General features: G+C 71.9%; 51 protein-coding genes, 1 tRNA gene and 1 riboswitch (2 of these 53 only partly in view). Of the genes, 26 read left to right on the top strand and 26 right to left on the bottom strand.

The window, feature by feature from the left end:
- Positions 1-144, top strand: the end of a protein-coding gene (locus ACTRO_RS31630; RefSeq protein WP_034269025.1) for a histidine phosphatase family protein. It extends 450 nt beyond the left edge of the window; the window shows 144 of its 594 coding nt (coding positions 451-594); the start codon falls outside the window, past its left edge; the stop codon is at positions 142-144.
- Here the strand turns inward: ACTRO_RS31630 and ACTRO_RS31625 are convergent.
- Positions 141-809 (bottom strand): NAD(P)-dependent oxidoreductase, encoded by a 669-nt coding sequence (locus ACTRO_RS31625; protein WP_034269023.1) that lies wholly within the window; start codon positions 807-809, stop codon positions 141-143. The two genes, ACTRO_RS31630 and ACTRO_RS31625, sit on opposite strands and share 4 nt — an antisense overlap.
- 91 nt (positions 810-900) lie before the next feature.
- On the opposite strand from ACTRO_RS31625, the gene ACTRO_RS31620 reads away from it, so the two are divergent.
- Positions 901-1263 carry a winged helix-turn-helix transcriptional regulator gene (locus ACTRO_RS31620; RefSeq protein ID WP_051451685.1) on the top strand — a complete coding sequence of 121 codons (363 nt, stop codon included), beginning with the start codon at positions 901-903 and terminating at the stop codon, positions 1261-1263.
- Here the strand turns inward: ACTRO_RS31620 and ACTRO_RS31615 are convergent.
- The 8 genes from ACTRO_RS31615 to ACTRO_RS31580 all read right to left on the bottom strand — a co-directional run bounded on the left by ACTRO_RS31615 (position 1260) and on the right by ACTRO_RS31580 (position 10789).
- Positions 1260-2159, bottom strand: coding sequence for an SAM-dependent methyltransferase (locus tag ACTRO_RS31615; RefSeq protein WP_034269020.1), 900 nt, complete (start codon positions 2157-2159; stop codon positions 1260-1262). The two genes, ACTRO_RS31620 and ACTRO_RS31615, sit on opposite strands and share 4 nt — an antisense overlap.
- Before the next feature lie 76 nt (positions 2160-2235).
- On the bottom strand, positions 2236-3720 hold the full coding sequence (locus ACTRO_RS31610) for a hypothetical protein (protein WP_034269017.1): 1485 nt from the start codon (positions 3718-3720) through the stop codon (positions 2236-2238).
- A 283-nt stretch (positions 3721-4003) separates the two neighbouring features.
- Positions 4004-5422: a carboxyl transferase domain-containing protein gene (locus tag ACTRO_RS31605; RefSeq protein ID WP_034269014.1), complete on the bottom strand. Its 1419-nt coding sequence runs from the start codon at positions 5420-5422 to the stop codon at positions 4004-4006.
- A 30-nt stretch (positions 5423-5452) separates the two neighbouring features.
- On the bottom strand, positions 5453-6715 hold the full coding sequence (gene fabF, locus ACTRO_RS31600) for a beta-ketoacyl-ACP synthase II (RefSeq protein WP_034269012.1): 1263 nt from the start codon (positions 6713-6715) through the stop codon (positions 5453-5455).
- Positions 6716-6824: 109 nt separating this feature from the next.
- Positions 6825-7070 carry an acyl carrier protein gene (locus ACTRO_RS31595; protein WP_034269010.1) on the bottom strand — a complete coding sequence of 82 codons (246 nt, stop codon included), beginning with the start codon at positions 7068-7070 and terminating at the stop codon, positions 6825-6827.
- 108 nt (positions 7071-7178) lie between these two features.
- Complete coding sequence (locus ACTRO_RS31590; protein WP_034269007.1) at positions 7179-8183, bottom strand: beta-ketoacyl-ACP synthase III; 1005 nt, start codon at positions 8181-8183, stop codon at positions 7179-7181.
- A 58-nt stretch (positions 8184-8241) separates the two neighbouring features.
- On the bottom strand, positions 8242-9435 hold the full coding sequence (locus tag ACTRO_RS31585; protein ID WP_034269004.1) for an acyltransferase domain-containing protein: 1194 nt from the start codon (positions 9433-9435) through the stop codon (positions 8242-8244).
- A 181-nt stretch (positions 9436-9616) separates the two neighbouring features.
- Positions 9617-10789, bottom strand: coding sequence for a helix-turn-helix domain-containing protein (locus ACTRO_RS31580; protein ID WP_034277592.1), 1173 nt, complete (start codon positions 10787-10789; stop codon positions 9617-9619).
- A gap of 271 nt (positions 10790-11060) precedes the next feature.
- Here ACTRO_RS31580 and ACTRO_RS31575 point away from each other — a divergent pair, with 271 nt between their 5' ends.
- Positions 11061-11543, top strand: a complete 483-nt coding sequence (locus ACTRO_RS31575; RefSeq protein WP_034269002.1) for a GNAT family N-acetyltransferase — start codon at positions 11061-11063, stop codon at positions 11541-11543.
- Positions 11544-11565: 22 nt separating this feature from the next.
- On the opposite strand, the gene ACTRO_RS31570 is transcribed toward ACTRO_RS31575, so the two are convergent.
- The 3 genes from ACTRO_RS31570 to aceE all read right to left on the bottom strand — a co-directional run bounded on the left by ACTRO_RS31570 (position 11566) and on the right by aceE (position 15826).
- Entirely contained in the window at positions 11566-11886 is a 321-nt protein-coding gene (locus tag ACTRO_RS31570) for a hypothetical protein (RefSeq protein WP_051451683.1), read from the bottom strand.
- A 127-nt stretch (positions 11887-12013) separates the two neighbouring features.
- The gene (locus ACTRO_RS44225) at positions 12014-12772 is read right to left on the bottom strand and encodes a hypothetical protein (RefSeq protein WP_051451682.1); all 759 of its coding nucleotides are present in this window, start codon (positions 12770-12772) and stop codon (positions 12014-12016) included.
- Between the two features lie 300 nt (positions 12773-13072).
- A complete protein-coding gene (gene aceE, locus ACTRO_RS31560) occupies positions 13073-15826 on the bottom strand; it encodes a pyruvate dehydrogenase (acetyl-transferring), homodimeric type (RefSeq protein WP_034268996.1) in 2754 nt (917 codons plus the stop codon).
- Between the two features lie 460 nt (positions 15827-16286).
- Between aceE and ACTRO_RS44985 the strand changes: the two genes are divergently transcribed.
- The 5 genes from ACTRO_RS44985 to ACTRO_RS31535 all read left to right on the top strand — a co-directional run bounded on the left by ACTRO_RS44985 (position 16287) and on the right by ACTRO_RS31535 (position 18684).
- Positions 16287-16583, top strand: coding sequence for a DUF1918 domain-containing protein (locus ACTRO_RS44985; RefSeq protein ID WP_063628108.1), 297 nt, complete (start codon positions 16287-16289; stop codon positions 16581-16583).
- A gap of 136 nt (positions 16584-16719) precedes the next feature.
- Entirely contained in the window at positions 16720-17163 is a 444-nt protein-coding gene (locus ACTRO_RS31550) for a DUF3052 family protein (RefSeq protein ID WP_034277587.1), read from the top strand.
- The gene (locus ACTRO_RS31545) at positions 17160-17627 is read left to right on the top strand and encodes a redoxin domain-containing protein (RefSeq protein ID WP_034268994.1); all 468 of its coding nucleotides are present in this window, start codon (positions 17160-17162) and stop codon (positions 17625-17627) included. Before ACTRO_RS31550 ends, ACTRO_RS31545 begins: the two co-directional genes overlap by 4 nt.
- Positions 17628-17815: 188 nt before the next feature.
- Entirely contained in the window at positions 17816-18508 is a 693-nt protein-coding gene (locus tag ACTRO_RS31540) for a hypothetical protein (RefSeq protein WP_034268992.1), read from the top strand.
- Positions 18509-18612: 104 nt separating this feature from the next.
- Positions 18613-18684, top strand: a tRNA-Val gene (locus tag ACTRO_RS31535).
- Positions 18685-18772: 88 nt separating this feature from the next.
- Here ACTRO_RS31535 and ACTRO_RS31530 read toward each other — a convergent pair.
- Positions 18773-19771: an EamA family transporter gene (locus ACTRO_RS31530; RefSeq protein ID WP_063628107.1), complete on the bottom strand. Its 999-nt coding sequence runs from the start codon at positions 19769-19771 to the stop codon at positions 18773-18775.
- A gap of 30 nt (positions 19772-19801) precedes the next feature.
- Entirely contained in the window at positions 19802-20479 is a 678-nt protein-coding gene (locus ACTRO_RS31525; RefSeq protein WP_051451681.1) for a rhomboid-like protein, read from the bottom strand.
- A 70-nt stretch (positions 20480-20549) separates the two neighbouring features.
- On the opposite strand from ACTRO_RS31525, the gene ACTRO_RS31520 reads away from it, so the two are divergent.
- From ACTRO_RS31520 to ACTRO_RS31510, 3 genes are all read left to right on the top strand, one after another.
- Positions 20550-21803, top strand: coding sequence for a geranylgeranyl reductase family protein (locus ACTRO_RS31520; RefSeq protein ID WP_034268989.1), 1254 nt, complete (start codon positions 20550-20552; stop codon positions 21801-21803).
- A 115-nt stretch (positions 21804-21918) separates the two neighbouring features.
- Positions 21919-22701 carry a trehalose-phosphatase gene (gene otsB, locus ACTRO_RS31515; RefSeq protein WP_051451680.1) on the top strand — a complete coding sequence of 261 codons (783 nt, stop codon included), beginning with the start codon at positions 21919-21921 and terminating at the stop codon, positions 22699-22701.
- Between the two features lie 273 nt (positions 22702-22974).
- The gene (locus ACTRO_RS31510; RefSeq protein ID WP_034268986.1) at positions 22975-23298 is read left to right on the top strand and encodes a hypothetical protein; all 324 of its coding nucleotides are present in this window, start codon (positions 22975-22977) and stop codon (positions 23296-23298) included.
- A 48-nt stretch (positions 23299-23346) separates the two neighbouring features.
- On the opposite strand, the gene ACTRO_RS31505 is transcribed toward ACTRO_RS31510, so the two are convergent.
- The 3 genes from ACTRO_RS31505 to ACTRO_RS31495 form a co-directional block, all read right to left on the bottom strand.
- Positions 23347-23847 carry a DUF3145 domain-containing protein gene (locus ACTRO_RS31505; RefSeq protein WP_211244476.1) on the bottom strand — a complete coding sequence of 167 codons (501 nt, stop codon included), beginning with the start codon at positions 23845-23847 and terminating at the stop codon, positions 23347-23349.
- Positions 23848-24322: 475 nt separating this feature from the next.
- The gene (locus ACTRO_RS31500) at positions 24323-24709 is read right to left on the bottom strand and encodes a hypothetical protein (protein ID WP_034268983.1); all 387 of its coding nucleotides are present in this window, start codon (positions 24707-24709) and stop codon (positions 24323-24325) included.
- Positions 24710-24975: 266 nt separating this feature from the next.
- Positions 24976-26010 carry a cation diffusion facilitator family transporter gene (locus ACTRO_RS31495; protein WP_034277575.1) on the bottom strand — a complete coding sequence of 345 codons (1035 nt, stop codon included), beginning with the start codon at positions 26008-26010 and terminating at the stop codon, positions 24976-24978.
- A gap of 172 nt (positions 26011-26182) precedes the next feature.
- Between ACTRO_RS31495 and ACTRO_RS31490 the strand changes: the two genes are divergently transcribed.
- From ACTRO_RS31490 to ACTRO_RS31480, 3 genes are all read left to right on the top strand, one after another.
- Positions 26183-27970 (top strand): phosphatidylglycerol lysyltransferase domain-containing protein, encoded by a 1788-nt coding sequence (locus ACTRO_RS31490; RefSeq protein WP_157436564.1) that lies wholly within the window; start codon positions 26183-26185, stop codon positions 27968-27970.
- Between the two features lie 145 nt (positions 27971-28115).
- Positions 28116-29438 carry a sensor histidine kinase gene (locus ACTRO_RS31485; protein WP_051451679.1) on the top strand — a complete coding sequence of 441 codons (1323 nt, stop codon included), beginning with the start codon at positions 28116-28118 and terminating at the stop codon, positions 29436-29438.
- A gap of 34 nt (positions 29439-29472) precedes the next feature.
- The gene (locus tag ACTRO_RS31480; protein ID WP_034268980.1) at positions 29473-30180 is read left to right on the top strand and encodes a response regulator; all 708 of its coding nucleotides are present in this window, start codon (positions 29473-29475) and stop codon (positions 30178-30180) included.
- A 16-nt stretch (positions 30181-30196) separates the two neighbouring features.
- On the opposite strand, the gene ACTRO_RS44220 is transcribed toward ACTRO_RS31480, so the two are convergent.
- Positions 30197-31462 (bottom strand): DUF4190 domain-containing protein, encoded by a 1266-nt coding sequence (locus ACTRO_RS44220; protein WP_051451678.1) that lies wholly within the window; start codon positions 31460-31462, stop codon positions 30197-30199.
- 378 nt (positions 31463-31840) lie between these two features.
- Between ACTRO_RS44220 and ACTRO_RS31465 the strand changes: the two genes are divergently transcribed.
- Together ACTRO_RS31465 and ACTRO_RS31460 are read left to right on the top strand one after the other, a co-directional pair.
- A complete protein-coding gene (locus ACTRO_RS31465; RefSeq protein WP_034268971.1) occupies positions 31841-32257 on the top strand; it encodes a hypothetical protein in 417 nt (138 codons plus the stop codon).
- Positions 32258-32270: 13 nt separating this feature from the next.
- Entirely contained in the window at positions 32271-33680 is a 1410-nt protein-coding gene (locus tag ACTRO_RS31460) for a WXG100 family type VII secretion target (RefSeq protein WP_034268968.1), read from the top strand.
- A gap of 299 nt (positions 33681-33979) precedes the next feature.
- Here ACTRO_RS31460 and ACTRO_RS31455 read toward each other — a convergent pair whose 3' ends face one another.
- The gene (locus ACTRO_RS31455; protein ID WP_034268965.1) at positions 33980-34558 is read right to left on the bottom strand and encodes a hypothetical protein; all 579 of its coding nucleotides are present in this window, start codon (positions 34556-34558) and stop codon (positions 33980-33982) included.
- A 188-nt stretch (positions 34559-34746) separates the two neighbouring features.
- On the bottom strand, positions 34747-36183 hold the full coding sequence (locus ACTRO_RS31450) for an aminotransferase class I/II-fold pyridoxal phosphate-dependent enzyme (RefSeq protein ID WP_034277569.1): 1437 nt from the start codon (positions 36181-36183) through the stop codon (positions 34747-34749).
- A gap of 25 nt (positions 36184-36208) precedes the next feature.
- On the opposite strand from ACTRO_RS31450, the gene ACTRO_RS31445 reads away from it, so the two are divergent.
- Entirely contained in the window at positions 36209-36859 is a 651-nt protein-coding gene (locus ACTRO_RS31445) for a pyridoxamine 5'-phosphate oxidase family protein (protein WP_425394893.1), read from the top strand.
- Positions 36860-36962: 103 nt separating this feature from the next.
- On the opposite strand, the gene ACTRO_RS31440 is transcribed toward ACTRO_RS31445, so the two are convergent.
- Complete coding sequence (locus ACTRO_RS31440; RefSeq protein ID WP_034268961.1) at positions 36963-37328, bottom strand: cell division protein SepF; 366 nt, start codon at positions 37326-37328, stop codon at positions 36963-36965.
- Positions 37329-37811: 483 nt separating this feature from the next.
- On the opposite strand from ACTRO_RS31440, the gene ACTRO_RS31435 reads away from it, so the two are divergent.
- The 3 genes from ACTRO_RS31435 (at position 37812) to ACTRO_RS31425 (ending at position 44419) form a co-directional block, all read left to right on the top strand.
- Entirely contained in the window at positions 37812-38045 is a 234-nt protein-coding gene (locus tag ACTRO_RS31435) for a chaplin (RefSeq protein WP_034268958.1), read from the top strand.
- Between the two features lie 256 nt (positions 38046-38301).
- A complete protein-coding gene (locus tag ACTRO_RS31430; protein WP_034268955.1) occupies positions 38302-39255 on the top strand; it encodes a chaplin in 954 nt (317 codons plus the stop codon).
- A 214-nt stretch (positions 39256-39469) separates the two neighbouring features.
- Complete coding sequence (locus tag ACTRO_RS31425; RefSeq protein ID WP_034268953.1) at positions 39470-44419, top strand: DEAD/DEAH box helicase; 4950 nt, start codon at positions 39470-39472, stop codon at positions 44417-44419.
- 34 nt (positions 44420-44453) lie between these two features.
- On the opposite strand, the gene ACTRO_RS31420 is transcribed toward ACTRO_RS31425, so the two are convergent.
- Both ACTRO_RS31420 and ACTRO_RS31415 read right to left on the bottom strand, forming a co-directional pair.
- Positions 44454-45242, bottom strand: a complete 789-nt coding sequence (locus ACTRO_RS31420) for a sulfite exporter TauE/SafE family protein (RefSeq protein ID WP_245594548.1) — start codon at positions 45240-45242, stop codon at positions 44454-44456.
- A gap of 347 nt (positions 45243-45589) precedes the next feature.
- Positions 45590-46012: a hypothetical protein gene (locus tag ACTRO_RS31415; protein ID WP_157436562.1), complete on the bottom strand. Its 423-nt coding sequence runs from the start codon at positions 46010-46012 to the stop codon at positions 45590-45592.
- Between the two features lie 971 nt (positions 46013-46983).
- On the opposite strand from ACTRO_RS31415, the gene ACTRO_RS48350 reads away from it, so the two are divergent.
- On the top strand, positions 46984-47874 hold the full coding sequence (locus tag ACTRO_RS48350) for a hypothetical protein (RefSeq protein WP_169739975.1): 891 nt from the start codon (positions 46984-46986) through the stop codon (positions 47872-47874).
- Positions 47875-47941: 67 nt separating this feature from the next.
- Positions 47942-49405 (top strand): phytoene desaturase family protein, encoded by a 1464-nt coding sequence (locus tag ACTRO_RS31405; protein ID WP_169739974.1) that lies wholly within the window; start codon positions 47942-47944, stop codon positions 49403-49405.
- A 160-nt stretch (positions 49406-49565) separates the two neighbouring features.
- On the opposite strand, the gene metF is transcribed toward ACTRO_RS31405, so the two are convergent.
- Positions 49566-50483, bottom strand: coding sequence for a methylenetetrahydrofolate reductase [NAD(P)H] (gene metF / locus ACTRO_RS31400; RefSeq protein WP_034268945.1), 918 nt, complete (start codon positions 50481-50483; stop codon positions 49566-49568).
- Positions 50484-50682: 199 nt separating this feature from the next.
- On the opposite strand from metF, the gene ACTRO_RS31395 reads away from it, so the two are divergent.
- From ACTRO_RS31395 to ACTRO_RS31380, 4 genes are all read left to right on the top strand, one after another.
- Entirely contained in the window at positions 50683-51864 is a 1182-nt protein-coding gene (locus ACTRO_RS31395) for a polyprenyl synthetase family protein (RefSeq protein ID WP_245594547.1), read from the top strand.
- 143 nt (positions 51865-52007) lie between these two features.
- Positions 52008-52096: riboswitch (cobalamin riboswitch) on the top strand.
- A 98-nt stretch (positions 52097-52194) separates the two neighbouring features.
- On the top strand, positions 52195-53166 hold the full coding sequence (locus tag ACTRO_RS31390; protein WP_034268942.1) for an ABC transporter substrate-binding protein: 972 nt from the start codon (positions 52195-52197) through the stop codon (positions 53164-53166).
- An 11-nt stretch (positions 53167-53177) separates the two neighbouring features.
- On the top strand, positions 53178-54230 hold the full coding sequence (locus ACTRO_RS31385; protein WP_034268939.1) for a FecCD family ABC transporter permease: 1053 nt from the start codon (positions 53178-53180) through the stop codon (positions 54228-54230).
- A 304-nt stretch (positions 54231-54534) separates the two neighbouring features.
- A complete protein-coding gene (locus tag ACTRO_RS31380; protein WP_051451674.1) occupies positions 54535-55374 on the top strand; it encodes an ABC transporter ATP-binding protein in 840 nt (279 codons plus the stop codon).
- 389 nt (positions 55375-55763) lie between these two features.
- Here ACTRO_RS31380 and ACTRO_RS31375 read toward each other — a convergent pair whose 3' ends face one another.
- Both ACTRO_RS31375 and ACTRO_RS31370 read right to left on the bottom strand, forming a co-directional pair.
- Entirely contained in the window at positions 55764-56393 is a 630-nt protein-coding gene (locus tag ACTRO_RS31375; RefSeq protein WP_051451673.1) for a TetR/AcrR family transcriptional regulator, read from the bottom strand.
- Positions 56390-57062 carry the 3' portion of an MFS transporter gene (locus ACTRO_RS31370; protein ID WP_034268936.1) on the bottom strand. It continues 938 nt past the right edge of the window, so only the last 673 of its 1611 coding nucleotides appear in the window; its start codon lies off the right edge, out of view; its stop codon occupies positions 56390-56392. The genes ACTRO_RS31375 and ACTRO_RS31370 overlap by 4 nt, the downstream gene beginning before the upstream one ends.

Raw genomic sequence — 57062 nt, 5'->3', positions numbered from 1 at the left:
CACCTGCTGCGCATCCTGTCCGCGCGCTGGATCGAGCAGCCGCCGGTCCACGGCAGCCGGCTCAAGCTGGACACCGCCTCGGTCTCCCGGCTCGGCTTCGAACACGAGATCCGGGTCATCACGGGCTGGAACCAGGTCGGCTAGTCGCGGCTGACGGCCACGAGGCTCCGATTCCCGGCGGCCGCGTCGATCTGGTCGAGCAGCGCTATGGCGAAGTCCGGGTAGGAGATCCGGGCCGCCGGATCGCCGTGCGCGCGGATGACGTACCGGCCGGAGCGCCCTGCGTCATGGTCGAAGTCGCCGGCCGGGGCGAGGCAGACCCAGTCCAGGGCCCGCCCGTCCGCATGTTCCCGCAGGACCTCCAAACCCGCGGCGTGCGCCAGGCTGAAGGGCCGGTACTCCGCCGGGAACGAGGCGGCGTCCACCGGCCGCACCCCGTCGCCGCCCGGCACGAGCGTGGACAGCCCGATCGCGACGAGCCTGGGCACCTCGGCCGAGCTCAGCCCCTCGACCAGGGCGTGCGCGGCCGAGGTGAAGAACGCGTCCGGATCGGTGCCCTCGCCGTAGACGGCCGCCGCATGGATCGCCGCGTCGTGCCCGGCGGCGAGGGCGGCGACGCGGGCTGGATCCGTGACGTCGCCCGCGACCACCCGCGCCCCGGAGTCGCCGAGCCCCGGGTGCCTGCCCGGATCGCGGACCACCGCCGTGACCTGATACCCCCGCCGCCGTCCCTCCCCCACCGCCGCCCGCCCGGCCCGGCCGCCCGCGCCGAAGACCACGATCGCCTTGCCGCTCTGCCCGCTGCTCATTCGGAATACCTTTCGTCGAGTACTGCTTGGCACAGTAGTCAGACGCCTGGTTTCCTCCGGGATACCGCCCAGGTCACCCAGCAGGAGCGCCATGATCCAGAAGCCCGCCGCCCTCCCGCCCGATCTGTTCGACGAGCTGTGCCCTTCGTCCCTGGTGCCGTTCCGCTTCGGCGACAAGTGGTCGGCCCTGATCATCCGCTGCCTTCAGGACGGGCCGCGCCGCTACTGCGAACTGCGGGTGCCACTCGCCCGCGTGACCCCGAAGGTGCTCACCCGGTCGCTGCGCAAACTCGAGCAGGACGGCTTCATCACCCGCAGCGTCCAGACGGAGCCCGCCCGCGCCGTCGAGTACGCGCTCACCCCGCTCGGCCGCAGCATGCTCGAACCCTTAGCCGCCGCCTGTGCCTGGACCGTCGAGCACTGGGACGAACTCCTCGACGCGCAGGAGCGTTAGGGCCGCCGCCCGACCCAGCAGGCGATGCCCGTGTCGGCGGCCGTGGGCCGGGGCTGCGGCTCGTCTTCGGCGCGCCAGATGGAGATGGGCACGACACCGGGGTCGAGGATGTCGAGGCCGGCGGCGAAGCGCGCGATCTCGAAGCTGTAGCGGAACGCGAAGGGTGAGTTGTGGTCGCGGTTCGCCGCGTCGACTCGGCCCTTGGTGCGCGGGTCCAGGTAGTCCGTGGAGGCGTGGCTGAACGCGACTAGGCTGCCCTGCGGGAGCACGTCGATGAGCCGGCTCACCGCCTCGTAGACCCTCTCGTCCTCGATGCAGAAGTGCGCGACGGCCACCAGCAGCAGGCCCACCGGCTGGTCGAAGTCGATGACGGCGCGCAGTTCGGCGTTGCCGAGTATCCGCTCTGGGTCGCAGAGATCTGATAAGACGTGGCCGATCAGGCCGCGGCCGTCCTGAGCCACCTGCTCCAGATCCGCCTCGGCGACGGAGCCGTCGACGGGTTCGCCGGTCTCCTCGTCGAGCTCCGGCAGCGCGGCGCTGCGCAGCAGGGCGCGGGAGTAGGCGATCACGATGGGGTCGTTGTCGACGTAGAGCACCCTGGTCTCCGGGGCGAGGGCCTGGGCCACCTCGTGCGAGCAGTCCGGCGCCGGGATGCCGGGGCCGATGTCGATCAGCTGCCTTATCCCCTCGCCGATCATGAAGCGCACGGCCCGGCGCAGGAACGCCCGGTTCTCCTGGATGCCGACGCGCACCGAGGGCATGGCCGCCGCGACCGCGTCGCCGGACGCGCGATCCACCCGGTAGTTCTCCCGGCCGCCGAGCCAGTAGTTGTACCGGCGGGCCGGGTGCGGCACCGTGGGATCGTCGAACGCGTCCGCGCGCGGAGGCGCCGCCATGCCGTCCACCTCGCCTAGGTCGGGCCGACGGCGTACACCGGCCGTTACTTTGGGTCGAGGGTCACAGTACCCGACGTCAGCTTGATCGGGTATTGCGAAGATGCGGGCCGATATAGCCGACGACGACAGCCCCGGTGGGCCCGGAGGTGTCGTCGTAGTAGTGCAGCCGCGGAGCCGTCTGCCCGGAGTTGCCGATCTTCACATGTGCCCAGAACTCGGCGTAGCCGGTGGGGTCGATCTGCCGGGGCACCCGGAATCTGCGCTGCTCGGCCAGCCGCGGGTCCTGCCGGACCGTGTCCGACTCCAGCGAGGCGACCTGGGTGGCCGGGTAGATCCGGCCGCCGTGGCGGGAATCCTCGCAGTAGCGCCGGAATCCGCCGCCCTCCCAGTTGCCGGAGCGGCGCTGCGCGGCGTACGAGTCGAGCGCGGCCAGCGCCTCGCGGGCCTTGCCGGCGAAGGTGGTGGCGTCCTTGTGCCGGTCGAGCACGCCCATCGGGCCGGCCTCGGCGGTGATCAGCAGGTTGGGGTAGTCGCCGAAGGAGTCGGCCAGCAGGTCGAACGGGCTCGGCTCGGCCTCCAGGTGCGCGTCGCGCTCGTCGGAGGCCGGGCGCACCGGCTCCACGCCCATCTCCATGAAGGTGCGGCGCAGCCGGGCCGCGTCCGCGCGCTGGGCCTCGCCGGCCTCGTAGAGCACGTCGGCGACGTCGTCGAGCGGGCGCGGCAGGGGCGCGGCGGCGGCCTCGGCTCTGATCCGGTGGGTCAGGATCGCCTGCACCGCGTCCATCTCGTGCTCGAGCCGCTCGCCCTTGAGCACCCGGTGCCGCTCGGCGTCCTCGCGGCTGGCCGGGTCCACGCCCGGTTTGAAGGTGCGCAGCGCGGCCATGGTCCAGTGGTATTCGAAGTCCCCGTTGAGTTTTCGCCCGGCTTCCTCCTCCAGCAGGTAGAGCGAGGCGATTCCAGGTAAGTAGCGGGTGGCCTCGGTGAATCTCAATCGCCAAGGCTCCAGGTCCTCGCCCTCCCCCGGCACCGCGACGATGGCCGGCAGCCGCCGGCCCGGGTCGCACAGCACCGTGATCAGCTCGTCGATGTCGCGCACGGCGAGCACCTGGGGCGAGGTGGTCAGCCGGGCCGGGCCGTCGAAGGCGGTGACCGCGTCGAGGACCAGGCCGGTCAGGTCGGGGGTGCGCACGCGCTCGTCGATCGCGCCGACGCCGTCCTCGGCCCGGGCGCTGACCTCGATCAGGAAGTAACCGCTCTCCTTGAGTTCCTTGTCGGGCCTTCGGGAGAGCGACACGGAGGTCAGCGAGGTATACCAGTGCACACCGGCCCGGGGGGCCTCTTTAAGCCGATACCGCACGGCTTTGAAGCGCCCTGGCGCCATTCCCTCGGTCACCGTCAGTACGGCACCGCCGCCGACCTTGTAGCGGCCCGGCACGGAGTCGAAGGGTTCTTCGAAACCCTCCGCCCGCAGCCAGGCGGCCATGCGGTCAGCGCCGATCTGCGCGCCGTGCCCTGCCTCCTTCCAGTCGACGCCGAACACCGACCGGTACCCGACCCACATGACGTATCCCTCCCTCGCGGCGGACGGCGGGGGTGCGGCAGCCGCACCCGGAGCCGAAAAGCCTCCCGGCTTGATCCTTCCTCCTAGAGTCTTTACCCGATTGTGACCCCTAGACGCTACCCCCCGTCCACTGTTTCGCGGATTTACGTGGTGGTGGGACGGTAAACGCGAAACGGCCACGACCGCGCGCCCGCCCGCGGCGGAAGCGAAATCGTGACCACTGCCCGCGTCTGACGTGCAGTCAGCCCTCTTCCAGGCCGAAGTGCGGGTCGGATCGCCCGTGCTACAGCGGGATGTTGCCGTGCAGGCCGCGCCGCTGCGGTGCCGCGGCGAGGGCGGCGGCCAGCGCCCGGCGGGTGGCGGCCGGATCGACCACCTCGTCCACCACGCCGATCTCGCGCGCCTTCTCCAGGCCGCCGGCGATGATCTCGTGCTCGGCCGCGAGCTCCAGCTCGACCTGCGGACGCAGGTCCTCGGGCACCTCGGAGAGCTTGCGCCGGTGCAGCACCCGCACCGCGGCGACCGCACCCATGACCGCGACCTGCGCGCCCGGCCACGCGAACACGCGGGTGGCGCCGAGGGCGCGGGAGTTCATGGCGATGTAGGCGCCCCCGTAGGCCTTGCGCGTGACCAGGGTCACCCTCGGGACCACGGCCTCGGCGAAGGCGTGCAGCAGCTTCGCTCCGCGGCGCACCACGCCGTCCCACTCCTGGCCGACGCCCGGCAGGTAGCCGGGCACGTCCACCAGCACCACCAGCGGCACTCCGAACGCGTCGCACATGCGCACGAACCTCGCCGCCTTCTCGGCCGAGGCCGAGTCCAGGCAGCCGCCGAGGCGCAGCGGGTTGTTCGCGATCACCCCGACGGTGCGGCCGCCGAAACGGCCGAGCTTGGTGACGATGTTGGGCGCCCAGCGCGGATGCAGCTCGACGCCCGGGCCGTCCAGAATCCCGTCGACCAGCGGATGCACGTCGTAGGCGCGCTTGGGCGACTCGGGCAGCAGTCCGGCCAGATCGCGGTTCTCCACCGCGACCAAGTCCAGCTCGCCCTGGGCGCCGAGCAACGAGGCAAGCCGGCGGGCCTCGGCGAACGCGGCGTCGTCGGTCGGGGCGATCACGTGCACGACGCCGGAGCGGCGTCCGTGCGGCTCGGGGCCGCCGAGCCGGTCCATGTCCACGGCCTCGCCGGTGACCGAGCGGACCACGTCCGGGCCGGTGACGAACACCCGGCCGGCCGGTCCCATCACGACCAGGTCGGTCAGCGCCGGGCCGTAGGCCGCGCCGCCCGCCGCCGGGCCGAGCACCACCGAGATCTGCGGCACCTTGCCCGAGGCCCGGGTCATGGCGGCGAACACCTCGCCGACCGCGTGCAGCGAGAGCACGCCCTCGGCCAGCCGTGCGCCGCCGGAGTGCAGCAGACCGATCACCGGCACCTGCTCGTCCAGCGCGCGCTCGTAGGCCGCCAGGATGGCCTTGCAGCCCGCCGAGCCCATCGCCCCGCCCTGGACGGTCGGGTCGGACGCGTAGGCGACCGCCCGCGCGCCCTCGACCCGGCCGGCCGCGGCGGCGAAGCCGGCGTCGTCGAGCGGGGTGAGCAGCTCGAAGGCGCCGCCGTCGAAGAGCCGGGCCAGCCGCGCGCGCGGCCCGCGCGGATCGTCCTCGCGGGCCGGGGCGGCGGATGGAGCGGTCTCGGTGGCGGTCATCCGGCGATCCTCCCAGACCGGGCCGGACTCTTACGCGCGGCGCACCGCGAGCACGACGTTGTGGCCGCCGAAGCCGAAGGAGTTGTTCAGCGCCACGATCGGCCCGGCGGAGGTCTCGGCCGGCAGCTTGCGCGGCTCGTCCCGGACGATGTCGAGGTCGGCCTCTTCATCGAGCTCGACGATGTTGATCGTCGGCGGGGCCACGAGATCGTGCACGGCCTTGACCGCGAACACCGTCTCGATGCCGCCCGCGCCGCCGAGCAGGTGCCCGGTCATCGACTTGGTGGCCGAGATGGCGATGTGCTCGGCGTCCTCGCCCAGCGCCATCCGCAGGGCCCTGAGTTCGCCGGTGTCGCCCAGCGGAGTGGAGGTGGCGTGCGCGTTCAGGTGCACGATCTGGGCCGGGGCGATGCCGGCGTCCTCGACCGCCTTGCGGATCGCGGCCGCGATGCCCTCGCCGCTGGGGTCCGGCTGCGCGATGTCGTGCGAGTCGGCGGACATGCCCACGCCGGCGATCTCGGCGTACACGCGGGCACCGCGGGCGGCGGCGTGCTCGGCGGACTCGAGCACCAGGATGCCCGCGCCCTCGCCGAGGACGAAGCCGTCGCGTCCCTTGTCGTAGGGCCGCGAGGCGCCCTTGGGGTCCTCGTTGTTCTTCGACATCGCCATCATGTTGGCGAACGCGGAGATCGGCAGCGGGTGGATCGCCGCCTCGGTGCCGCCGCACACCACGATGTCGGCGCGGCCGGTGCGGATCATGTTCATGGCGTAGCCGATGGCCTCGGAACCGGTGGCACAGGCCGAGACCGGGGTGTGCACGCCGGCCCGCGCGCCGAACTCCAGGCCCACGTACGCGGCCGGGCTGTTGGGCATGAGCATCGGCACCGCGCGCGGGCTGACCCCGCGGGCGCCCTTGGCCAGCAGCAGATCGTAGTTGTCCAGCAGCGTGGTCACCCCGCCGATGCCGGAGCCGACCACCGCGCCGAGCCGCTCGTGGTCCACCTCGACGCCGGCGAGGCCCGCGTCCTGCCAGGCCTCCCGCGCCGCGGTCAGGGCGAACTGGGCGGAGCGGTCGAGGCGGCGGCGCTCGACCGGCTTCATCACCTCGGACGGCTCGACCTTGACCCGGCCCGCCATCCGCACCGGGAGCTCGGCCGCCCACTGCTCGGTCAGCGGGACGATGCCGGAATCCCCGGCCAGCAACGACTCCCAGGTGGACGCGACGTCCCCGCCCAGGGGCGTCGTCGCTCCGAGGCCGGTGACGACCACGGTCTTGTTCACGCTCTTACCTATCTACTCGTCGATGCCGGCTCGGTCCTGCGCCGGAACGGCTCCGGCGCAGCCGCCCGGCCGGCCCGGGCTGCGCCGGGCGGCCACGGCGGCTGCGCGCGGGTGGTACGGGTCAGCCCTGGTGGGACTGGATGTAGCTGACGGCGTCGCCGACGGTCGAGAGGTTCTTGACCTCCTCGTCCGGAATCTTGACGCCGAACTTCTCCTCGGCCGCGACGACGACTTCGACCATGGTCAGCGAGTCGACGTCGAGGTCCTCGGTGAAGGACTTGTCCGACTGAACGTCCTCGACGTCGATGCCCGCGACCTCGTTGACGATCTCGGCGAGCCCCTGGAGGATCTCTTCCTGCGTGGCCATGACCTGGCTCCTAACCTGTGTTGCTGCGGGGTGTCGGCCGTTACCGTGCGGTCGCGGCCAGAGGGACTGGGAAAGCCTACATTCAGCGTGTGTGCCGCCAGTGGACGGCTAGGGAAGCACGACGACCTGAGCCGCGTACACCAGGCCGGCGCCGAAGCCGATGAGCAGCGCGACGCCGTCGTGCGGGGCCTCGCCCTCCTCCAGCATCCGCTCCATGGCCAACGGGATCGAGGCGGCCGAGGTGTTGCCGGTGCGGGCGATGTCGCGCGCGACCGGGACGTGCTCGGGCAGCTTGAGCGCCTTGATCATCGCGTCCGTGATGCGCATGTTGGCCTGGTGCGGGATGAACGCGTCGAGGTCGTCGGCGGTGATCCCGGCCCGCTCCAGGGCCGTCTTGGCCACCGGCACCATCTGGTACGAGGCCCAGCGGAAGACCTGCTGGCCGCTCATCCGCAGCGCCGGGAAGCCGAGCTCGGGCTGCTCGCGCAGCGCGTCCCAGTCGAAGGTCTGGCCGATCGCCTCGTACTGGGCGCCGTCGGCGCCCCACACCACCGGGCCGATGGCCGGGGTATCGGACGGCCCGACCACGGCCGCGCCCGCGCCGTCGCCGAAGATGAACGCGGTGGAGCGGTCGTTCATGTCGGTCAGGTCGGACAGCCGCTCGACCCCGATCACCAGCACGTGCTCGGCCGAACCGCCGCGCACCGCGTCCTGGGCCAGCGCCAGGCCGTGGCAGAAGCCGGCGCAGGCGGCCGAGATGTCGAAGGCGGCGGCGTTCAGGGCGCCGAGCTCGTTGGCCACCATCGCGGCCAGCGAAGGGGTCTGCGCCAGGTGCGTGACCGTGGAGATGATGACCAGGCCGATCTGCTCGGCCTCGATCCCGGCCGCGGCCAGGGCCTTGCCCGCGGCGCTGACCGACATCATGGCGACGGTCTCCTCGGCCGTCGCCCACCGCCGCTCCCTGATCCCGGTGCGGGTGGTGATCCACTCGTCGGTGGAGTCGATCACCTGGCAGATCTGCTCGTTGGTGACGACGCGGGACGGGCGGTAGCCGCCCACCCCGAGGATGCGGGCGTGGGGAGCGCCCGTGGGGGACTGAATCTGAACCGGCATCAGCTGAAGACCTCGGCAGTCACGAACGGGGAGGGGAAGCGGACGAGGGGCCTCGTCGTCACACGAAGGCCTCGGGTCGCGGATGGATGCGGACGAGGGGCTGGCCCGGGGAGACCGGGTCGCCGTCCTCGACGAGCCACTCCAGCACCGTACCGCCGTGCTCCGCGACGAGCTTGCGCTCCTCGTGCCGCGAGACGACCAGGCCCAGGTGCTCGCCCGGCTCCAGGACGCTGCCCTCGACGGCCGTGCCGCGCTGGACCGTGCCGGAGAACGGCGCGACCACCAGCCGCCAGGTCGGCGCCGCGTCCATCGCGTTGGGCGTCTGCTCGGCATGCCGCTGCACGAAGGCGCGGGCCTCGTCGAGCTGGTCCGGGGTCTTGAGCGCGAAGGTCTCCACGCCCTTCAGGGCCCGCTTGGCGATGCCGCTGAGGGTGCCGGCCGGCGGCACCTCGAGGATGCCGGTGACGCCGAGCTCGCGCATGGTGTCCATGCACAGGTCCCAGCGCACCGGGTTGGCGATCTGGCGCACGATCCGGTCGAGCAGTTCGCGGCCGGAGTGCACCACCTGCCCGTCCCGGTTGGAGAGGTAGCGCACCCGCGGGTCGTGCGCGGTCACGCCCTTGGCCAGCTGCGCCATGCGCTCGACCGCCGGGGCCATGTGCTCGGTGTGGAACGCGCCGGCCACCGAGAGCGGGACCAGCCGCGCCTTGGCCGGGGGGTCCGCCTTGAACGCCTCGAGCTGCTCGACCGTGCCGGCCGCCACGATCTGGCCGGGGCCGTTGTTGTTGGCGGGGGTCAGCCCGTGCTCGGCGATCTTGGCCAGCACCTCGTCCGGGTCGCCGCCGAGGACCGCGGTCATCGAGGTGGCGGTGGCCGCGGCGGCCGCTGCCATGGCCCGGCCGCGCTCGCGGACCAGCGCCATCGCGGACTCGGCGGTGATCGCACCGGTGCCCGCCGCCGCGGTGAGCTCGCCGACCGAGTGTCCGGCCACGGCGCCGACCAGGCCGAAGGCCTCGCCGGGGTGCGGGAACAGGGCGAGCGCGGCGGCCAGGCCGGAGGCGACCAGCAGCGGCTGCGCGATCGCGGTGTCGCGGATGGTGTCGGCGTCGGCTTCGGTGCCGTAGTGCACCAGGTCGAGGTCGGCGACGGCGGACCACCAGGTCAGCCGGTCGGCGACGCCGGGCAGTTCAAGCCAGGGCGTGAGGAATCCGGGGGTCTGCGCCCCCTGCCCGGGAGCAACGAGTACGAGCACCCAAGTAACTTTCTCGTGAGCGGGTGAAGAAAGCTCCGGTGGTGCGACCGCGCCGTCGCCTTCCCCGACCGGAAGCAGCTGACGCGAGCACCCTTCCACCATGCCTCGCGAGCGCGCTGTGGGGCCCCCACGACGGACACGAAGATCTCAGGTCAGTATTTGTGGAACCCCTACAAGGCCCCTATACCGGTTTGCCGGATTCCGCGAGCCGGCCGAGGACCAGCGCGATCTGCAGGGTGAAGGCGCTGCGGGCCTGAGATGGCGTCAAGCCTGTGATGTCGGTCACGCGTCGGAGCCGGTAGCGGACGGTGTTCGGGTGAACGAACAGGATGCGCGCGGCCGCTTCCAGGCTGGCCGCCTGCTCCAGGTAGACCGAGAGCGTCTCGAGCAGGGCCGAGCCGGCCTCCGAGAGCGGCCTGTAGATCTCCTCCAGCAGCACCACCCGGGCCAGTTCGTCCCCGGCGATGGCCCGTTCGGGCAACAGGTCGTCGGCGAGCACCGGCCGGGGCGCGTCCGGCCAGGCGACCGCGGCGCGCAGACCGGAGAGCGCCGCTTCGGCCGAGTGGGACGCGGCGGTCAGCTCGGCCACCACCGGGCCTATCACCACCGGCCCCGGGGCGAACTGCCCGGCCAGCGCCCGCAGCGTGCTGACCGGATCCCCGGTGACCCCGCCCACGATCGCGATCAGCCGGTCGCCCTGGACCCCGGCCAGCACGGACAGGCCCGGACCCTCGTAGCCGGAGACGGGCTTGTGCCGCCCGGCCCGGTGCATGCCGTCGACCACCGCCTCCGGGTCGTCGTCCGGGGCGAGCCCGACCATGACGGTGATGTCGGTGTGCGCGGCCCAGCCCAGCGTCGAGGCGCGGGAGAGCAGCGCGTCGTCCTCCTCGCCGCGCAGCACCGCGTCCACGATCAGCGCTTCGAGCCGGGCGTCCCAGGCGCCGCGCAGCTCCGCGGTCTGCGCGTAGATCTGCGCGGTGGCGAAGGCGATCTCGCGGGAGTAGCGCAGCATGCCCTCGCGCAGGATCCGGCTCTCCTCGGGCGACTCGGCGAGCGCGTCGATCCGGTCCTCGACCACCTCTATCGTCGTGCGCACCATCTGCACGGTCTGCTGCAGGGTGACCGCCCGGGTCAGCTCCCGCGGCGCGGTGCCGAAGACGTCGGCGGACACGGCGGCGCGCTGGTCGGGGTGGCGGAACCACTCGGTGAACGCGGCGATGCCGGCCTGCGCGACCAGGCCCACCCAGGACCGGTTCTCCGGCGGCATGTTGCGGTACCAGGCGAACTTCTCCTCCATCCGCGCGATCGCCGCGGCGGCCAGCGAACCGGTGGCCTTCTCCAGCCGACGCACCATCGCTACCCGGTTCTCCCGACTCTCCCGACCGGGCTGTTCGTCGCCGAGATCCGGCTGCGCATGCGCTTGCGAGGTGTCCACGGCTCTACTTTCGCAGATCCGCCGACCGCCTCGACGCCGCGGGTGGCGCCCGCGACTCCTGCGCGCGCCGACCCGCCGACGCCGCCGCTCCGGAACGTGACGTCCGTCTCATGCCGAGGGCTCCCGCCGCGTCGTTAGCACCGTCGTGAAGCCCACGGCCGGGATCCGCCGGCTGCGTAGACTCTCGGCCATGGACTCCCCCGCGATCGTGCTGGACCCCATGTCACAGGACGAGTTCGCGCACTTCGTCGTGTGGGCGGTGCGGGAGCAGGCGGCCCACCACATCAGAACCGGAAAATGCACGCCGGAGACGGCGCTGGACTACGCCAAAGGCGAGTACCTGCTTGCCCTTCCGGACGGCCTGCAGACTCAGGGTTCGTATCTCTACACCGTCCGCGACGCCGCGACCGGCCGGCGGGTGGGTTCGCTCTTCCTGATGCTGCGCCACCGGGCCGAGGCGATGGAGACCTTCGTCTTCAACATCGTCGTGGACGAGCAGGAGCGCCGGCGCGGCTACGGCCGCGCGATGATGCGGGCCTCGTTCCACTGGGCCCGCGAGCACGGCACCGCGAGCGTCGGCCTGCACGTGTTCGGCCACAACACGGCCGCGAGGGAGCTCTACACCTCACTCGGCTTCCGGGAGACGAACATCTCCATGCAGTTCGATCTCTAGCGCGGCGCGGCGATCGGGCAGGTCAGCCGGCCGCGACGGCCAGGCTGTGCTCGAGCAGCGCGATGTCGGGCAGATCTTTCGCCCGGCCGAGGCCGCGCTTCCAGCGCAGGGTGTCGGCGAGTGACATGAATGGGATGCCCTCGACGCGCACGGCGGCGTCGATCATCGCGTCCACGTCGGTGAATCCGGCCAGCCAATGGTCGAACACTTCGATACGGCCCTCGAACAACTCGACGCGAAGGCCCAGGCCGGAGGCGGCGAAGGTGACCCGGCCCTGCTCGGTGGCGCGGCGCCAGGCCTCTCCGCGGGCCACCAGGTCCAGATCGTGGACGGTTGTCTTCAACCCGTATGCGAGCAGAGGTCCGCTCCCTGTGACGACATAGTCACTCGGAGGTAGTCGAAGCTCCGCCAACAGTCGGATGAGCACGTGGTCGGAAAGAACCATGCATACATCATGCTGCAAAAGCCGACTAAACGGCTGCCATCCCGAGCGCCAGCCTTGTGAGCAGGGCGGAGACCACGGCGATCACCAAGGAGCTGAGGCTGCCGATCAGGTAGTACTCGGCCAGGCCCTCCTCGTCGCGCTGCAGCGCCGGGAAGCGGGCCGCGGACTTCGCGGTGAGCGCGAACGCGGCCGCCGTCGGCTGCCCGGCCAGCAGGAAGGCGAAGTAGAGCGTGCGTTCGAGCCAGCCCAACAGCGTCCCGCCGCCCAGCACGGCCTGCGCGCGGCCGGTGGTGACGCTGGAGAAGCGGCGCAGCACCACGCCGGTGGCCAGGCCGCCGAGGAAGAGCGCGGCAGCGGCGCCGTTGACGGTGACCGCGAGCCGGTCGTTCTCCAGCGCGCGCCCGAGCGAGCGCCACAGCGGGGTGGCGCCCAAGGTCAGCGCGGCGAACGCGGCAGGCAGCGCGAAGACCACCGAGCGGCCGACCCCGGCCGCGGCCGCCGCCGCCCGCTCCCGCCGGCTCGGACCGGGTTCCTCAGTGCCCTGATGTTCTGCGGTCCGGGCCGAACCCCTGGACACCAGCAGCCGACGGACAACCGGTGCGCAGAACGCTGACATGCACACGGCGACCCAGGCCTGCCAGCGCGCGTATATCGGGAGCACGGTATAGCTCGCGTAGGCCGCGGCCAGTGCCGCCGAGGCCCAGTCGGAGCCGCGGATCCGGCTGAAACACAAGGGTAGGAGGACCGCGAGCGCCAAGCCCTCGATCAGTCGGATGTCGAGCATCCAGCCAGGATGGCGGGACCTCCCGCATCAGTCAACAGACGTCTGACATCAGAGCCGCGCGTCACGTGTCGTGTCCGCTTCTGGCTCGGTGTGCCCTGATTCGCGCAGCCGGCATCACGATCCTGACATTCAAAGAACCCGTGGATGCACACCGGAGTTCACCGGCCCGCCACGTGCGGAACGTCTGGTACCTGCATGCACTGAGCACGACCCGATGGTGGGAGAACGCGAACGCCGCGGGCGACGGGTCCGTGAGGGGAACCCGTCACCCGCGGCGGGGTGCGCTCGAAGAGCCGTGGATCAGGCGTCGCCGCCGGTCGGGCCGGCGCCGGCCGCCTTCACGTCGTGCAGCTGGTAGCGGTTGATCGCCTCGGCCACCGCGTCCCGCTTGACCTCGCCGCGCTTGGCGAGCTGGGCGAGGGTGGCCACGACCACGGACTCGGCGTCGATGTGGAAGAAGCGCCGGGCCGCGCCGCGGGTGTCGGCGAAGCCGAAGCCGTCCGCACCGAGCGAGGTGTAGTCCCCGGGCACCCACTGGGCGATCTGGTCCGGCACCGCGCGCATGAAGTCGGACACCGCGACGACCGGGCCATCGGTGGCGCCGAGGATCTCGGTGACGTACGGGGTGCGCGCCGGCTCCTCCGGGTGCAGGAAGTTGTGCTCGTCCACCGCCAGCGCCTCGCGCCGCAGCTCGGTCCACGACGTGGCCGACCAGACGTCCGCGGACACGCCCCAGTCGTCGGCCAGCAGCTGCTGCGCCTTGAGGATCCAGGGCAGGCCCACACCGGAGGCGAGCAGCTGGGCGCGCGGCCGGTCGGCCGGGCCCTCCGGCGCCGCCTGGAACCGGTAGAGGCCCTTGAGCAGGCCGTCCACGTCGATCCCGGCCGGCTCGGCGGGCTGCACGCCCGGCTCGTTGTAGACCGTGACGTAGTAGAACACGTCCTCGCCGTGCGGGTGCTCGGCCGAGGAGCCGTACATCCGGCGCAGGCCCTCCTGCACGATGTGGCTGATCTCGAACCCGAACGCCGGGTCGTAGGCCACCACGGCCGGGTTGGTCGAGGCGATCAGGTGCGAGTGGCCGTCCGCGTGCTGCAGGCCCTCACCGGCCAGCGTGGTGCGCCCGGCCGTCGCGCCGAGCACGAAGCCGCGGCCCATCTGGTCGGCGAACTGCCAGAACTGGTCGCCGGTGCGCTGGAACCCGAACATCGAGTAGAAGATGTAGATCGGGATCATCTGCACGCCGTGCGTCGCGTACGAGGTGCCGGCCGCGACCAGCGACGCGGTGGCGCCGGCCTCGCTGATGCCCTCGTGCAGGATCTGGCCCTGCTTCGACTCCTTGTAGGACAGCAGCAGCTCGCGGTCCACGGCCTCGTAGGTCTGCCCGTGCGGCGAGTAGATCTTCGCCGTCGGGAAGAGCGAGTCCATGCCGAAGGTGCGCGCCTCGTCCGGGATGATCGGCACGAAGTGGGCGCCGATCTCCTTGTCCTTCATCAGGTCCTTGAGCAGCCGCACGAAGGCCATGGTGGTGGCCACCGACTGCTTGCCCGAGCCCTTCTTCAGGTCCGCGTAGACCGCGTCGCCCGGCAGCTTGAGCGCCTTGGGCCGCACCTGGCGGGTGGGCAGGTAGCCGCCGAGGGCCGCGCGCCGCTCCTTGAGGTACTGCAGCTCCTCCGAGTCGGCGCCCGGGTGGAAGTACGGCGGCAGGTCGGCGGCGAGCTGCTCGTCGGTGATCGGCAGGTGCAGCCGGTCGCGGAACTCCTTGAGCTCCGCCTTGGTCAGCTTCTTCATCTGGTGCGTGGCGTTGCGGCCCTCGAAGTCCTTGCCCAGCGTCCATCCCTTGATGGTGTGGGCGAGGATCACGGTGGGCTGGCCCACGTGCTCGCGGGCCGCCTTGAACGCCGCGTACACCTTGCGGTAGTCGTGGCCGCCGCGGGAGAGGTGGCGCAGCTCCTCGTCGCTCATCCCGGCGACCATCTTGCGCAGCCGCGCGTCGCCGCCGAAGAAGTTCTCCCGGATGTACGCGCCGGACTCCACCGAGTAGGTCTGGAACTGGCCGTCCGGGGTGGTGTTCATCTTGTTCACCAGCGCGCCGTCGACGTCCTGGGCCAGCAGGTTGTCCCAGTCGCGGCCCCAGATGACCTTGATCACGTTCCAGCCCGCGCCGCGGAAGGTGGACTCGAGCTCCTGGATGATCTTGCCGTTGCCGCGTACCGGACCGTCGAGGCGCTGCAGGTTGCAGTTGATCACGAAGGTGAGGTTGTCCAGCTCCTCGCGCGCCGCGATGGACAGGGCGCCGAGCGACTCGGGCTCGTCCGTCTCGCCGTCGCCGAGGAAGGCCCACACGTGCGAGCGGGAGGTGTCGGACAGGCCGCGGTTGTACAGGTACTTGTTGAACCGGGCCTGGTAGATCGCGCTGATCGGGCCGAGGCCCATCGACACGGTCGGGAACTCCCAGAAGCCCGGCATCAGCCGCGGGTGCGGGTAGGACGGCAGGCCCGGGGTGTGGCTGTGCTCCTGCCGGAAGCCGTCGAGGTGCGCCTCGGTGAGCCGGCCCTCGAGGTAGGCGCGGGAGTAGATGCCCGGCGCGGCGTGGCCCTGGAAGTAGACCTGGTCGCCCGCCTCGCCGTGGTCCTTGCCGCGGAAGAAGTGGTTGAAGCCGACCTCGTAGAGCGAGGCGGCCGAGGCGTAGGTGGCGATGTGCCCGCCCACGCCCATGCCCGGCCGGTTCGCCCGGGAGACCATGATGGCCGCGTTCCACCGGATGTACGCGCGGATGCGGCGCTCGATGTCCTCGTCGCCCGGGAACCACGGCTCGCGCTCGGGCGCGATCGTGTTGATGTAGTCGGTCGAGCGCAGGCCCGGGACGCCCACCTGGTGCTCGCGGGCGCGCTCGAGCATGCGCAGCATCAGGTAGCGGGCCCGCTGGCGCCCCTGTTCGTTGACGACCGCGTCCAGGGAGTCGATCCACTCGCCGGTCTCGGCCGGGTCGATGTCCGGCAGCTGGCTCGGCAGGCCGTCACTGATGATCGAGAAGCGCTCTCGTCCGCTAGCCACGTTCGTCCTTAGAAGTGATCGCGAAGCGCGCGGGTCGGCGGTTCGGGCCGCCGCGTGCGTCCTACTGTTCGGTACCTCGTTCCTCCCCATGGTCGTACGGACGAGCTCCCCTCGTCATCTCTACCGGGGGGTAACCGACCCTTATCGGGTCACATGCCACTCCGAATGGCCGCTTCGGGGCGCGTCGAGTCCGATTGTCGGACGTCCTCGTATTCCTCGGCGGAACCGCCGCCCGAGCGCGGGCTTTGGACCGATCGGCGCCGAAGTGTTGGCAATGGCCCGGTTGCGCTGTATTCCAGGAGGAAGGGTCGCGCGCGGGTGGTGACCACTCGGTCACTGCGCGCAGCGCGCGCCCCCCGGCCGCTGCCCCGACACTGGAGTGAACGGACGCGGCGAACGGCATGAGCCCGCACCACCGGGGCACAAGTATCGGAACCAAAGCGCGCGAGAGGCGGCTCACATGCGTGCAGTGATCGGCGACACCCTCCACATCCACACCAACCACCTGGGCACCACGGAACAGCTCGGCAAGATCCTCGAAGTGCGCGGCAGCGACGGCGCGCCGCCCTATCTGGTCCAGTTCCGCGACGGGAGCACGAAGCTGCTCTACCCGGGTCCGGACGCGGTGATCGAACATCCGGCGGCCGCGGTCGCGGCCCCGCCGAACCCCGTCCCCGCCCCGGTCCTCACCCCCGCGCCGTCGGGCCCGCAGGTGGCGAACTCGGCCCGCCGGATCCACACCAGGCCGGGTTGGTGAGCCGCATTGTGAGCGCAACGGGTGCGGGGTACTTGCGTCCTGGGCGTTGCCCGTGTGGACTAGCCGCGTGGATGAAAACAGCATCCGGGCCGCGCAGGACGCGACGCCCGGCACCCAGACGGGGAGGAACACCTTCGTGAGCGCCACCGCGGACCGCGCGGAGACCGACGGTGAGCACCAGGCGGCCCGCCGCCTCGGGTTCACCGACGGTCAGGTGGTCCAGGAGATCGGCTACGACGAGGACTGCGACGAGGAGCTGCGCTCCGAGATCGAGGCGGTCACCGGCGGCGAGCTCTTCGACGAGGACTACGAGGACGTCGCCGACGCCGTTCTGCTCTGGTACCGCGAGGACGACGGCGACCTGGTGGACGTCTTGGTCGACGCCTTGACCGCGCTCGCCGACGGCGGCCACATCTGGCTGCTCACCCCCAAGGCGGGGCGGCCCGGCCATATCGAACCGAGCGACATCGGCGAGGCCGCGCCCACCGCGGGGCTGACCCAGACCAGCTCGGTCTCGGCCGGGAGGGACTGGGCCGGTACCCGGCTGGTCGCGCCCAAGGCCAAGGTGGGCAAGCGGTGAGCTTGCCGGCGGGTCGGCCGGCACCGCGATTCGCGCTCAAGGACCAGCACGGAGCGGAGACCGAGGTCGGCGGCAAGGCGCCGGACGGCCGGTCGACGCTGGTGGTGTTCTACCCGTTCGCCTTCTCCGGGGTGTGCGGCAGCGAGCTGGCGGCGCTGCGGGATGCCGGAGCGGAGTTCGACGGGGAGCGGGTGCGGTTGGTGGCCGTCTCCTGCGACCCGATGCACGCCCTGCGCGGCTACGCGGACCAGGAGGGCTTCGGCTTCCCGCTGCTCTCCGACTTCTGGCCGCACGGCGCGGTCGCGCGTAGCTACGGCGTGTTCGACGAGTCCCGCGGCTGCGCCGGGCGCGGCAGCTTCCTGATCGACCCGGACGGCGTGTTGCGCTGGTCCCTGGTCAATCCGATCAGCGAGGCCAGGCCGTTGTCCGCGTACCGCGAGGCGCTGACCGGCCTGGCCGCGTAGCGAAGGCGAGAGAAGGCTCATCCACGGCGGCTCCGGCAGATCCGGAGCCGCCGTACTTCCTTTCCGCACGCCCCCCACGCGCCCGCGTACGCCACGCGCGAGGCGTCCCGGGCGTCCGCGGCGGGCATACTGTGCCTGGGCCCGTGCGGGCCCGGAGCCGAGCGGCCGAGTGGCGAAGGTGGGGGCCCGTGTCCGGGATCGACTGGAACAGCGGCGGCCAGGCGCCGTTCAACCGGCTGGGTCTGAACGCCGCGGTCGGCGACATCCCGCTCTCGCGCATCGGCGCGGCCAGCGGCACGCTGCGGGTCAACCTGCGCTGGAGCGGCCCCGAGGAGGCCGGCGGCCGCGGCCGTCCGTTCCGCCGCCGGATCGAGCCGGCGATGGGCGCCGGCGGCGCGGCCGGCCCGAAGGTGGACCTCGACCTCGGCTGCCTCTACCAGTTCACCGACGGCCAGCGCGGCGTCGTCCAGGCCGCCGGCCAGCGCAACGGCGACTTCGCCCGCCCGCCCTACATCCGCCTCGACCGGGACGACCGCACCGGCTCGTCCACCGGCGAGAACCTGTTCGTCAACATGGACCACAGCGGCCACTTCCAGCGCGTGCTGATCTTCGTCCTGCTGGCCGGCGGCTCCGACGACCTGACCAAGGTCGGCGCGACCCTGACCCTCTACCCCAGCAGCGGTCCCGCGCTGAGCCTGAACCTGGACCGCCAGAGCACCAGCAAGGCCAGGAGCTGCGCCGCGGTGATGATCCAGCGCGGCGGCGCCGAGTTCGCCCTGCGCACCGAGAGCAAGTTCTTCCCCGGCTACCAGAGCGAGATCGACGCCGCCTACGGCTGGGGCCTGCACTGGGCGCCCGGGCCGGGGAAAGTCCGGATTTAGCCGGCCGGCCGTCCACATCCCGGACAACCGGGAAAGTGGCGTGGCCAGGCCCCACACCCGTGCCGCTACACTGGGGCACTGCACCGGCCCCGACGGGCCGTTCCGGGCGCTTAGCTCAGCGGTAGAGCGCCGCCCTTACAAGGCGGATGTCACTGGTTCGAACCCAGTAGCGCCCACCCACGCCGTGCTGGTCGGGGGGCATGGCCCCCGCGCCCCTCACACCAAAGGGCTCCGCCCTCTGGACTCCCGATCCCCCGCGCTACGTCACTTCGCTCCGCTGCGCGGGGATTCGGCGGGGGTGGGGATGAGGGCGTCGGGCATGAGCACCTCGCCAACCCTGGGCTGGGCGGCGCTCTGGGCGATGTAGGCGCCGGTGAGGACGACGAGGCCGCCGATGATCTGGACGGCGTCGAGGCGCTCGCCGAGGAGGATCCAGGCGAGGATGCAGGCGCTGACGGGCTCGACGTAGGACACGCCCGCGGCCACGGGGGCGGAGAGGCGCTGGACGGCCATGCCGCCGATGACGTAGGCGATCACCGTGCTCACCAGTATGAGCAGCGCGACCACGAGCCAGCCGGCGACGTGGTTGCTGCCGATGTCCACCGTGCCTCCGAGCAGGTGCCAGGGCGCGTCCCACGGGGTGGCCAGGGGCGCGAGCGCCACCGTTCCGACCACCATGCCGCCCGACGTGAGTGTGAGTGCGTCCACGGTGCCGGTGAGTTTGTCGAGTATGACGAAGTACGTGGCGTTGCCCGCGGCCGCGCCTAGGCCGCAGGCGAGGCCTACCGCGTCGAGCTGCATGCCGGTCCAGATCTGGACAACGCAACATAGGCCGACCATTGCCAGGCCGATGCCGGCGAACGCGGCGGGGCGTACGTGCTGACGGCGGATCAGGCGCAGGTAACACACCACCAGGACCGGGCCGGTGAACTCGAGCAGGATCGCTATGCCCACCGGCAGCCGGCTCGCCGCGACGAAGTACAGGCCCTGACACGATGCCACGACGACGAGTCCGAACGTGACCACCGCGCGTCCGACCGTGCGGTCCCGCCACATCCGGGTGAACGCCGCGGGCCCGCGCAGCACGAGCGTGGCCACGACGAGGAGCGCGCAGGCGCCGAGCACCCGCATCCACACCGCTTCGAGCGGGCTGAAGCCTGCGTCCGTCAACGCCTTGGCGAAGGTGCCGGAGGCGCTGAAGCAGGTCGAGGACGCGACGCCGAGGCTGACGCCGACACTTCGGCTCGTGGAACGGGGGCTCATGCGGAAAGGGTACGGGACCCCACAAGCCTGTTACTGCGAGAGCTTCGCCGCTGCTCGGGCGCGCAGTGACCGGTAGACGGCGATCGGGTCCCAGCGGTAGTCGGTGATCCGGGTCAGCGGGTAGCAGGAGAAGCCGATCAGCACCGCGGTGAAGTGGCCGAGGTCGGTGAACGTGTCGCCGGTGATCAGGTTGTACGCGTAGAAGGCGAGCAGCATCCCGCCGTACAGATAGCACCACGGCTTCGCCATCAGGAAGGCGAGCACCGCGGCGGATCCGGCGAGGGCGTAGCTGACGCCCACGTCGAGGGTGAAGATCGCGCGCGAGGACATGTAGCCGTGGCTCACCTCCCAGTAGACGACGCCCTCGCTCAGGTACGTCGCGCCCACGTGCGCCGAGATGACCACCACCAGCCAGCGTCCGGTGCCCAGGATCCGCTCCACCGGGACGTGGAAGAGGTTGTAGAGGAGGTAGTAGATCCACAGGCCGCCGCCGTCGATCCACATCGCGCTGCTCACCAGGACCCTGATCGGGTTGCGGCCGAGCTCGTGCAGGTTGGTGGAGCGCTGGCGCAGGAAGTGGTCGCGGAAGGCGGGGTGGAAGCGGCTGATGATGTACGTGGTGATGGTCAGGACCACCAGCCAGATGAACGTCGCCGGGGCGCGGCTCACGTAGTGCCGCACGCCCGCGGCCGCCCGGGTCAGCGTCACATTCGGTGACCTTAACCGACCCTGCGTCGTCAAGCTGCGCACCCCGCCGAACGCCGATTACCCTTCACCCGTGATCGAAGCTCCGAAAGACCTCAGCGAGACGGCGGAATCGGACCTGTGGGACGTGGTGGTGGTGGGCGCCGGGCCCGCCGGCGCCAACGCCGCGCGCAGCGCCGCCGAGGCCGGAGCCGGGCGGGTGCTGCTGCTGGAGAAGGCGGAGCTGCCGCGCTACAAGACCTGCGGCGGCGGCCTGATCGGCTACTCCCGCCGCGCGCTGCCGGAGGGCTTCGACGTCCCGGTGCGCCAGCGGATCGACGCGATCACCTTCACCCACGACGGCGCCAAGGAGCGCACCCGCCGGGACAAGGCCGGGGACCTGCTGGTGCTGGTGAACCGGGCGGAGTTCGACCTGGCTCTGGCGAAGGCCGCGGTGGACGCCGGGGCGGTGCTGCGGACGGGTGCCTCCGTCAGCATGGTGGACCAACCTTCATCGACCGGACCGGTGACGTTGAACCTGGCTGACGGCACGTCGGTGCGGGCGCGCGCGGTGGTGGGCGCGGACGGGTCGGCCAGCCGGATCGGGCGCTACGTCGGCGTGCGCTGCGAGCAGGTCGATCTGGGGCTGGAGGCCGAGATCCAGGTGCCGCCGGCGGTGGCCGGGGAGTGGGCGCACCGGGTGCTGGTGGACTGGGGGCCGCTGCCGGGCTCGTACGGCTGGGTGTTCCCGAAGGGCGACGTGCTCACGGTCGGGGTGATATCCGCGCGCGGCGAGGGCGAGGGGACGCGCAAGTACTACCGCGACTTCATCAAGCGGCTCGGGCTCGAGAGCTTCCCGACCGTCTCGGACTCGGGCCACCTGACCCGGTGCCGGGAGGCCGGTTCGCCGCTCAGCCGGGGCCGGGTGCTGGTGGCCGGGGACGCCGCGGGCCTGCTCGAGCCGTGGACGCGCGAGGGCATCTCGTTCGCGCTGCGGTCGGGGGCGCTGGCCGGGCACAGCGCGGCGGAGCTGGCCCGGCGGGCCCGGGTCGGGCAGGACGGCGGGTCGGCCGACGCCGGGTACACCGCGGCGGTGGAGCATCTGCTGGGCCCGGAGATGCAGGCGGGCCGGTCCATGCTGGCGCTGTTCGAGCGGCACCCGGCGTTCTTCCACCGGGTGGTGACGCGCATTCCGGTGGCCTGGCGGATGTTCGCGGACTTCTGCCGGGGCCGCACCTCGCCGGCCCGGCTGATCCGCAACCCGGTGGCGCAGGGGCTGCTGCGGACGCTGCCGAAGCCCGCGGCCGAGGAGCCGGCGGTCCGTCAGGTCGGCGCCGACGCGGGCTGATAGGCCGATAGTAGGTCCGGGCCCGGCGTGCCGGGGGCACGCACCCGCCGCTCCCCCGTATACCGTTGACCCGGCTGCATCCAGCCGTGTTTCCGCACGCAGCATGAGGGGTCTGATGAACAGGGAACAGCTGCGCCGCACCGCGTTCTTCTTCGACTTCGACGGCACGCTCAGCGCCATCGGGCCGGATCCGGAGAAGGTCGGGCCGGTGCCGGACGCGCCCGAGGCGCTGCGGGAGCTGGCCGCGCACTGCGGCTACTGCGCCGTGGTCTCGGCCCGGCCGGTGGCGTTCCTGGCCCGGCAGGTCGGCGCGTCGTCCGAGGCCGGCGCGAGCGGCGAGGGGCCGGAGCTGCACGGCCTGTACGGCCTGGAGTTCTCGCCGGACGGCGGGGCCACCGTGCACACGCTGCCCGAGGCGGCGCCCTACCGCGAGGTGATGGGCGTGGCGGTGGAGGAGGCGAAGCGGGCGCTGCCGGGTGCGCTGATCGAGGACAAGGGGCTTTCCTGCGCGGTGCACTACCGCAACTCGCCCGACCTGGCCGAGGCCGCCGAGGAGTGGGTCGAGCAGTACGCGCGCGAGCACGGGCTGAAGGTGCAGCGCGGCCGGATGGTGGTGGAGCTCAAGCCGCCGGTGCAGCGGGACAAGGGTGCCGTGGTGCGCGACGCGCTGACGCGGCTGCCGGAGCTGGCCGGCGCCTGGTTCTTCGGCGACGACCTGGGCGATCGTCCCGGCTTCGAGGCGCTGTCCGAGCGGGCCGAGCGGGCTCCGCAGTTCACCGCGGTGCGGGTGGCCGTGGCGAACACGGAGGGCGATCCGCTGGGCGACCTGGCCGATCTGATGCTGGAGGGTCCGCAGGAGGTGCCGGGGCTGGTCCGCCGGCTGCTGCGGGCCAGTTGAGCCGCGGGTGTCTGGAGTTTCGGGAGCACTGCGGGAGCGACCTGCGCGGGAAAGCACCGACGCGCGGGTTCGAGCGGGTTTGGCGCCGTCTCGGAGCAGGTCGGAGCGGGCGCGGAGCAAGGAGCGGGCCGAGCAGGCCACGGCCGGGCCGTCCGCTTCACCCGCGGCCGCGGAGCACCGGCAGGTTGTTGCATCTGCAACGGCGGCCACCCGTGCGGAGCGTTCCCACCGCCGTCGTTGAACGGGACCGCTCACCCGTGAGACTGTGGACGAGTGAAGCAGCAGCCCAAATCCAGCCCGGTCCCCTTGCTGTTCGACCCTGCCGTGCCGGAAGCCGATCGGGCCAGGTTCTTCGGACTGGAGGATCTGGCCGATCCCGCCGAGCTGCTCGAGCGGGCGACCAAGCTGACCGAGGCGTTCAAGGCGGCGGCCGAGCGTGCCGCCGCGTACCAGGCGCTGGCGGCGGCCGAGCTGACCGATCCGCGCCGGTTCGACCGGCTCACCTTCGCCGAGCTCGGCGAGCGCATCGGCCTGTCCCCGGCGGCGGCGCAGACCCTGGCCGAGCGCGGCCAGCGGATGGCCGTGAAGGCGAAGTAGCGGCGAGAACGGCCGCGGACCGCCGCCAGGACGGCGCGGCCCGGATGCTCAGCCGACCTGGTGCAGCCAGCGCACCGGCGCGCCGTCGCCCGCGCAGCGGAAGGGCTCGAGCTCGTCGTCCCAGGGCCGGCCGAGCAGCGCGCTCAGCTCCTCCAGCAGATCCGCGCCCCGGGTGGCGTGCAGCATGGCGGTGCGCAGCCGGTCCTCGGTGATCATGATGTCCCCGTGCACGCCCGTCACCGCGTGGAACACCCCGAGTTCGGGCGTGGAGGAGTAACGTTCCCCCTCGGCGCCCTGCGAGGGCTCCTCGGTGACCTCGAAGCGCAGCTGCTCCCAGCCGCGCAGGGCGGAGGTCAGCCGGGTGGCGGTGCCGGGCTGGGACTCCCAGGACAGCTCGGAGCGCCAGAGCGCCGGCGAGGCGGGTTGCCGGGTCCAGTCCAGGCTCACGCGCACGCCGAGTACCCCGGCGACCGCCCACTCGACGTGCGGGCACAGTGCGCGGGGCGCCGAGTGGATGTACAGCACTCCACGAGTGACACGGGTGGGCACGTCGGGCTCCTTAGATAGCAACAGCGTCTACTCCACGGCGTACGGACGAGGTTCGCCTTCCCCAGCGGCCTTGCCATACCGTCGGTGACGTCGCTGTCAGCACCACGGTGCCTGATACGTCTACCCTGATTCGGTTGGTTGAAGTTGTGATGTGATGCGGTTTTCGTGCTCGGCGGTGCTCTCGGTGCCCGAGTGCCGGCTCCGGCCTTCGACGCCCTCGGGCCCGGAACCGGTGTGCTCGGCCGGGGTCAGTCTAGCCGGGCACCGTGCGCATCATGCCTCGTACAAGCTCTTCTCGATACCTCGATGACCTTACGCGAGGGCCGCTAGTCCTGTCAGGCGCCCGTAAGAGTGACGACAAGGCCCCGCGGACACCCGTACGGAGCAACTCGCCGCCCGCCGCCGGACCGGCAGAACCCTGCGGAACCGCGGGCGGGTGCCCGCGGCCGGAGCGGAACGTGCGTCAGGCCTGGAACTAGGAACCGCAGGATGCTGCGGTGCCCGGGGCGGCCTTCGTGTTCGATGTCGGACCGGACGGGTGCGTGGAGCCTTGGTCGGTGGAACTGTGCGCGGCCGCGGTCGTGGCCGCCTTGCTCGGGCAGGCGCTGTTCGTCGGGCTGCCGGTGGCGGCCGCGGCCAGGTACCAGCAGAGCGCGAATACCGCGAGTATGGACCCGACGGCGACCAGCCGCCAGGCCTCCCGGCGCCAGTGGGCCCGGCGCAGGATGCGCCGCTCCACCCGGTGCAGGAAGGCCAGTTCGCGGCGCAGCCAGAGCTCGGCCTCGGTGGCGGGCTGGGCCGCGCGGCCGGACCCGTGGGACCCGGACGAGGACGCGCGCGGCTCCTCGGGGAACTCGATCACGTACGCGCCTCCCTCGGCCGGCCGGCGTCTCCGCCGGAACCGCCTCGTGGTCCGGAAGTCCTCGTGCTGCGCAAGGCACTCGACCGGCGAATCTGGACAACTCGTGCCAAGGCCGGTGAAGCGACTTTCCCCCAATGATCCCCATCCGGGCAAGACCAGGGCGTGACAGTTACCATTCCGTTATCGACCAGGAACATCGGCGTCGAATTCCACCCTCTTGACACGGATTGGGCCGCCCCGCACGGCCACTCCCGGCGCGCCGTCGGTCACGAGCAGTGGCCCTCCCGGCGGGGGCCGGCGTCCAGGGCCCCGCGGCCGATGGTGAGTATGTCGGAGGCCGCGTGCTCGACCTGGAGGGTGGTGTGTTCGATCCCGTACTCCTTGCGCACCAGCGCCTCGAGCTCGAGCCGGACGCCGTGGCAGTCGTGGCCCGGGGAGACGAGCACGTGCGCGGAGAGCGCCGGGAAGCCCGAGGTGATGGTCCACACGTGCAGGTCGTGCACCTGCACGACGCCGTCGAGCGCGCGCATCCCGCCGGCCACCGCGGCCGGGTCGACGCCCTCCGGCGCGGCCTCCAGGAAGATCTTCCAGGATTCGCGCACCAGCCCGTAGCCGGCCCGCGCCATCAGCCCGGCCACCACCAGCGAGGCCAGCGCGTCCGCCCGGTCGAATCCGGTGAGCAGCACGATCAGGCCGGAGATGGCGGTGGCGATGAAGGCCCAGGCGTCGTTGAGGATGTGCTGGAAGGCGCCCTCGACGTTCAGGCTGTCCCGGTTCGCCCGGCTGATCAGCAGCGCCGCCGCGGCGTTGACCCCGATGCCGGCCACCGCGGTGGCGAGCACCAGCCCGCCGTCCACCGGCGGCGGGTTGATCAGCCGGGTCACCGCCTCGTAGCAGAACACGCCGACCAGCACGAGCAGGGTGATGCCGTTGGCCTGGGCGGAGAGGATCTCGGCCCGCTTGAACCCGAAGGTCCACCGGCCGTAGGCGGGCCGCGCGGCGAGGCGCATCGCCACGATCGCCAGCACCAGCGAGAAGGCGTCGGTGAGCATGTGGCCGGCGTCGGAGATCAGCGCCAGCGAACTGGCCGTGATGCCGAAGGCCACCTCGACCGCCATGTAGGCGAGGATCAGGCCGAGCGCCCACATCAGATAGCGCCGGTCGGTGTGCGCGGTCACCGCCGCGCCGTGGTCGTGGCCGGAGTGGCCGCCGCGGCCTCGCCGGCCGGGCTCGGAGCGGTCGCCGCCGCGGTGCGCGCCGTGATCGTCGTGCCCGTGGTGATCCTCGTGCCCCTCTGCCATACGCGCGAGTGTACCCGAAGGAGTGACAGTACCTTGAGATATGATAATGACAACGGTTGTCAGCGTCGTGCTGCCCGCCGGGCCCTCGAGGCGCGCCGGTCACTGCGATCCGCCCGGGATGGAGCACGATAGTCTCAGGGGCCGGACCGGGAAGCGAGGCGGACGACAGCGCATGGCAGCGGGCACGACGACGACGTTCGCCGAGGCGAACCGGGGTCCGGGGCCACTGAGCCTGCCCGGCAAGATCGCGGTCTGGTATCTCCGCCTGGTCGTGCTCTTCGACCTCGTCGCCGTGATCTCCTTCAGCGTCGGCCGCGAGGTGCACCGGCACGAGCACGACGGCGGCTACGGCGGCTTCTTCTTCACCCCGTTCCTGCTCACCGCGAGCCTGGTCTCGGCCGCCCTCGCCGCGTTCCTGGCCGTCACTCTGCGCCGGCGCAAGCACGTCGCCTGGGTCTGCACGATCCTGCTCGTCGCCTTCACCAGCCTCGCCGACGTGTACTGGCTGAGCGAATACGGGTACCGGGCGCACTGGATGAACTGGGTCGCCGCGGCCGTGACCGTGGCGCTGCTGCTGTGCCTGGTGTGGGCCCGGAAGGACTTCTACGCCAAGGGCGAGGACTCGAACCCTAAGACCGCCCTCGCGGTGCTCGTCATCGGCGCGGCCGTGGCCACGGCCGTCGGCACGGCGATGCTGACTTGGTTCGGCACGGTCGGCGACAGCGGGTTGGCGGACCGGATCGAGTACGTGCTGCTGCGGCTCGGGACGGTGGACAAGCAGGACGTCTCCGGGCTCGGCATCAACAGCCCGCACTGGCTCGACCTGCTGATCAACGTGATGAGCCTGGTGCTCTTTCTCACCGTGGTCTACGCCCTGTTCCGTTCGCCCCGCGGCCAGGTGCGACGCAGCGAGCAGGACGAGGAGCGGCTGCGCGAACTGCTCGCCCGCGAGCCCGAGCCGGATTCCCTGGGCTACTTCGCGCTGCGCCGGGACAAGTCGGTGATCTTCTCGCCCAGCGGCAAGGCGGCGATCGCCTACCGCGCGGTCGGCGGGGTCTCGCTGGCCTCGGGCGATCCGCTCGGCGACCCGGAGGCGTGGCCGGGCGCGATCGAACTGTGGCTGCGCGAGGCCGCCGAGCACGCCTGGTCCCCGGCCGTGGCGGGCGCGAGCGAGCAGGCCGGCGAGATCTACGCCCGGCACGGGCTGACGGCGCTCGAACTCGGCGACGAGGCGATCGTGGAGGTACCCGAGTTCACCTTGGACGGCCGGGCGATGCGCACGGTCCGGCAGGCCGTGAACAAGGTCAAGCGCGCCGGGTACACCGCGCGGATCCGCCGGCACAAGGACATCCCGCCGGAGGAGATGTCGGCTCTGGGCACCGCGGCCGACCACTGGCGCTACGGCCAGCCCGAGCGCGGGTTCTCCATGGCGCTCAACCGGCTGGGCGACCCGGCCGACGGCGAGTGCATGATGATCGAGTGCTTCGATCCGGACGGCCGGATGCGCGCCCTGCTCTCCTACGTGCCGTGGGGCATGGACGGGCTCTCGCTCGATCTGATGCGCCGGGACAAGGACAGCGACAACGGCCTGGTCGAGTTCATGGTGATCGAACTGCTCCAGCGCGCGGACGAGTACGGCGTGGCGCGCGTGTCGCTCAACTTCGCCATGTTCCGGGCGGTGTTCGAGCGCGGCTCGAAGCTCGGCGCCGGACCGGTGCTGCGGCTGTGGCGCAGTGTGCTGCTGTTCTTCTCCCGCTGGTGGCAGATCGAGTCGCTCTACCGCGCCAACGCGAAGTACCGCCCGATCTGGGAGCCGCGGTTCGTGCTCTACGCGCGCTCGGCCGACCTGCCCCGGATCGGCTTGGCCTACGCCCGGGTCGAGGGCTTCCTGGCGCCGCCGCAGCTGCCCTGGCGGCGCGGCGGCTCGGGCCCGAGCGGCCCCGGGTTGCCGTCCGACTGACATCCACCCCGTCTCCACCCTCGGGTGGATCCCGCGGGCCGGGGGCCGCCTTAGTCTCGGAACATGACTTCCGCCGCGTCAGCAGCCGTCCTGGCACTGGACACGGGCCGGTATGGTAGGCGCATGGGGGCGAAACTTTCGGGTGATGGCGGGTGGACGGGTCGTGCTCCTACGTGAACTGCTGGGGCGTCGGCATGCGCTGAACGCGGCCGAGTCGATGCTTCCCCCCGCGCCCGGGTCGCCGGCCGGCCCGTCGACCGAGCGCCGGCCGGCCCAGGTCACCTCGCGGTTCGTAGTCCTGCTGCTGCTGGCACTGATCCAGTTCAACGACGTGGGCCACGACGGCTGGCAGGGCGCAGGGCTGCTGGCCGGGATCGTGAGCGCGGTCAGCGTGCTCGGCTGGGCCCTGTGGGTGCTCGGCTGGGGCATCCCCTGGCGGCTGAGCCCGTACCTCGCGATGATCGGCCTGCTGACGGTGGGCACCGGCGGAGCGCTGCTGACCGGGATACTGACCGACAACGTCGGGGTGAGCCCGGTGTTCCCGGCGATGGCGAGCGTCGTCATCTCGGTGCGCTGGTCGGCCCTGCGCGCGGCAGTGGTGGTCGGCTGGTTCGAGCTCGTGCTGCTACTGAGCGCGGCCTCGCAGGGCTGGCACCAGTTCACCACCACCGGCCTGGGCTACGCGTGCATGCTCGTGGGCATGTACGGGCTGGGCGTCGGCCGGCGCTCGTACATCCTGCGCGCGGAGAGCGCGGAGCAGCTGCTGGTGGAGACGGAGCGCGCCAACCACGAGGAGGCGCACGCCGCGGCGCTGGCCGAGCGCAGCCGGATCGCGCGCGAGATCCACGACGTGCTGGCGCACTCGCTCGCCGCGTTGACGGTCCAGCTCGAAGCGGCGGACGCGCTGCTCGAGGCGGGCGGCGACGCCGGCGTGGCCAAGGCGCACGACTATGTCGCCAAGTCGCGCCGCATCGCCCGGGAAGGGCTGATCGAGACCAGGCGGGCCATCGCCGCGTTGCGCGAGGACGCCCCGCCGCTGCCGGAGCTGCTGCACGCGCTGGCCGACGCCTACGAGGGCGACACCGGCGCGCACGCGGAGGTCAAGATCAGCGGCCTGCCACGGCCGCTGGCCGCCGACGCGGGCCTGACTGTCTATCGGGCCGCGCAGGAGTCGTTGACGAACGTGCGCAAGCACGCGCCGGGTGCCCTGGTGTGGATCCGCCTGGTCTACGGCGACGGCGAGTTGGAGCTGTCCGTGTCCAACGGCGCCCCGACCTCTCCGCCGACTGCGCTGGCCGAATCCGGTGGCGGGTACGGCTTGTCCGGGCTCAAGGAGCGGGCCGAGCTGATCGGCGGGACGTTGGAGGCCGGTCCGGCCTCGACGGGCTCGACGTCGACCGATGCGGGACCGGGCGAGGGCGCCGGCGCCGAGGCGGGTTGGCGAGTGACGCTGCGTCTGCACGGATAGGGCCCACGATCGCCGCCGCGGATATCCTCTCAGTATGGCGGGCGAGTCGATTCGGGTGCTGGTGGCGGACGATCAGGCGGCGGTGCGCGAGGGACTGGCGACGCTCCTCGATCTGACGCCCGGGATAGAGGTGGTCGGCCAGGCCCGGGACGGTGCGCAGGCGTTGCAGTTGGTGGTCGAGCACAATCCGGACGTGGTCCTGATGGACCTTCATATGCCGGGAATGGACGGCATCGCCGCGACCGAGCGGCTCACCGCCGAGCATCCGGGCACGCGCGTGGTCGTGCTCACGACGTACGCCGACGACAGTTCGATCCAGGGCGCTCTGCGGGCCGGTGCACTCGGCTACCTGACCAAGGATGCGGACCGCGTGCAGATCGCGCGGGCCGTGCAGGCTGCCGCGAACGGCCAGTCCGTGCTCGATGAGGCGGTGCAGCGCAAGCTGATCGCCGCGCTGACGGGCTCAGCCGCGGCGTCCCCCGACGCATCCGTGAACAACCGGCCGGCCGGCCCCGAGGACGCTCCCGCCGCGCCGCCGAACGGCCTGACTGCGCGGGAGGTCGAGGTGCTGCAGCTGATCGCGGCCGGGAAGTCGAATCTGGAGATCGCGCGCGAGCTGTTCGTCTCCGAGGCGACGGTGAAGACGCACGTCAACCACGTGTTCGCGAAGACCGGGGCCCGAGACCGCGCCCAGGCCGTGCGCTTCGCCTACCAGCACGGCCTGGCGGGTCGCCCGGCCTGAGGCCTGGGCCACAGGGTCAGCCGGCGTGGCCGGCGCACACGTTCTGGGTGTGCTCGTAGTCGGTGAACATCTTGTCGCTGAGCGTGGAGATGTCGCCGAGACGGCTCGCCGAGGTGAAGTCGCCGGAGGCGAGGTCGCCCATCACGGTCTTGAGCTGCTGCAGATCAGCCGTCAGCGACGTGATCGCGGTGTGGACGTCGGCGCTTTCGGCCCGGCCGGAGTCCGCTTCAAGCTTCTCGATGAGCACCTGGAAGTCGGACTCGTAGGTCTTGACGGCGTTGGTGAACTGCCGAGTGCCGTAGGTGGTCTTGGCCATGGCCGCCGCGTCGGCGTCGAGGGTGCGGCTCGAGGAGAGGTAGTCGGCCTCCGCGGTGACGCACGCGGGATCGGTCGGGGCCGCGTCGACGGCCTTATAGACAAGGTATCCGGCGACCGACCAGCCCGGTATGAAGATCAGGGAGAGCACGACGCCCAGGGTGGCGACGCCCCGGCCGATACCGCCGATGACCTTCGCCTTGCCCAGACCGATGATCGAGAAGATCAGGCCGACGAAGGGCACGATGGACGTGACCGCGCCGATGACCGCGAAGGGGTTGGTCGGCCGGGCGTTCTGACCGGCGGGAGCCTCGATCGGCAGGCCGCCCGGCGCCTGCGGATACGGCACCGACTGCGGGAACGCGGCCGGCTGGGGGTATTCGGCCGGCTGTGAGTACTCGGATGGCTGCGCGTACTCGGCCGGTTGCGACGGGTACGAGGTCTCGGGCGGGTAGGCCGAGGGCGCCGGCGGGACGGACGTGTAGTGCGACGCGGACTGCGCGGACTGCTGATATTGGTACTGCGGCTCGGGCTGCGGTTGAGGCCGCGGTCGGGGTTGCGGCTGGGCCTGCGGAGCCTGAGCGTGCTGGGGTGCGCGCGGCGGCGCCTGCTGGGGCTGCGCCATCGGGTTCGCCGGCGCGGCCGGCGGTGCCGGCGCCGCGTACGCGGACGAGGCGTACGGGTCCGGCGTCGGGTAGCCGGTCTGACCATACGACGGCTGCGGGTCCTGGGCGGGCCCCCAGTTCAGGCCCGACGCGGGCTGCTGCTGCGCATAGGGACCGGCGTGCTGGGCGGAGTACTGGCCGGAGTAAGGGTCCGCGGCATAGGGCCCTGCGGGCGCGGCCGGCGCCGGCGGCTGCGACGGATACTGCTGCGACGGCCCGTGGGGATACGGCGAGGTGGGCGTGGGCTGCGGCGGCCAGGACCCGTCCGGCTGCGACGCCGGAGCGCCCCACTGGTCTGACATATCCCTGCACCCCGGTCTCGGCACGGACTCCGGCGGCCAGGGCGGTCCCGGTAAGGCCGTGGCGCTCGATCCTACGGAGTGCCACGGTCCGCCGCCAGCGCGATGCCGCATTCGGCACGGGATCGTGACAGGTGGCGCCGCCGGAGCGGCGCGCCCGGCGCCCCCGGTGAATCCGAGCTCGAACATGCTCGGCGCGCAGCGAACGCGCTGGCCGCGGCCGAGCCTATCGGTTTACTAACAAACCCGTCCTCGACGCCCCGGACAGTGGCAACCCGGCACCCTTTGTCGGTACGCTGCGATGGGTAATCGGTGTGCGCGGCCGCGGGGAACCGGCTCGCGAAGGCGCGACGGACGGACATGACTGGGGGTGCCGAGCGCATGGGCACGAGTTTCAAGGTCGAACTCGAGGAACTGGAGCAGGCTCGCGCCACGCTGCAGGGGCTGCTGCAAGACGTGTTCAACGACGCGTCGAGCGCACTGCATCCGGTGACCTTTCAGAACAACACGGCCTCGAGCCTGGGCCAGGGCCACTACAGCTCGATCGTCTACAAAGAGGCCAGCTTCGACGGCGGCACGCAGGACTCGAACTTCGGCCCGCTCAACCAGGCCGTGCCGGCGATCACCGCGCTCAACAACGCCCACGGATCGGCCCACGCCGCCGTCGTCGCCCTGCTCGCCGACATCAACCAGCAGATCACCGACCTGAACGACCGGGCCACCAAGACCCACCAGATCTATGCCCGGACCGAGGACGAGCTGCACGTGAGCGTGCTCTCGGTGCAGAAGAACATCTGAGCGGGAGACGGGGATGGGCGGCTTCAACCAGCAGTCGGTGGACTCGAACGGCGGCGTGGCCTGGGCCAAGCAGGTCGCGGACAGCATGGAGACCGACGCGCTCGACCAGCAGATCCAGAGCTACCAGCAGGCGGCTGCGCAGCTGCAGAAGGTCCAGGCGACCCTGCAGAACGTGAAGAACAACCTGGCCGCCTCCTGGACCGGAGACGCCGCGGACCAGGCGCAGACCTCGTTCCAGGCCTCGATCGACCACGCGGTCCAAGCGCACGACACCATCCAGGCCGTGGTGCCGCCGCTGCAGAACGCGAAGGCCGCCCAGGTCGAGTTCGTCACCACGATGAAGGGCATCCAGAGCGAGAAGTCGGTGCCCTCGAACTCGGTCGGCGACGAGGCCAGCCACTTCTTCTTCGGCACCCCGCTGCCCTCGGAGGTGGCGCAGACGCACAACACCGCCGTGCGCACCGAGACGGCGAACGCGCTGAACAAGCTCTCGAGCTCGTACGAGCAGTCCGCCGGCGAGATGCACCTGGCCGTCTCGGGCGGCGGCGACCCCGGCTCGGCCGGCGGGACCTACGACCCGGGCGTGGCCGGCGGCAGCTCCGGCAACGGGGAGGCCGGCGCCTACGGCCAGCGGGTCGGCGGCGGCGGTGGGACGGTGGAGGCCGGCTTCGTGCCGCCGCCCGGCAACGGCACCTCCACCGCGACCATCGGCAACCCGTCCCCGACCGTCACCGCCTCGCTGAACCCCGACCCGATCCCGGTGCCGGTGGGCACCCCGCCCGGCGAGGGCGAGCCGTTCCCGACCGAGCCCGAGCCGGAGCTCTCTCCGGTCGGTGGCGGCGCGGAATTGATCACGGACGAGCTCGGCGGGAACAACTCCACCGGGAACATGGCCGTCGACTCGCCGGAGGAGGAGAACCGGCGCTTCAACTCGAAGGCCGGCGTGTTCGACGAGGAAGGCTTCAGCGACGGCGAGCTCACCGGCGGCCGGGGCACCGGCACGAAGCTGCGCTCGGGGGCCGGCGTTCTGGACGAGGAAGAGAGCACCGGCCGCTCCTCCCGCGGCGGCGTGATCGGCGAGGGAGAGGTCGAGAACCCCGAGGCGATGGGCATGGGCGGCGGCCGCGGGGGCGGCGGCCGTGGCATGGGCGGCGAGAGCGAGGAGGAACTGTCCTCCAAGTACTCGCGCGGCCGCTACTTCGACGGCGAGCTGGAGGAGGGCGAGCGTCCCTCGCTCTCCCCGGTCCGGTCGGCGTTCGAGAACGCCACCGACGGCGAGGGCAACAAGGTGAACATGATGGGCGGCCGCCGCGGCAGCGCCGGCGAGGACGAGGAAGAAGAGCGCGGCAAGCGGCCCAAGTACCTGACCGAGGACGAGTTCTGGGGCGGCGCGCAGCGGGTCGTCCCGCCGGTCATCCAGTAGAGCGACGCTCCGCCGGCTATCGGTGGAGCGTCATCCCGCTGGGCCGTCCGGTAGGCGATGGCGAGGCTGGTGTGGGGCGACCTTCGCGGTCGCACCGCCCGGCTTCTTCACCCATCAGGGCTCTTGATCGTCCGATCTGACGCGGCAACAGCCGAGAAGCATCGAGACCGTCGCGCTGAGGAACTTCGCCACGGTCTCGATGCTTCTCGGCTGGTTCGCCGTGCTGCCCAGGTGGCTCGCTGCGCTTATCAGGAGGCTCGGCGCGCCGCGTCGGCGACGCCGCCCACGACCTCGCCGCGTCACACTCCGACGCGGGCCCGGTCGGCTGCCGAGCCGGAGCCGCCCAGCGCGCCGGCGCCGTTGCCTGCGCCGAAGCCGGTGTTGCGCACGGCGCGCTTGGCCACCTCGGCGCGGATCAGGACCGTGCCGATCCGGGTGACGACCTCGGCGAGCACCATCAGGATCAGGGCACTGGCCCACGCCTGCCCGCTGGTGATGTGGTGCTGCTCGCTGAACCGACCCAGCGTCCGCGTGCCGCCGTGCTCGGTCCAGTACACGAAGGCCAGTCGCCCGCCCATGCCGAGCACCCACAGGGAAGCCGCGGCGAACCCGGCCCGCACGAAGGCGTGCCCCTCCGCGACCCGCACCCGCGTGGTCAGTCCACCTGCGACGCCGAGCACCGTGCCGATCGCGGCGAACGCACCGATGAGCAGGAGGTCGTTGCCGGCGGTGGGGATCGGGGTGAGGTACTTGTGCGCGACGTACCCGGTCAGGGCGAGCGGGACGATGAGGAAGATCGTGTCGATCCGGCTCTCCCGGATCTGCCGCAGCACGACGAGGATGAGCGCGAGGTCGAGGATCCAGTCCGTAGTGGTCATGTCTTCGACTATGGCCCGGACCTGGGCAGAAGTGATCAACCCCTAGTTCGAGACCCGGGTGGAGAAGAGGTGGAGGGACACGCGCCCCGCGAGGACGCGCTCTCCATCCAACCGCGCCATCCAACCGCGTCCGGACTCCCGTGATCCGCACCAGCTGTCCGCCGGCGCCCGCCGGCCTTCTCTTTCCCTCAGACCGACTCCGCCGCGCGCGCGTCCGGCCGCACCCCCTTCCCCCGGTTCAGCGTGGAGGCCACCGCCTCGGCCAGCGCCGCCATCTCCTCCAGGTGCATCGTCGCCACCGTCACGCGGATGCCCGGCCCGCTGCGCACGCGGTACCAGGAGCCCGGCGCCACTGCCCAGCCACGCGCGAGCAGGCCGGTGGCGGCGGCCGTCTCGTCCGGCACCGGGATCCACACGCTCAGACCGCTCTCACCGTGCGCCGCGACCCCGCGCGCGGCCAGCTCACTGATCAGCGTCTTGCGATTCTCGGCGTAGACCGACGCGGCCTCGGCCAGCACCGCGTCGTTGCCTCGGTCGGCCAGCGCCTGCGCCCACAGCAGCTGCATCACCCCGGGGACGCGGCGTGAGCTGTGCCGGAGCTGCCCGGCGACGCGGTCGGTCGTGTCGGCGTCCCCTATCAGCGCGGCGATGCGCATGTCCGGGCCGTACGCCTTCGAGGCCGAATACAGATAAGCCCACTGCCGCGTCGCGCCGCAGAGCAGGTGTGGGACGCCGGACGTGAGGTCGGCCCCGTGGTCGTCGTCGATCGTGAGCACTTCCGGGTGCGTCGCGAGGACCGTGCGCAGCGCGCTCGCGCGGCGGGCCGAGACGACGGCGCCGTACGGATTCTGCGCCCGCGTGGTGACCACCACCGCGTTCACGCCGGCCCCGAGCGCTGCTCGCAGATCGGTCGGATCGGGGCCCTCGTCGTCCATGCGCATCGGTACGACCGTGAGCCCGCGCGCGGCGGCCAGGTCGAGCATGTTGCCCCAGGCCGGATCCTCCACGGCGATCTTGTCGCCGGGGCGGGTGTGCGTGGCCAGCAGGCGCTCGATGCCGTCGAGCGAGCCGAAGACCGCGAGCATGCGGGAGGTGCCGAGCAACTCGGCCGACTCGGCCGATTCAGCCGCGTCCGCGCCCACCCCCGCCGCCGCGCCGCCCGTGTCGTCCGTACCCGCGCCCTCGAAGAGCCGGCCCACCCGCCGCCGCAGCTGCTCCTCGAGGTCCGGCTCGACCGGGGCGTAGCGGTATCCGGACACGTCGATGCTGGCCGGGGGCTTGAGCCGTGGGAGCAGGCGCGGCGCCGGCTCGCCGGACGTCAGGTCCCGCACTCCCTCGGGCAGCTCGTACGAGCGCATCCGGTTGCTGGTGCCCGGCCGCTCGCGCACGCGCGTGCCGGCCCGGCCGCGCGTCTCCACCGTGCCCCGGTCGCGCAGGGTGCGATACGCGGAGGCGACCGTGTTCGGGTTGACGTGCAGATGCCCGGCCAGTTCGCGCACCGGCGGCAGGGATTCGCCGGGCGCGAGCAGGCCGGCCGTCACGGCCGTCTCGACGCCGAAGACGATCTCGCTTGCCCCGGACCCGGCGAGCTTGTAGCGTTCCCACCACGCAGATTGTTCTGACACAATCGACATTATGTACTAGGACGTAATCATGACGCAAGCCACGCCATCGTACGTTCCGACGGAACTGACTGTGCCCAGGCGTTACCGCGACCGCGCCGCCTATGACAAACAAGCCGTGCACGCCGTCCTCGACGAGGCGCTGCACTGCACCATCGCCTTTCTGCGCGACGGACGCCCGATGAACCTGCCGACCCTGCACGCGCGCGTGGGCGAGACCGTCTACGTGCACGGATCCACCGGCGGCCGCTTCGCGCTGCTGGACGGCGAGCCGATCAGCATCAGCGTGACCCTGCTCGACGCCCTCGTGCTCGCGCGCTCCTGGATGCACCACTCACTCGGCTACCGCAGCGTCGTCGCCATCGGCGAGGCACGGGTGGTGCAGGACGAGGACGAGCGCTACGCCGCGATGGCCGCCCTGGTGGACAAGCTCTACCTCGGCCGGACCGCCGATTCGCGGCCGCCGACGGCCAAGGAGCTGGCCGCGACCGCCATCGTCGCGCTGGATCTGGAAGCGGTCTCGCTCAAGCACCGCGGCGACCACGTCGCCGACGACGAGGCCGATCTCGAGGGCAGCCCGTACTGGGCCGGTTCGATCGCCGTGCGCACCGTGCGCGGCGAAGCGGTGCCGGCGCCGGACCTCGACCCGGCCGTCCCGCTTCCGGCGGGTCTGCGCTGACGGCCGGACGAACGCCGACGGCCGTCCCGCCGCGGCCCGGGCAGGGGCGAGCGGAGACGGCCGTCGGACGGTGAAGGAAATGTTCTGACAAGGAGAGAGGGAATCAGCCCTGGTTGAAAAAGCCGGGATCCTGCGACGGGTTGTCCGCGCCGTCCACGATCTCCAGGCCGGCCGGGGTCAACAAGAACACCCGGGCCGCCACACGCTCTATTCCACCGCGTAGCGAGAAGATCAGACCGGAGGCGAAGTCGACGATCCGCTTGGCGTCGGACTCCTCCAGATCGGCGAGATTCATGATGACGGGAACGCCGGCCCGGAAGTACTCACCGATCACCTTGGCGTCGGTGAAACTGCGCGGCCGCACGGTGGCGATCCGCTGGCCGACCCCGGCAGCCTCCTCCCCGTACCACCGCTCGCCATCGTCGACCGGGACCAGATGCGGGGCCGTAGCCCTGCGGCTCGAAACCATCGAACGCCTCCTCTCTCCACGGCAGACCCGCTGTTGTGACGGGTAGCACAATTCACTCAATCGAGTGTCGCAGCCAACGCTACCGGTTTTCCCCGACGAAGGATCCGCGACGCGCCGCGCACCTGCCCCGACCGGCGCTGGCGGACCATGGCGTCCATCCGTACGCAGGAGTGGCGGGCTCGTCTAGGAGAGGTACCCGGACGATTGCGCGGCACACATGCAAACGGCCGGATGTCGATTGAGCAGCGAAGATTTTTTGATTACCGGTCAGCTGAGGTCCGATCAGCGGCAGGCAGAATGATGATGCGTTCACCCTTTAAGGCGGACGATCAGATCAGATGCGTACCTCGGAGCGGCCCGCCCTCGTTTCTCCTGGCGTGGCCCGAGCTGCGTCGGATGCGAACCCCGGACGCGGCTCACGACGGCGGCCACACGCCCTGTAACGCGCCGCGGCCTGATCGGCCGCGCCAAGGAGGATGTGCAATGAACGTCAAGAAGATCACCGCGCTGGCCGGCGTGACCGGCGCCCTCGTCGTCGGCGGCGCGGGGGCGGCCATGGCCGACACCTCCGCCCAAGGCTTCGCCGCGGATTCCCCCGGGCTGCTGTCCGGCAACAACGTGCAGGCGCCGCTGCACATCCCGGTCAACGTCACCGGCAACACCATCTCCGTCATCGGCCTGCTGAACTCCGCCTTCGGCAATACGAGCTGGAACTGATCCACGCTCTCCGGCGCATCGGCGCCGTCCGGGCCCGGCCGCCGCATCGCGTATGCGGCGGCCGGGCCCCGGTCTTTCCCCCGGATCGCGCGCGGACACCCGAGCGTGGCCAAAGGTTGTATGACGATCAGTCAATCACTCGCCAGCGGGATTCTTGCCGCGCCGTAGTAACTCCGATCGTCATACCTCGTTCCAGTCTTATGAAAGCAATAAAGGGCGGCAGCGCCCCTCTCCCATCCATCCAGAGGTAGGCATCATGCACCACTCGACGAAACGGCGCGTCGTGCTCGGCATGACCACCGGCGGGCTGCTGCTCACCGGCGTCGGCATGAGCGTGGCCCAGGCCGACGCCTCGGCCGAGGGCGGCGCCGCGCACTCGCCCGGCCTGCTGTCCGGCAACCTGGTCCAGGCCCCGGTCGACGCCCCGATCAACGTCTGCGGCAACGTCATCGACGTGATCGGCGCGTTCGACACGGCGGCCGGGAACCACTGCGGCAACGCGGGCGCGCCGGGTGGGAACGCGTCGAGCGCGCACGGTGCGGCGAAGGACTCACCCGGCGCCGTCTCGGGCAACCTGGTCCAGGCCCCGATCGACGTCCCCGTCAACATCTGCGGCAACTCCGCCAGCGGTGTCGGCGTGGGTGACGCGGCGTTCGACAACACGTGCTCGAACGGCGGCGGCCACGGCTCGAACGGCGCGAGCGCGCACGGCGGCTCACACAGCTCGCCCGGCCTGGGCTCCGGGAACACCGTCCAGCTGCCCATCAGCACGCCGCTCAACGTCTGCGGCAACTCCGCCAGCGGTGTCGGCGTGGGTGACGCGGCGTTCGACAACACCTGCTCCAACGGCGGCTCGGTGCGTCCGCCCTCCCCGCCGGTGAGTCCGCCGCGCACCCTGGCCCCGCCGACGTGCGGCTGCCACCCGACGCCGACGCCGACCTCGACGACGCCGACCGCGCCGAGCACACCGTCCTCGCCGGCGACGCCGACGGCGCCGTGGACCCCGAGCGCGCCGGCCACTCCGAGCGCTCCCGGCAAGGTCCCCCCGACGGGTGGCACGCACGGCTCGACCGGCCCGACCGGCACGCACGGCGGCACCCTGGCGCAGACCGGCGTCGGCACGGGCACCGTCATGGCCCCGTTCGGCGCGGGCGTGCTCGGCGGCGGTGGTCTGCTGGTCCGCAAGCTGGCACGTCGCTACGGCAGCTGAGCGGCCGTCAGCTCGCCACCGCCCGAGCAACCCTCTCAGTGCCCCGAAACGGCGCTCCAAGAGCATGTCGATGCCCCGGACCTCGGCGTTTGCCGACCGAGGTCCGGGGCATCCAGGCACCCGGAAAGAAATGATTCAGGAATTTTCTGTGCTTTGCGCACCTCCATACCGATGACCCGCCGCTTTTGTCGGAGGCGCGTTGCACCATGGAGCCATGGACTACTTCGCCGAGCCGACACGCCGCTGGTTGAGCGGTGCCTTCGCGCAGCCCACGGCTGCGCAGCTCGGCGCGTGGCGAGAGATCCACGCCGGGCACAACGCGCTGGTCGTCGCCCCCACCGGGTCGGGCAAGACCTTGGCCGCGTTCCTGGCCGCGCTCGATCGGCTCGCCTACGGCCCGGGGCCCGAGGATCCGAAGCTGCGCTGCCGGGTGCTCTACGTCTCGCCGCTCAAGGCGCTCGGCGTGGACGTCGAGCGCAACCTGCGCGCGCCCCTGGCCGGGTTGCGGCAGGAGGCGATGCGGGCCGGCCTGCCCGAGCCCGACGTGCGGGTGGCCGTGCGCACCGGGGACACGCCGGCCGACGAGCGCCGGCGGTTCAGCACCAAGCCGCCGGACATCCTGATCACCACGCCCGAGTCGCTGTTCCTGCTGCTCACCTCGCAGGCGCGGGAGGCGCTGGCCGGGATCGAGACGGTGATCGTGGACGAGGTGCACGCCATCGCCGGCACCAAGCGCGGCGCCCACCTCGCGCTCAGCCTCGAGCGGCTCGACCTGCTGCTGCCGCGGCCGGCCCAGCGCATCGGCCTGTCCGCGACGGTCCGTCCGCCGGAGGAGATCGCCGCGTGGCTCGGCGGCCCCCGCCCCGCCGTCGTCGTGGCGCCGCCGTCGCAGAAGACCTTCGATCTGCAGGTCGTCGTCCCGGTGGAGGACATGGCCGAGCTCGCCTCGCTGGAGGACGACTCCGTCCCCGCGGACCAGCGCGGCCGCAGGCAGGCCTCGATCTGGCCGCACGTCGAGCAGCGCGTCGCCGACCTGATCGAGCAGCACACCTCGACCCTCGTCTTCGCCAACTCGCGCCGGCTGGCCGAGCGGCTGTGCAACCGCCTCAACGAGATCTACTTCGAGCAGCTCAGCGCGACGGAGGCCGAGTCCGGCCCGCCCGCCGACACGTCCGCCGCGACCGACCCGGAGGATTCGGCGCAGGAGGAGCCCGCCGACTTCGCCGTAGCTCCCGTCGCGGCGGCGCCGTCCGGCTTCGCTCGGCCGCCGATCCGCCCTCCGGCCGAGCTCATGGGCCAGGCCGGCCAGGTCAGCGGCGCTCCCCCGCTGCTCGCCCGCGCCCACCACGGTTCCGTCTCGAAAGAGCAGCGGGCCGAGGTCGAGGAGGCGCTCAAGGCCGGCCGGCTGCCCGCCGTCGTCGCCACCTCCAGCCTCGAGCTCGGCATCGACATGGGCGCGGTCGACCTCGTCGTGCAGGTCGAGTCCCCGCCCTCGGTCGCCTCCGGGCTGCAGCGGGTGGGCCGGGCCGGGCACCAGGTCGGCGCGGTCAGCCGCGGCGTGATCTTCCCCAAGTTCCGCGGCGACCTGCTCCAGTCCGCGGTCGTGGCCGAGCGGATGCGGGGCGGGCTGATCGAGGCCGTACACGCCGTGCGCAACCCGCTCGACGTGCTGGCCCAGCAGATCGTGGCCATGGTCGCGCTCGATTCGTGGCAGACCACCGACCTGCTCGCCGCGGTGCGCCGGGCCGCGCCGTTCACCACGCTGGCCGAGTCGGTGTTCGAGGCCGTACTCGACATGCTGGCCGGCCGCTATCCGAGCGACGAGTTCGCCGAGCTGCGCCCGCGTCTGGTGTGGGACCGGGAGGCCGGGCAGGTCCAGGCCCGGCCCGGGGCGCAGCGGCTGGCCGTCACCTCCGGCGGCACCATCCCGGACCGCGGCCTGTACGGCGTGTTCCTGGTGGGCGATCAGAAGCAGGCCCGCCGGGTCGGCGAGCTCGACGAGGAGATGGTGTACGAGTCGCGGGTGGGCGACGTGTTCACCCTCGGCACCAGCTCCTGGCGGATCGAGGAGATCACCCACGACCGCGTCCTGGTCTCGCCGGCGCCGGGCCAGCCCGGGCGGCTGCCGTTCTGGCACGGCGACGCGCTCGGACGGCCGCTCGAGCTCGGCCGCGCGCTCGGCGCCTTCACCCGGGAGCTCGGCGGCCTCGAACCGGAGCAGGCGCAGGACCGGCTGCGCGAGGCAGGGCTCGATGACTGGGCCGCGAGCAACCTGCTGGCGTATCTGACCGAGCAGCGCGAGGCGACCGGCCAGGTGCCGGACGACCGCACCATCGTGGTCGAACGCTTCCACGACGAGCTCGGGGACTGGCGGCTGGTCATCCACTCCCCCTTCGGCGCACAGGTGCACGCGCCCTGGGCGCTGGCGATCGGGGCCAGGCTGCGGGCCCTGCACGGCATGGACGCGCAGGTCATGCACGCGGACGACGGCATAGTGCTGCGCATCCCGGACGCCGACTGGGACGAGGACGCCGCCACCGCCCGGCCGGAGGCCGCGCTCGCCCGCTTCGCCGCGGAGGAGATCGAGCAGCTGGTCACCGACGAGGTGGGCGGCTCGGCGCTGTTCGCCGCGCGCTTCCGCGAGTGCGCGGGCCGCGCGCTGCTGCTGCCGCGCCGCCGGCCGAACGCCCGGGTGCCGCTGTGGCAGCAGCGGCAGCGGGCCGCGCACCTGCTCTCGGTGGCGAGCAAGTACGCCTCGTTCCCGATCGTGCTCGAGACCGTCCGCGAGTGCCTGCAGGACGTCTTCGACCTGCCGGGGCTGGTCGAACTGCTCGGCGACATCGAGTCCCGACGGGTGCGGATCGTGGAGGTCGAGACGCCCTCGCCCTCGCCTTTCGCCAAGTCGCTGCTGTTCGGCTACATCGCGCAGTTCCTCTACGAGGGGGACTCGCCGCTGGCCGAGCGCAGGGCCGCGGCGCTCGCGGTCGACCCGTCGCTGCTGGCCGAGCTGCTCGGCCAGCCGGAGCTGCGGGACCTGTTCGACAACGAGATCATCGACCGGCTCGAGGCCGAGCTTCAGCACCTGACCGAGGAGCGGCACGCCCGGGACGCCGAGGACGCGGCGGACCTGCTGCGGCTGCTCGGTCCGCTGTCCACCGAGGAGGCGGCGCGGCGCGGGATCGACGCGTCCTGGCTGGCCGAGTTGGAGCGGTCCCGCCGGGCGATCAGGGTCCGGATCGCGGGTGAGGAGCGCTGGGCCGCGATCGAGGACGCGGGCCGGCTGCGCGACGCACTCGGGGCCCCGTTGCCCGTCGGCGTGCCGGAGGCCTTCACCGAGCCGGTGGCCGATCCACTCGGCGATCTGCTGGCGAGGTACGCGCGCACCCATGCGCCGTTCCCGATCGAGCAGGCGGCGGTGCACTTCGGTCTCGGCGTAGCGGTCGTGCTCGCCACCTTGGAGCGGCTGGCCGCTCAGCAGCGGGTGGTACGCGGCGGCTTCCGTCCGGACACCACCGGCGAGCAGTGGTGTGACGCCAGGGTGCTGCGAAGGCTGCGCCGACGCACCGTCGCAGCACTGCGCGAACAGGCCGAACCGGTGGCGCCGGCGGCGCTGGCGCGCTTGCTCCCCGCCTGGCAGGGCGCGACGGCGGGTGCGCGTCTGCGTGGCGTGGACGGCGTGCTGCGCGCGGTCGAACAGTTGGCCGGGTATCCGGTCCCGGCCTCGGCACTCGAACGGCTGATCCTCCCGGCCCGAGTCGCGGACTACCAGCCGGCCATGCTGGACGAGCTGACCTCAGGCGGCGAGGTGGCTTGGACCGGCACCGGCGCGCTGGCCGTGGACGACGGCTGGGTATCGCTGGCCCCTGCGGCCATCGCCCCGGCGGTGCTGCCCGAGCCGTTGCCGGTGGACGGTTTCGGTCCGTTGCACCGGGCAGTCCTGGAAGAACTCGCGCATGAGAACGCACTGTTCTTCCGCGGGCTGATGACCCGGCTCGGGCAGTCCGGCGTCGAGGCGGAGCCGACCGCCGTCCTCGACGCGCTCTGGGACCTGCTCTGGGCCGGACATCTCACGAACGACACTCTCGCCCCGATGCGCTCGCTTCTCGGCGCGGGCAAGACGGCGCATCGCGCCAAGCGTCCGACACCCCGCGGCCGCTATGCGTCGCTGCGGCTGTCCGCGCCCTTGCCCTCGGCGGAGCAGGCACTGACCACGGTCCAAGCCGCTCGGTCGGTGGGCCGCTGGTCCCGCACGCGCAGGCTCGGAACCGGGGCGGCGCCGAGTGCCGCGGCGGCCCCGGCGGAACTGACTCCGGCTCAAGTCGCCCAGGTCGCCCAGCTCCAAGCCGAGGTGCTGCTGGACCGCTACGGCCTGGTCACCCGCGGCTCCGTGGCCGCCGAGCGCGGCGGCTCGGGCGCGCTCGGCAACTTCTCGGCGGCTTATCGCGTGCTGTCCGCGTTCGAAGAAGTGGGCCGCGTCCGCCGGGGCTACTTCGTGGACGGTCTCGGCGCCGCGCAGTTCGCGGCCGATGGCGTCGTCGACCGGCTGCGTACGGAGCCGAAGCACGTCGCCGGTCTCGGGCCGGACGGGCGCGAATCAGCGTTCGACTGTGTCGCGCCCGGCGCCGACCCGCTCGCGGACGCCGATGCCTGGAGCAACGGCACCAGCGTCTATCCGTATCCGTCACCGGGCCCGAACGGAAGCCACGGCTACGGTGGCGGACCGGGCCAGGGGACCGGGAGAGCGAAGGATCGCCCGGAAACCCTCGTGCTCGCCGCGACGGATCCGGCCAACGCTTACGGCGCTGCTGTCGACTGGCCGCAGCGGCCGGAGGTGGAGTCCGGCCGCGCGGGCCATCGGCCGGGCCGGAAGGCGGGAGCCTTGGTGGTGCTGCACGAGGGCGACCTCGTCTGGTACGTCGAGCGAGGCGGGCGAACCGTCCTGACGTTCCAACGGAGCCGCGAGCTCCTGGAGGCCGGAGCCCAGGCGCTGGCGACGACGGTCAAGACCGGCCGGGTCGGTGCCTTGACCATCGGCGCGATCGACGGCGTACCGGTGCTGTCCGAAGGCGGCGTCGGCTCGGCCGGATCCAACGCGCCGGGACCGGCCGCTCTGCTCAAGGCCGGCTTCACGCTGACGCCGCAAGGCCTACGGCTCAGGGGGTGAGGAGCGCGGAGCCGACCTCCATCTGAGCCCTGGCTCAGCCCATCGCCAGCTTGCTCGCCAGGCTCACGATCAGCAGCGACACCACGCCGAAGAACACCTTGCGCACGAACGTCGCCCCGCGCTTCGTGGCCAGCGCCGTCCCGATGAGCGCGCCGGAGAGGTTGCACACCGCCATCGCCGCGGCCAGTCCCCAGGCGACGGAGCCGTTCGGCGCGAACACGATCAACGCCCCGACGTTCGTCGCGCAGTTGACCACCTTGGCCACGGCCGAGGCGCCGACGAACTCCAGCCCTATGGCGCTGACCAGGAAGAAGATCAGCAGCGAGCCGGTGCCCGGTCCGGCCAGCCCGTCCCAGAAGCCGATCACGACTCCGCCCGCGGCCATCACGGCGATCCGCCGGGCGCCCTCGAAGCGGATCCGCTCGACCAGGCCGACGGTCTTGTTGCGCCACAGGTGGACCGCGATGCCGACCATCGCGACGAGGACCACCACGTCCAGCACGGCCGCGGGCATCAGCCGGGCGGAGGCGGCGCCGAGGAACGAACCGCCCAAAGCCACGGCCGCCATCGGGCCGGCCGAACGCCAGTCGACTTTGGTGCGCCGGATGTAGCGCCCGGCGGCCGTGCTGGTGCCGACGACCGAGGCGAGCTTGTTCGTGCCGAGCGCGAGCACGGGGGTGTGCGGCATCAGGAAGAGCAGTACCGGTAACTGGATCAGTCCCCCGCCTCCCACCATGGCGTCCACGGTGCCGGCGACCAGGGCCGCGGCGCAGGCGAAGAGGACCAAGGGAAAGGCCAGGTGAGCGAAGAGGACAGCGTGCACTCGCAGATGATCCCAGACCATTCGGGCGCCGCCAAGGCCAGACAGGGTCCGCATACCCAGGGTGCTGGATCGGATACTCTCCGGCAGTGACACGAGCCGGCCGACCTCGCGCGGGCGAGGACGCGCTGCTTAAGACTCGTGCGCCTCTGCTTAAGACCCGTCAGCCGAGGTGGATCCTGATCCGCGTGACGGTGATGCGCACGGCCTACGACCAGTCAGGCCCCGCGGCAACCGGAACGGTAGACGGGCGGCCCGAGCCCCGTGCACCCGGGCCGCCCCGCCCACGCTCCCCCGGTCCGGCGGCCTCGCGCCAGCTCACGAGGCCCGCACGTCATCCTGACAGCCCATCAAAATGGCCCGTTCGCCGCACGGCGCACACTCCACCGGCCCGGTCCCGGCCGTCGATACGGATCGGCCGGGCCGATCCGGCCGCGGAAGTCCCCGGATCCGAGGTAGGGATCGGGCCGGCCGGCCGGCCGCTTCGACCTCGCACCGAGAGCGCCCGCGTCGCCGCCTTCGCCGACCTCCAGACCGGCGTGGCGGCAGCGCAGGCGATACAGTGCGGGCTCGCCGAAGCGGCCGACCGAGGCGCTGACCAGCCAGTGCACCTCGCCCGGCTCGACCCAGTGGCCGAGCAGGTCGTGCACGATGAACAGCAGGCCCTGATGCAGGAAGTAGACCGGTCCGTCGGCGCCCTGGAGCACTTCGCAGTGCCCCTCGTCACCCGCCAGCCCGGTCGTGGGCAACTCCTGTGTCATCTCGACCGCCATCTTCGTGCGCCCTTCTGGTCGGCGCCGCCGACCGGACGCGGGCTTCCCCGACGCGCGTCGACGTGCAGGTCCGAGCCCGGGGACCTGCACGCCGACGTCCGTCCCCGCGTCCGCCGGCGGCGGGCAGTTCGAATCTTTGTTCGAACGGAGCCCACTCTATCGGTCGCGGCGGGCGGCCGCTACGCCTTTGCCCAATCGCCACCCGATCGGGTGGGCCCGGCCCGGCAAAGGGCCCGCCACCTGCGCTTTCGCAGAGTTATGCATTCGTTACCGCTCACCGTCACAACCTTGCGGGCGGACCGGGGGTCCAACCGGGTGGATCGCATCGCCACGACGCGAGGCGGACGGCCCGGGTGTTCGCGACGAGACGACCCGGAGGCCGGCCGGTGGGGAGTACAACGCGGCGTGGCCGCCATGCCGCCGGGGAGGGCGGCAGGGGGCAGGTGGGTCGGCTCGACCTGACCCACCAGCGGAGGGTCCGGCGGCGCCATGCGCCGATCCGGACGGCTTCGCCGGGGTGGGAAGGAGCGGTGGCCGCGCGCCGTGGGGGCACGCGGCCGCCGCCGACCCGGCGATGCGGCGAAGGCCTTGGCTTTCCCGGCGAATCCGACCTCGATGACGTCGAGCGGACCCCGGCCGAGCGGTCCACGAATCCTGCTTCGCCTGCCGATCAGGGCTCTTCACACCGGTCGCCCTCCTCAGGCCTCTGGTGCGGTCGATCGGCGCCCGCAGGCCTGGCGCCGAAAGCCAGGCCACGGAGGAGCCGGAGCGGGTTGCGGCAGGGCGCTCGCGGACTCCAGGGACAACTGATGCCCCTGCATCGCGTCGACTGAGCGACGCCCGATCGGCCTATCCCGGGCACACGCATAAGCCCTCGTGCGGCGCAACCGCTACGGCCGTCACTCTCGGCGTTGAGCCATCCGGCTGCCATCCCATGGCATGACCGGATAATCTCATTGATACTCAAGATTGTGCCAGGAACCACCCTCACCCCCAGCGAAGCCCGCGAGAGCGGCGCTATGCGCACGCCGCGGCTGCCAGCCCGGCCGGTCCTGGTCGCACCGCCGGTTCTGCACCTGCATGAGGCCGGCGCGCGCCGGCCGCCGTTGATCAGCGAACCGGTCTCGGTTCTGCTGCCGCTCCGGCACGCGCCGTCCGTGGCGCTGGCCGCGGTGCGGGCGGCCGTGGCGCAGCGGAACGTGACGCGGCTCGACGTCGTCGTGCTCGACGTCGGCTGCACCGAGGAGACCTACCGGGTCCTTGCCCGGGAGTTCGGCGACGACCCGCGGATCCGGCTGCTCGACACGTCCTGCCTGCCGATCGGCTGGTCCCGTTTCTCCCACCGCTGCCAGCAGCTCGCCGTCGGCGCACGCGGACGCGTCCTGCTGTTCGCCGACCCGGCCGCTCCGCTCGGGCCCTACGCGGCCGCGGCCGGCGCCTACCTGATGCGACGGGAGGCGCTCGACCTCGTCGTGCTCGACGCCGGTGGACCGCGGCGGACCGGGCGCTATGCCTTCGCCACGGACACCGACGCGTACTGGCGGATCGGCGGCCATCGTGCGGCCGCGGGCGATCCGCACCCGCTGGCGCTGCTCTACGCCATGCGCAAGGCCCGCGTGGCGACGGGCTTGGCCGACGCGCGACGCGTCATTCCCGCCCACATGCGGGCCCGCGCCGACGAGCTCCCGGCGGAGCCCCGGGAGCCGTACGCCCGGCTGCGCGACTACAGCGACGCCACACTCGGGTCGATCGGGACCACGGCCCGCCGCCTGCTGGCCGCGTGGCGCGCGGCCGGCGGCGAGGAGAGCTCCAGCGAGTCCGGCGGCTCGTCCGTGTGGGGAGCGGGCAGGCGGCAGCGCTAGGGCGAGGGGCGGCGCGGGGCGGGGCGACGCTGGGAACGGCATGGCCGGGGCACTATCCTTGCCGTCCGTGAGAATCATCGTCATCGGCGCTGGTGTGGCCGGGTTGGCCGCAGCCGCCCGGATGGCGAGCGCTGCCAACGAGGTCGTCCTGCTCGAACGCGGCCCGAGCGCCGGCGGCGGACTGAACCTGAACGGGCCGTTCACTCTCACGCTCCCGGCGGTCCTGCGCGACCTCTTCGTCAAGACCGGCGGGCGCAAAGCGAGCGGCGGGGGATCGCTCGAGGAGAACGTCTCGCTCGTCCCGGTCGATCCGGTCCGGCGCTACGTCTTCGCCGACGGCAGCTCGCTCGTGCTGCCGAACACCGCGCGCGGAGCCGCCAAGGACGCCTTCGACACCGCCTTCGGGAATGGCGCCGGCGCTTCCTGGCTCAGCCTGCTCGACCACGGCAACCGCGCTTGGAGCGCGATCCGGCCGACGCTGGTCGAGGTCCCCGACGCCACGCGCGGCGAACTCTGGCGCCTGTACCGATCCGGCGCCGGACGCCGCGCTCTCACGCCTCGCCGCACGCTGCGGCAGGCCGGCGAAGGCTACGGCTTCCGGGATCCGCGCATGTCGGCCGTCCTCGCCGAGTACGCGCTGGGCGCCGGCGCCGATCCGCGGGTCGCGCCGGCGGTGCTGGCGATCCGGCCTTACATCGAGCACGCATTCGGTGCTTGGCGGGTGGTCGGCGGCGGCCCGGAGCTGGCTCGCGCAATGTATGAACGCTGTCTCGCCCGCAACGTGACCTTCCGCTTCGGCGCCGAGGCGACGGCGATCGCCTCGGGTGCCGTGACGCTGGCTTCCGGCGAGCGTCTGACCGCCGACGTCATCGTCGCGGCGGTCGACGAACAGATCCTCAGACGCCTGACGGGCGGAGCACCGGCCGGTGAGAGGGCGTCGAAGGCCTCTACAGCCGCCGGCTACTCCCCCTCTTTGCTCTCTGCGCACCTCCATGCGTCGAAGGATCTCGACCTTCCGCACGAGTCGGTGTTTTTCGGTGATACTGGACGTGATGCGAGCAACGCCCGACTCGATGCGCTCTTCGCCGACCCCGCCGCGTATGCCGCGTCGGGCGGCCTGAGCGTTCCCGCCGACCCCACGCTCCGCATCTCCGCCGCGCCCGAGCAACCGCGTGAGTTCTTCGTGCACGTCGACGTGCCCGCCGGCCTGTCCGACGAGGCCGCCCACGGCTACGTCCCGACGCTCGTCGAACTCGCCGCGCGACGCCTCGGGCTGTCGTCGGACAACGCCCTGACGCTCCAAGGCACGGTCACGCCCGCCGACCGGGAGCGGCTCACCGGCGTGCCCGGCGGTTCGGTGAACGGGCCCGCGATCACGTCCGTCTCCAGCGCCCTGCTGCGCTCGCCGACCGTGCAGCCCGTCAAGGGCCTGCTGCACGTCGGAGCGAGTTCCCGGCCGGGGCCCGGTCTGGCGTTCGCCGCGCTGTCCGCATGGAACGCGGCCGAGGTGCTGCGCCCGACCCGCATCTGACCGAGCCCGCCGGTCGTACGTCGGGACCGCACGGACGCCGCGTCGCCGCTCTGACGCGACGCGGCAGCCCGTGGCCCCGGCGCCGCAGGCAGGCTCGTCGGACACTGAACCGTTTCGCCGCGCCGGAGAACGGAAAGGCTCGTCTAGAACGGGTCGCGCATCAGACCCGTGCGTCGAGCGGCAGGTTCCGGTAGACCTCGAGCGTCGCCGTGGACGTGTTGAGGGTGATGAAGTGCAGCCCGGGCGCACCCTCGGCGAGCAGCCGCTCGCCCATCCGGGTGCAGTGCTCGATGCCGATGGCGCGCACCGCGGCCCGGTCGTCGGCGACGGCGTGGATCCGCTCGCCGAGCGCGGCCGGGAACTTGCCGCCGCTGAGCGTGACCATCCGGTCGATCTGGGCGGCGCGGGTGATCGGCATGATGCCCGCGATCACCGGCGTCTCACACCCGGCCGCGCCGAGCCGGTCGCGCAGCCGCAGGTAGTCCTCGACGTCGAAGAACATCTGGGTGATGGCGAAGTCGGCGCCGGCGCGGCACTTGTCCACGAAGTGGCGCACGTCGCTGTCCCAGTCCTCCGACCGCGGGTGGCGCTCGGGGAACGCCGCCACGCCCACGCAGAAGTCGCCCGACTCCTTGACCAGCCGGACCAGCTCGGCTGCGTAGTTCAGGCCGTCCGGCCTCGCGACCCAGGTCCCGCCCGGGTTGCCCGGCGGGTCGCCGCGCAGGGCGAGCACGTTGCGCACACCGGCGTCGGCGTAGCGGCCGATGATCCGGCGCAGGTCGGCGACGGAGTGGTTCACCGCGGTCAGGTGGCCCAGCGGCGTCAGCGTCGTCTCGGTGGCGACCCGCTCGGCCTCGTTGGCCGTGTTCGCCTGGCTCGAGCCGCCCGCGCCGTAGGTGATCGAGACGAAATCGGGGCCGACGCCCTCGATCCGGCGCAGCGCGGTCCAGAGTGAGCGCTCCTGCTCCGGGTCCTTGGCCGGGAAGAACTCGAACGACACCGTCGGCCGCCCGGCTGCAAGCAGCTCGCGGATGGTCGTGGCCCGATCGGGGCGGACGCTGGGAAGGCCGAGTGCCATACCGAAAAGCCTAGTCGCGCCCTCAGGGGTGTCCAGCGGCATTCCATGAAGTGAGACAAGAACGTCCAGCTCACGCCGCTCGGAAGGCTCACGCCGGCGACCACCCGATGCGCGTGTCGGGGCTGGTCCGCACGCCGGTCCGGCCGGCGTTCGGACGCCGGTCGGCCCGTCGGCCGACGCATGGCTTAGGGTCGAAGGCGTGACCGTGAACGTCCCGCCCTCCGCCTCCCCGCTCGATTCGTCCCCGCTCGACTCCTCGCCGCTCGACCGGCACGGGCTGCGCGCCCGGGTTTCCGCGGCGCTGACGACGTTCCTGGACCGCCAGGAGGAGGCGCTGCGGCAGATCAGCCCGGATCTGGTGGAGCCGGCCGAGGCGTTGCGCAGCTTCCTGGACGGCGGCAAGCGGATGCGGCCGGCGTTCTGTTACTGGGGCTGGCGTGCGGCCGGCGGCGCGCAGGACGGATCGGGCAGCCAGGACGCGCGGGACGCCGTCGAGGAGGCGGCGTTGGTCGCCTCCGCCTCGCTGGAGCTGCTGCAGGCCTCGGCGCTGATCCACGACGACTACATGGACGGCTCGGACACCCGCCGCGGCAAGCCGGCCGTGCACAAGCGCTTCGAGGCGCTGCACCAGGCCGGCGGCTGGGAGGGCGCGCCCGACCGGTTCGGCGCGGCGGCCGCCATCCTGCTCGGCGACATCACGTTGACCTGGTGCGACGAGATGTTCACCCGGTCCGGCTTCGACGCGGCGCGGATCCACGCGGCCCGGCCGGTCTTCGACGTGATGCGCTCCGAGGTGATGGCCGGCCAGTACCTCGACGTCCTCGCGCAGAGCCGCGGACTGTCGGTGGCCTCGCCCGCGGAGATCCTCGAGCGCGCGGAGACGGTGATCCGGTACAAGTCCGCCAAGTACACGATCGAGCGCCCGCTGCAGCTCGGCGCGGCGCTGGCCACCGGCGACGCGTCCGAGTCCGGCGTGCTCAGCCTCGCGCTGTCCGGCTACGGCCTGCCCCTCGGCGAGGCCTTCCAGCTGCGCGACGACGTCCTCGGCGTCTTCGGCGACCCTGCCACGACCGGCAAGCCCGCGGGCGACGACCTGCGCGAGGGCAAGCAGACCGTCCTGGTCGCCCTCGCCGCCGCCCGCGCGGGCGAGATGCAGCGCAAGGCGCTGCGCGAAGGCCTCGGCGATCCGGACCTCGACGCGGCCGGGGTCGCTGCGCTGCAGGCGGTCATCGTGGAGACCGGCGCGCTCGACGACGTCGAGGAGCGGATCGACCAGCGGACGCAGCGCGCCCTCGACGCGCTGAAGGAAGCTCCGGTGACGGACGAAGCGCGCGAGGTGCTCGGCGAGCTCGCGATCGCGGCGACCTCGCGCCGCGGCTGAGGGAAGGCACATCGAAGGCCGCCTCCCCCGCCACCCCGGCACCGAACTCCTCTCGGCGCGGTCACGCGCAGGTCACGCCTCCGGTCCCGGACCGGGCGGCGCAACTACGAGTGCTAGCCTTCGAAGCGCGTATCCGCAGCGAAGCCGGTGGGAATCCGGCGCTGTCCCGCAACTGTGACGTCCTGTCCCGACCTACCCGCAGCTTGGGAGGCCAGGGATCGGCGGAGTCAGGTCGCCTGCGGAGCGCCGACGATATAGACCCGTGGGCATGGTCGACCCGTCCTTTCCAGGCGGCCGTGCTCTCGCCTGCTTGCGAAGGACAAGTTCGCCATGCGTCCGCTGCACCGTTTCCTGGCCGCGATATCGGCCGTACCGCTCCTGGCTGGGGGCCTCGCGGCCTGTTCCAGCTCCAGTTCCCCCGCCGGCTCGCCGGCCGGCTCGACCTCCACGGCGTCCGCCACGGCCGCCGCCGCGCACTTCCCGGTGACGCTCACCGCGTCGAACGGCAAGGTCACCTTGTCCGCGCGCCCGGCCCGGATCGTCTCGCTCTCCCCGACCGCCACCGAGGACCTGTTCGCCGTGGGCGCGGGGAGCCAGGTCGTGGCCGTGGACAAGGACTCCGACTACCCGGCCGGCGTGCCGAAGTCCAGCCTCGACGGGATCACGCCGAACGCCGAGGCGATCCTCAAGTACCAGCCGGACCTGGTGGTCGCCTCGGCGGACGCCAACGGCCTGGTGGCGGCGCTGACGAAGGTCGGCGTGCCGGTGCTGATCGACTCGGCGGCCACGAGCCTCGACGGCGCCTACGACCAGATCCTGCAGCTGGGCACGGCCACCGGGCACGACGCGACCGCGCAGTCGACCGTCGCGACGATGAAGAGCCAGATCGCCACGTCGGTCAAGCAGGCCGGTTCGCAGCACTCGAACTTGAGCTACTACTGGGAGCTGGACCCGACCTACTACTCGGCCGCGTCCTCCACCTTCATCGGGCAGATCGTGGGGCTGTTCGGGCTCAAGGACATCGCCGACAAGGCGGATAAGGCCTCTGACTACGGCTATCCGCAGCTCTCCAGCGAGTACATCGTGCAGTCCTCGCCCGACATCGTCTTCCTCGCCGACACCGTCTGCTGCGGCGCTTCGGCCAAGAGCCTGGCCGCGCGGCCGGGTTGGTCGACGGTCACCGCGGTGAAGGTGGATGACGTGGTGGCCCTCAACGACGACGTCGCCTCCCGCTGGGGGCCGCGCCTGCCGCAGCTGATCGCCGAGATCGCGGGCGCGGTCGAGAAGGCTCCGGCTAAGTAAGCGGTCTGCACGTGTCACGCGCGGTCCGGGCCATGGTGGTCGCGGCGGTCTTCCTGATCGCCGCGACTCTCCTCGGCGCGCTCGTGGGGGCCGCGGACCTCACACCGTGGGGCGTGCTGGCGACGCTGCTCGACCGGCTGCCGTTCGTGCACCTCGGCACCGGGCTGTCCCGGCTCGACCAGAACATCCTGCTGCAGATCCGGCTGCCGCGGGTGGTGCTCAGCCTGCTGGTCGGCGGGCTGCTGGCGGTCGCGGGGGCGGGCTACCAGGGCGTGTTCCGCAACGTCCTGGTGGATTCGGGGATGCTCGGCTCGACCGCGGGCGCGGGGCTGGCTGCGACGATCGCGATCGTCTACCTGCACGGGCTCGGTACGAGCGCGCTGCCGGTGGCGGCCTTCCTCGGGGCGCTGGGCGGCGTCGCGGTCGCCTGGTTCGCCGCGGGCGGGGCGGGTGGCGGACGCGCGGCCGCGCTGGCCGGGGAGGGCGGGAGCGCGACGGCCACGCTGCTGCTCTCGGGGGTGGCCGTGGGGATGTTCCTGACGGCGGCGCAGACCTACCTGATGCAGCGCGACTCCCAGGATCTGCAGGAGGTCTACTCCTGGCTGCTCGGCTCGCTGGCGACGGCGGGGTGGAGCCAGGTGACCGAGGCGCTGCCCTACGCAGCTGTCAGCATCCTGATCTTGCTGGTGCACGGACGGCGGCTGGACGTGCTCTCGCTCGGCGACGACGAGGCGCACAGCTTGGGGCTGAATGCGGGGCGTACGCGGCTGATCGTCATCGCCGCGGCCTCGCTGGCCGCGGCGACGGCGGTGGCCGTCAGTGGCCTGATCGGCTTCGTCGGCATCATCGTGCCGCATGTGGCTCGGCGGCTCGGCGGCCCGTCGTACGCGGTGGTGCTGCCGCTCTCGCTGCTCATCGGGGGCGCGTTCCTGAGCTTGGCCGACTCGGTCGCGCGTACGGCGCTCAGCCCGGCGGAGCTGCCCATCGGCGTGGTCACGGCGGTCGTGGGCGCGCCGGTGTTCATCCTGATCCTGCGCCGCACGCAGTCGGGCCGCGCATCATGAGCGAGCTTGCGAGCTCATCATCAAGCACAGTGCGTCCGCGAATGCGCCCACCGAGCTCGAGCGAGGTGGTGTCATGAGCGAGCTTGCGAGCTCATCATCAAGCACAGTGCGTCCGCGAATGCCCCTACCGAGCTCGAGCGAGGTGGTGTCATGAGCGAGCTTGCGAGCTCATCATCAAGCACAGTGCGTCCGCGAATGCGCCTACCGAGCTCGAGCGAGGTGGTGTCATGAGCGAGCTTGCGAGCTCATCATCAAGCACAGTGCGTCCGCGAATGCGCCTACCGAGCTCGAGCGAGGTGGTGTCATGAGCGCCCTGACGGCAATCGACGTGCGGGTGGAGCTGCCGGGCGGCGTGCTGGCGGTGGACGGCGTGTCGCTGCACGTGTCCGCGGGCGGCTGGCTGGCCGTGCTCGGGCCCAACGGCGCGGGCAAGTCGACGCTGCTGCGCGCGCTGGCGGGCTTGATTCCTTATCAGGGCACGGTGACGTTCGAGCCGGGGCCGGCCGGACGCGGCCGACGCGAGCTGGCCCGGATCCTGGCGTATCTGCCGCAGCGGCCGATGCTGCCGCCGGAGCTCGCCGTGCGCGACTACGTCCTACTCGGGCGCACCCCCTACCTGGGCTATCTGGGTGTGCCGGGGGCTGGTGACAGGAACCTGGTCGAGGGAGTGCTCGAGCGGCTCGAGCTGATCGGGCTGGCCGGACGCCGGCTCGGCACGCTCTCGGGCGGCGAGCGGCAGCGGGCGGCGTTGGCCCGGGCGCTGGCGCAGCGTCCGCGGGTGCTGCTGCTGGACGAGCCGACCACGGCTTTGGATCTCGGGCATCAGCAGCAGGTGCTCGAGCTGGTGGACACGCTGCGCCGCGAGGACGGGCTGACGGTGGTGAGCACGCTGCACGATCTGACCGCCGCGGCCCAGTACGCCGACCAGCTGGTGCTGCTCGACCGGGGGCGCACCGCGGCGGCCGGGGGGCCGGCCGAAGTGCTCACCCCGGAACGCATCGGGGCGGTCTTCCGTGCGCTAGTATCGGTGAATACTGATACGTCCGGAAAGCCCGCGGTGACGCCGGTCCGGCCGGATGCCGCGGCCACCCATGCCGACGCGATGTCGACTCTGCGTGACCATCGACCGCCGCAGAATCCGTGAGCAACCAGGACAACCGGGTCACGCGGCGGACACGCGCAGTAAGGATGATGATTCCCTGTGAGAACTTTTCCGATAGGGGTCGCCAAGCGCCCGCTCACTGTGAATAATCCTCTTCGAGGCCTCGTCGTCCCCCCGTGCGGTGGGGCCTCGCCCGAAGGCACGCGCGTCCCTTCCCCCCGTGGGGGCAGCGTGCCGACCAGCGGCGCCCGGTCCGTCCCCCCGTACGGATCCGCGTCGCCGGCGCCGGAACCGCCCCCGTCGCCCGCGCGGTCCTAGGACCCGGGCGGCGAACCCCTTCGGCGCCGCGGAGAGTCCTCGACAACTCTCCGCCGCGAGGCTCGCCGTCCCCCCGTGCGGCGGGCCTCGCCCCATTCCACCGGTCCCCCGTCCTAACGCGGCACGGCGCCGCGCAGCAGGTCGTCCACCAGGCCCACGCAGTACCCGTCGGTGACCTCGAAGGTGGGGTAGAGCTTGCACACGAACAGCAGCGTCGAGGTGAGCATGACGGTCGCGCGCTCGACGTCGAGGTCGGGGCGCAGCTCACCGCCGGCCACGCCGCGGCGCAGCACCTCGCGGTACTGCTCGCGGCGCGGCTCGATGACCGCCTCCTGATAGCGGTGCATCAGCGCCACGTTGTTCGTCAACGTCTGGATCAGCACGGCGAAGGCCGCGCCCTCCTCCGAATGAAGAATGTTGTGACGCATCTGCCGCATCAGGTCGATCAGGTCCTCGCGCACCGACTCGCCGCGCGGCAGAACGCGCGGCGTGCTGTGGAACGTGCGCCGCAGCGTCGCCAGGACCAGTGCCTCCTTGTTCGCCCACCGCCGGTAGATCGCCGCCTTGCCGACGCCCGCGGTGCTGGCGATCTGCTCCATCGAGAGGCCGTCGTAGCTCACGCCCTGACTCAGCAGACTGATCACCGCGTCGAGGATCGCGTCCTCGACCTGCTCGCTGCGCGGGCGGCCGGGTCGCCGGGCCGTGGTGGCCGAGGCGCCCGGCCCGGGCGAAGCGTCCTTCACGCCGCGACGCTCTCCGCCTTGGCCGAGGCGTCCATGCCGACCGGCGCGGCGACCTGCTTGGGCAGCCACAGCCACACCACCAGCGCGGTCAGCACCATCACGGCGGCGCCGATCACGGTGGTCACGTGCATCGCGTGCACGAACGCCTCGTTCGCGGGCTGGAGCAGCTGCTGCGCCTGCGGGTGGCCGCTCGCGGCGGCACCGGCCACCATCTGCTGGGTGGCCTCGATCGAGCCGCTGACCGAGTGCACCTGGTCCGGCGTCAGCTGGGTGTCGACGTGGCTGATCAGCGGCTGCATGCGGTCACGGTACGCGGTGGTCAGTATGGTGCCGAGCACCGCCACGCCGAGCGCGCCGCCGAGCTGGCGCACGGTGTTGTTCACCGAGGAGCCGACGCCGGCGATCTGCCGCGGCAGCGAGGTCATCACGGTGGTGGTGGCCGGCGGCATCACGTTCGCCATGGCCGCGCCCTGGATGAACGCGATCAGCAGGTAGATCCACATCGCCGAGGACTGCGTGACGAACTGGTAGCAGGCCATCGCCGCGGCGATGCACAGCAGTCCGGTGACCGCGACCGGGCGCGGGCCGAAGCGCTTGACCATGGTGGCCGAGAGCGGCGCGAACACGACCATCGCCACCGCGAACGGCAGCATGAACACACCGGACATC

Origin of the sequence: Actinospica robiniae DSM 44927 (genome assembly GCF_000504285.1) — a bacterium.
Lineage (GTDB): Bacteria > Actinomycetota > Actinomycetes > Streptomycetales > Catenulisporaceae > Actinospica > Actinospica robiniae.
This window is presented reverse-complemented; position numbering and strand designations above follow the sequence as displayed.

Coding starts and splice junctions, on each gene's coding strand:
- ACTRO_RS31625 (WP_034269023.1), bottom strand. CDS start 809: ATGAGCAGCGGGCAGAGCGGCAAGGCGATCGTGGTCTTCGGCGCGGGC.
- ACTRO_RS31620 (WP_051451685.1), top strand. CDS start 901: ATGATCCAGAAGCCCGCCGCCCTCCCGCCCGATCTGTTCGACGAGCTG.
- ACTRO_RS31615 (WP_034269020.1), bottom strand. CDS start 2,159: ATGGCGGCGCCTCCGCGCGCGGACGCGTTCGACGATCCCACGGTGCCG.
- ACTRO_RS31610 (WP_034269017.1), bottom strand. CDS start 3,720: ATGTGGGTCGGGTACCGGTCGGTGTTCGGCGTCGACTGGAAGGAGGCA.
- ACTRO_RS31605 (WP_034269014.1), bottom strand. CDS start 5,422: ATGACCGCCACCGAGACCGCTCCATCCGCCGCCCCGGCCCGCGAGGAC.
- ACTRO_RS31595 (WP_034269010.1), bottom strand. CDS start 7,070: ATGGCCACGCAGGAAGAGATCCTCCAGGGGCTCGCCGAGATCGTCAAC.
- ACTRO_RS31590 (WP_034269007.1), bottom strand. CDS start 8,183: ATGCCGGTTCAGATTCAGTCCCCCACGGGCGCTCCCCACGCCCGCATC.
- ACTRO_RS31580 (WP_034277592.1), bottom strand. CDS start 10,789: ATGGTGCGTCGGCTGGAGAAGGCCACCGGTTCGCTGGCCGCCGCGGCG.
- ACTRO_RS31575 (WP_034269002.1), top strand. CDS start 11,061: ATGGACTCCCCCGCGATCGTGCTGGACCCCATGTCACAGGACGAGTTC.
- ACTRO_RS44225 (WP_051451682.1), bottom strand. CDS start 12,772: ATGCTCGACATCCGACTGATCGAGGGCTTGGCGCTCGCGGTCCTCCTA.
- ACTRO_RS44985 (WP_063628108.1), top strand. CDS start 16,287: ATGCGTGCAGTGATCGGCGACACCCTCCACATCCACACCAACCACCTG.
- ACTRO_RS31530 (WP_063628107.1), bottom strand. CDS start 19,771: ATGAGCCCCCGTTCCACGAGCCGAAGTGTCGGCGTCAGCCTCGGCGTC.
- otsB (WP_051451680.1), top strand. CDS start 21,919: ATGAACAGGGAACAGCTGCGCCGCACCGCGTTCTTCTTCGACTTCGAC.
- ACTRO_RS31495 (WP_034277575.1), bottom strand. CDS start 26,010: ATGGCAGAGGGGCACGAGGATCACCACGGGCACGACGATCACGGCGCG.
- ACTRO_RS31490 (WP_157436564.1), top strand. CDS start 26,183: ATGGCAGCGGGCACGACGACGACGTTCGCCGAGGCGAACCGGGGTCCG.
- ACTRO_RS31485 (WP_051451679.1), top strand. CDS start 28,116: ATGGCGGGTGGACGGGTCGTGCTCCTACGTGAACTGCTGGGGCGTCGG.
- ACTRO_RS31480 (WP_034268980.1), top strand. CDS start 29,473: ATGGCGGGCGAGTCGATTCGGGTGCTGGTGGCGGACGATCAGGCGGCG.
- ACTRO_RS44220 (WP_051451678.1), bottom strand. CDS start 31,462: ATGTCAGACCAGTGGGGCGCTCCGGCGTCGCAGCCGGACGGGTCCTGG.
- ACTRO_RS31465 (WP_034268971.1), top strand. CDS start 31,841: ATGGGCACGAGTTTCAAGGTCGAACTCGAGGAACTGGAGCAGGCTCGC.
- ACTRO_RS31460 (WP_034268968.1), top strand. CDS start 32,271: ATGGGCGGCTTCAACCAGCAGTCGGTGGACTCGAACGGCGGCGTGGCC.
- ACTRO_RS31455 (WP_034268965.1), bottom strand. CDS start 34,558: ATGACCACTACGGACTGGATCCTCGACCTCGCGCTCATCCTCGTCGTG.
- ACTRO_RS31440 (WP_034268961.1), bottom strand. CDS start 37,328: ATGGTTTCGAGCCGCAGGGCTACGGCCCCGCATCTGGTCCCGGTCGAC.
- ACTRO_RS31435 (WP_034268958.1), top strand. CDS start 37,812: ATGAACGTCAAGAAGATCACCGCGCTGGCCGGCGTGACCGGCGCCCTC.
- ACTRO_RS31430 (WP_034268955.1), top strand. CDS start 38,302: ATGCACCACTCGACGAAACGGCGCGTCGTGCTCGGCATGACCACCGGC.
- ACTRO_RS31425 (WP_034268953.1), top strand. CDS start 39,470: ATGGACTACTTCGCCGAGCCGACACGCCGCTGGTTGAGCGGTGCCTTC.
- ACTRO_RS31415 (WP_157436562.1), bottom strand. CDS start 46,012: ATGGCGGTCGAGATGACACAGGAGTTGCCCACGACCGGGCTGGCGGGT.
- metF (WP_034268945.1), bottom strand. CDS start 50,483: ATGGCACTCGGCCTTCCCAGCGTCCGCCCCGATCGGGCCACGACCATC.
- ACTRO_RS31390 (WP_034268942.1), top strand. CDS start 52,195: ATGCGTCCGCTGCACCGTTTCCTGGCCGCGATATCGGCCGTACCGCTC.
- ACTRO_RS31380 (WP_051451674.1), top strand. CDS start 54,535: ATGAGCGCCCTGACGGCAATCGACGTGCGGGTGGAGCTGCCGGGCGGC.